General features: G+C 37.2%; 44 protein-coding genes. 28 read left to right on the forward strand and 16 right to left on the reverse strand.

Features of this window, described 5'->3' with window-relative positions; all coding sequences use genetic code 11:
• Positions 1-30 precede the first annotated feature (30 nt).
• Positions 31-165: a hypothetical protein gene (locus KG732_RS13125; protein WP_300980438.1), complete on the forward strand. Its 135-nt coding sequence runs from the start codon at positions 31-33 to the stop codon at positions 163-165.
• Positions 166-798: 633 nt separating this feature from the next.
• Here the strand turns inward: KG732_RS13125 and KG732_RS11120 are convergent.
• The gene (locus tag KG732_RS11120; RefSeq protein ID WP_213523620.1) at positions 799-3,243 is read right to left on the reverse strand and encodes a zinc-dependent metalloprotease; all 2,445 of its coding nucleotides are present in this window, start codon (positions 3,241-3,243) and stop codon (positions 799-801) included.
• 535 nt (positions 3,244-3,778) lie between these two features.
• Between KG732_RS11120 and KG732_RS11125 the strand changes: the two genes are divergently transcribed.
• The 9 genes from KG732_RS11125 (at position 3,779) to KG732_RS11165 (ending at position 14,168) form a co-directional block, all read left to right on the forward strand.
• A complete protein-coding gene (locus KG732_RS11125; RefSeq protein ID WP_213523622.1) occupies positions 3,779-5,980 on the forward strand; it encodes a RelA/SpoT family protein in 2,202 nt (733 codons plus the stop codon).
• A 4-nt stretch (positions 5,981-5,984) separates the two neighbouring features.
• Entirely contained in the window at positions 5,985-6,446 is a 462-nt protein-coding gene (locus KG732_RS11130; protein ID WP_213523624.1) for a Fur family transcriptional regulator, read from the forward strand.
• A 5-nt stretch (positions 6,447-6,451) separates the two neighbouring features.
• Positions 6,452-7,723: an adenylosuccinate synthase gene (locus KG732_RS11135; RefSeq protein ID WP_213523626.1), complete on the forward strand. Its 1,272-nt coding sequence runs from the start codon at positions 6,452-6,454 to the stop codon at positions 7,721-7,723.
• 69 nt (positions 7,724-7,792) lie between these two features.
• Positions 7,793-8,752: a DUF368 domain-containing protein gene (locus KG732_RS11140; RefSeq protein ID WP_213523632.1), complete on the forward strand. Its 960-nt coding sequence runs from the start codon at positions 7,793-7,795 to the stop codon at positions 8,750-8,752.
• Positions 8,753-9,772 (forward strand): DUF368 domain-containing protein, encoded by a 1,020-nt coding sequence (locus KG732_RS11145; RefSeq protein ID WP_292900730.1) that lies wholly within the window; start codon positions 8,753-8,755, stop codon positions 9,770-9,772.
• Positions 9,747-10,538, forward strand: a complete 792-nt coding sequence (locus tag KG732_RS11150) for a shikimate dehydrogenase (protein WP_213523634.1) — start codon at positions 9,747-9,749, stop codon at positions 10,536-10,538. The genes KG732_RS11145 and KG732_RS11150 overlap by 26 nt, the downstream gene beginning before the upstream one ends.
• A 65-nt stretch (positions 10,539-10,603) precedes the next feature.
• Positions 10,604-12,757, forward strand: a complete 2,154-nt coding sequence (locus tag KG732_RS11155) for a DUF349 domain-containing protein (protein WP_213523636.1) — start codon at positions 10,604-10,606, stop codon at positions 12,755-12,757.
• Positions 12,758-12,836: 79 nt separating this feature from the next.
• Positions 12,837-13,538, forward strand: a complete 702-nt coding sequence (locus KG732_RS11160) for a hypothetical protein (RefSeq protein ID WP_213523638.1) — start codon at positions 12,837-12,839, stop codon at positions 13,536-13,538.
• 114 nt (positions 13,539-13,652) lie between these two features.
• A complete protein-coding gene (locus KG732_RS11165; RefSeq protein ID WP_213523647.1) occupies positions 13,653-14,168 on the forward strand; it encodes a CIA30 family protein in 516 nt (171 codons plus the stop codon).
• Positions 14,169-14,240: 72 nt separating this feature from the next.
• Here KG732_RS11165 and KG732_RS11170 read toward each other — a convergent pair whose 3' ends face one another.
• From KG732_RS11170 to pfkA, 3 genes are all read right to left on the reverse strand, one after another.
• Positions 14,241-15,107 carry a BadF/BadG/BcrA/BcrD ATPase family protein gene (locus tag KG732_RS11170; RefSeq protein WP_213523649.1) on the reverse strand — a complete coding sequence of 289 codons (867 nt, stop codon included), beginning with the start codon at positions 15,105-15,107 and terminating at the stop codon, positions 14,241-14,243.
• Positions 15,108-15,176: 69 nt separating this feature from the next.
• The gene (gene gap, locus KG732_RS11175; RefSeq protein WP_213523651.1) at positions 15,177-16,181 is read right to left on the reverse strand and encodes a type I glyceraldehyde-3-phosphate dehydrogenase; all 1,005 of its coding nucleotides are present in this window, start codon (positions 16,179-16,181) and stop codon (positions 15,177-15,179) included.
• 122 nt (positions 16,182-16,303) lie between these two features.
• Entirely contained in the window at positions 16,304-17,290 is a 987-nt protein-coding gene (pfkA, locus tag KG732_RS11180) for a 6-phosphofructokinase (protein ID WP_213523653.1), read from the reverse strand.
• 116 nt (positions 17,291-17,406) lie between these two features.
• Between pfkA and KG732_RS11185 the strand changes: the two genes are divergently transcribed.
• A complete protein-coding gene (locus KG732_RS11185; protein WP_213523655.1) occupies positions 17,407-19,149 on the forward strand; it encodes a sodium:solute symporter family protein in 1,743 nt (580 codons plus the stop codon).
• A gap of 226 nt (positions 19,150-19,375) precedes the next feature.
• On the opposite strand, the gene KG732_RS11190 is transcribed toward KG732_RS11185, so the two are convergent.
• Positions 19,376-20,017, reverse strand: a complete 642-nt coding sequence (locus KG732_RS11190; protein ID WP_213523770.1) for a protein-L-isoaspartate(D-aspartate) O-methyltransferase — start codon at positions 20,015-20,017, stop codon at positions 19,376-19,378.
• A 148-nt stretch (positions 20,018-20,165) separates the two neighbouring features.
• Here KG732_RS11190 and KG732_RS11195 point away from each other — a divergent pair, with 148 nt between their 5' ends.
• The 5 genes from KG732_RS11195 to KG732_RS11215 all read left to right on the forward strand — a co-directional run bounded on the left by KG732_RS11195 (position 20,166) and on the right by KG732_RS11215 (position 24,823).
• Positions 20,166-21,134 (forward strand): Gfo/Idh/MocA family protein, encoded by a 969-nt coding sequence (locus tag KG732_RS11195; RefSeq protein WP_213523657.1) that lies wholly within the window; start codon positions 20,166-20,168, stop codon positions 21,132-21,134.
• A 57-nt stretch (positions 21,135-21,191) separates the two neighbouring features.
• Positions 21,192-22,079 (forward strand): 3-hydroxyacyl-CoA dehydrogenase family protein, encoded by an 888-nt coding sequence (locus KG732_RS11200; protein WP_213523658.1) that lies wholly within the window; start codon positions 21,192-21,194, stop codon positions 22,077-22,079.
• Between the two features lie 422 nt (positions 22,080-22,501).
• Complete coding sequence (locus KG732_RS11205; RefSeq protein ID WP_213523660.1) at positions 22,502-23,719, forward strand: DUF1015 domain-containing protein; 1,218 nt, start codon at positions 22,502-22,504, stop codon at positions 23,717-23,719.
• A gap of 2 nt (positions 23,720-23,721) precedes the next feature.
• Entirely contained in the window at positions 23,722-24,393 is a 672-nt protein-coding gene (locus KG732_RS11210) for a YggS family pyridoxal phosphate-dependent enzyme (RefSeq protein ID WP_213523663.1), read from the forward strand.
• Positions 24,394-24,427: 34 nt separating this feature from the next.
• Positions 24,428-24,823: a DUF2721 domain-containing protein gene (locus KG732_RS11215; protein ID WP_213523665.1), complete on the forward strand. Its 396-nt coding sequence runs from the start codon at positions 24,428-24,430 to the stop codon at positions 24,821-24,823.
• 73 nt (positions 24,824-24,896) lie between these two features.
• Here the strand turns inward: KG732_RS11215 and KG732_RS11220 are convergent, their stop codons facing one another.
• From KG732_RS11220 to dapF, 4 genes are all read right to left on the reverse strand, one after another.
• Positions 24,897-25,532, reverse strand: coding sequence for a peptidoglycan-binding protein LysM (locus KG732_RS11220; RefSeq protein ID WP_213523667.1), 636 nt, complete (start codon positions 25,530-25,532; stop codon positions 24,897-24,899).
• Positions 25,533-25,882: 350 nt separating this feature from the next.
• A complete protein-coding gene (gene mltG, locus KG732_RS11225; RefSeq protein WP_213523681.1) occupies positions 25,883-26,926 on the reverse strand; it encodes an endolytic transglycosylase MltG in 1,044 nt (347 codons plus the stop codon).
• The gene (locus tag KG732_RS11230; protein ID WP_213523683.1) at positions 26,916-27,440 is read right to left on the reverse strand and encodes a GNAT family N-acetyltransferase; all 525 of its coding nucleotides are present in this window, start codon (positions 27,438-27,440) and stop codon (positions 26,916-26,918) included. Before KG732_RS11230 ends, mltG begins: the two co-directional genes overlap by 11 nt.
• Positions 27,437-28,219 carry a diaminopimelate epimerase gene (gene dapF, locus KG732_RS11235; RefSeq protein WP_213523692.1) on the reverse strand — a complete coding sequence of 261 codons (783 nt, stop codon included), beginning with the start codon at positions 28,217-28,219 and terminating at the stop codon, positions 27,437-27,439. Before dapF ends, KG732_RS11230 begins: the two co-directional genes overlap by 4 nt.
• 118 nt (positions 28,220-28,337) lie before the next feature.
• Between dapF and KG732_RS11240 the strand changes: the two genes are divergently transcribed.
• A complete protein-coding gene (locus KG732_RS11240; RefSeq protein WP_213523694.1) occupies positions 28,338-29,747 on the forward strand; it encodes a trypsin-like peptidase domain-containing protein in 1,410 nt (469 codons plus the stop codon).
• Here the strand turns inward: KG732_RS11240 and KG732_RS11245 are convergent.
• The 3 genes from KG732_RS11245 to KG732_RS11255 form a co-directional block, all read right to left on the reverse strand.
• On the reverse strand, positions 29,728-29,994 hold the full coding sequence (locus KG732_RS11245) for a hypothetical protein (protein WP_213523696.1): 267 nt from the start codon (positions 29,992-29,994) through the stop codon (positions 29,728-29,730). The two genes, KG732_RS11240 and KG732_RS11245, sit on opposite strands and share 20 nt — an antisense overlap.
• A 269-nt stretch (positions 29,995-30,263) precedes the next feature.
• Complete coding sequence (locus tag KG732_RS11250; RefSeq protein WP_213523698.1) at positions 30,264-30,974, reverse strand: hypothetical protein; 711 nt, start codon at positions 30,972-30,974, stop codon at positions 30,264-30,266.
• A 1-nt stretch (position 30,975) separates the two neighbouring features.
• Positions 30,976-31,311 carry a PadR family transcriptional regulator gene (locus KG732_RS11255; protein WP_213523700.1) on the reverse strand — a complete coding sequence of 112 codons (336 nt, stop codon included), beginning with the start codon at positions 31,309-31,311 and terminating at the stop codon, positions 30,976-30,978.
• A gap of 358 nt (positions 31,312-31,669) precedes the next feature.
• Between KG732_RS11255 and KG732_RS11260 the strand changes: the two genes are divergently transcribed.
• Complete coding sequence (locus KG732_RS11260; protein ID WP_213523702.1) at positions 31,670-33,121, forward strand: glyceraldehyde-3-phosphate dehydrogenase; 1,452 nt, start codon at positions 31,670-31,672, stop codon at positions 33,119-33,121.
• A 94-nt stretch (positions 33,122-33,215) separates the two neighbouring features.
• On the opposite strand, the gene KG732_RS11265 is transcribed toward KG732_RS11260, so the two are convergent.
• Positions 33,216-33,857, reverse strand: a complete 642-nt coding sequence (locus tag KG732_RS11265) for an SDR family oxidoreductase (protein WP_213523705.1) — start codon at positions 33,855-33,857, stop codon at positions 33,216-33,218.
• A 258-nt stretch (positions 33,858-34,115) separates the two neighbouring features.
• Between KG732_RS11265 and KG732_RS11270 the strand changes: the two genes are divergently transcribed.
• Together KG732_RS11270 and KG732_RS11275 are read left to right on the forward strand one after the other, a co-directional pair.
• Positions 34,116-34,334 carry a hypothetical protein gene (locus tag KG732_RS11270; RefSeq protein WP_213523707.1) on the forward strand — a complete coding sequence of 73 codons (219 nt, stop codon included), beginning with the start codon at positions 34,116-34,118 and terminating at the stop codon, positions 34,332-34,334.
• Between the two features lie 294 nt (positions 34,335-34,628).
• Positions 34,629-35,687, forward strand: coding sequence for an acyltransferase (locus KG732_RS11275; protein ID WP_213523709.1), 1,059 nt, complete (start codon positions 34,629-34,631; stop codon positions 35,685-35,687).
• 1,006 nt (positions 35,688-36,693) lie between these two features.
• Here KG732_RS11275 and KG732_RS11280 read toward each other — a convergent pair.
• Positions 36,694-38,718 (reverse strand): DEAD/DEAH box helicase, encoded by a 2,025-nt coding sequence (locus tag KG732_RS11280; RefSeq protein ID WP_213523711.1) that lies wholly within the window; start codon positions 38,716-38,718, stop codon positions 36,694-36,696.
• A gap of 331 nt (positions 38,719-39,049) precedes the next feature.
• On the reverse strand, positions 39,050-39,625 hold the full coding sequence (locus tag KG732_RS11285; RefSeq protein ID WP_213523713.1) for a nitroreductase: 576 nt from the start codon (positions 39,623-39,625) through the stop codon (positions 39,050-39,052).
• A gap of 274 nt (positions 39,626-39,899) precedes the next feature.
• Here KG732_RS11285 and KG732_RS11290 point away from each other — a divergent pair, with 274 nt between their 5' ends.
• The 3 genes from KG732_RS11290 (at position 39,900) to KG732_RS11300 (ending at position 41,162) form a co-directional block, all read left to right on the forward strand.
• Positions 39,900-40,283 carry an alkyl hydroperoxide reductase gene (locus tag KG732_RS11290; protein ID WP_213523715.1) on the forward strand — a complete coding sequence of 128 codons (384 nt, stop codon included), beginning with the start codon at positions 39,900-39,902 and terminating at the stop codon, positions 40,281-40,283.
• A gap of 82 nt (positions 40,284-40,365) precedes the next feature.
• Positions 40,366-40,734, forward strand: coding sequence for a hypothetical protein (locus tag KG732_RS11295; RefSeq protein ID WP_213523717.1), 369 nt, complete (start codon positions 40,366-40,368; stop codon positions 40,732-40,734).
• On the forward strand, positions 40,731-41,162 hold the full coding sequence (locus KG732_RS11300; protein WP_213523719.1) for a hypothetical protein: 432 nt from the start codon (positions 40,731-40,733) through the stop codon (positions 41,160-41,162). Before KG732_RS11295 ends, KG732_RS11300 begins: the two co-directional genes overlap by 4 nt.
• Positions 41,163-41,193: 31 nt before the next feature.
• On the opposite strand, the gene KG732_RS11305 is transcribed toward KG732_RS11300, so the two are convergent.
• On the reverse strand, positions 41,194-41,883 hold the full coding sequence (locus KG732_RS11305) for a DUF2490 domain-containing protein (protein ID WP_213523727.1): 690 nt from the start codon (positions 41,881-41,883) through the stop codon (positions 41,194-41,196).
• Positions 41,884-42,205: 322 nt separating this feature from the next.
• Here KG732_RS11305 and KG732_RS11310 point away from each other — a divergent pair, with 322 nt between their 5' ends.
• From KG732_RS11310 to KG732_RS11330, 5 genes are all read left to right on the forward strand, one after another.
• The gene (locus tag KG732_RS11310) at positions 42,206-43,069 is read left to right on the forward strand and encodes an RNA polymerase sigma factor RpoD/SigA (protein WP_101014111.1); all 864 of its coding nucleotides are present in this window, start codon (positions 42,206-42,208) and stop codon (positions 43,067-43,069) included.
• A 769-nt stretch (positions 43,070-43,838) separates the two neighbouring features.
• Positions 43,839-45,023 (forward strand): tyrosine-type recombinase/integrase, encoded by a 1,185-nt coding sequence (locus KG732_RS11315; RefSeq protein ID WP_213523729.1) that lies wholly within the window; start codon positions 43,839-43,841, stop codon positions 45,021-45,023.
• A 1,164-nt stretch (positions 45,024-46,187) separates the two neighbouring features.
• Positions 46,188-47,306, forward strand: a complete 1,119-nt coding sequence (locus tag KG732_RS11320; RefSeq protein WP_213523731.1) for an acyltransferase — start codon at positions 46,188-46,190, stop codon at positions 47,304-47,306.
• 1,578 nt (positions 47,307-48,884) lie between these two features.
• Complete coding sequence (locus KG732_RS11325; protein ID WP_213523733.1) at positions 48,885-49,163, forward strand: hypothetical protein; 279 nt, start codon at positions 48,885-48,887, stop codon at positions 49,161-49,163.
• Positions 49,164-49,241: 78 nt separating this feature from the next.
• Positions 49,242-49,886: a hypothetical protein gene (locus KG732_RS11330; RefSeq protein WP_213523735.1), complete on the forward strand. Its 645-nt coding sequence runs from the start codon at positions 49,242-49,244 to the stop codon at positions 49,884-49,886.
• The last annotated feature ends 356 nt before the right edge of the window (positions 49,887-50,242 follow it).

Genomic DNA, 50,242 nt, shown 5'->3' on the forward strand with positions numbered 1-50,242 from the left:
ACTACTAAGGAAATTCCAAAACGTTTTGAGATGAGCGTACAGCAGGTAAATCTATGGAAACGGGAGTTTTTACAAGATGCCTGTACTGTATTTAACAAGGATAAAACTTCTAAGAAGAGTGATAAAGAGCTTAAAGAACAACATCTGTTAAAGGTTATTGGATAGCAAAAAGTGGAACTCGATTTTTTAAAGAACGTCTTGCGGTAAGACCACTACCAACAAAGAGAAAAATGATAAGCAAGAATCATTCTAAACTACGAATAGCCAAACAATGTGGTCTTCTAGGTATCCATAAGTCTGGATTATACTACAAACCAAAACAAGAAAGTCCGCTTAATTTGGAATTAATGAAGCTGATGGACGAACAATATAATTACCATCCCTTTAAAGGAGCTACAAGAATGCACACACTTGGCTTACTCTGGATAAGGTTTTGATATTAATCATAAACGAGTAGAACGACTCTATTATAATGTTATGGGACTTAGAACTATAATGCCAGGTAGGCATACCACTAAAAGGAACAAGGCTCATAAGACCTATCCTTATTTGTTGCGTCATCTAAAAGTTACAAGACCCAATCAAGTGTGGGCAACAGACATCACCTATATACCAATGCAGAAAGGGTTCATGGAACAGTTTTTCGCCGATTGATTGTTGCTAACGCATTTCGTTTGTCGGGTAGTTCGCTTTCGCGAAAGCGAATTGTTGAACAAGCAGCATTTACAAACCATAATCTATGTGCATAAAAAGGCCACCGTGCATAATGGTGGCTTTTTACAATAAAATTAAAACGTATTATTTAGGGTCAAGTATCAAATTAACTCGCGCTATTAAATCATCATAATGATAGCGATTTATAGTATTGCTGGAGCTATTCCTTTTTGCTCTTAACGTATTTTGAAGGGTGTTCAATTCACCGCGAACTAATGCTCGCACGTCACTTTGTGCAATGTTATATCCTGCACGCGTACTGTTTTGCGTCATTAAATATTCCAATCTATCTACGTAAGCACGTTGCAAGTTTCTTTTATAAATATCGATGCCGGCGCTATCAAAAAGGCCTTTACGCGTATCTTGTAATAAGTCTAATGCCGTATAATAATCGGTTGCTACGGTTTCAGCATTAATGAGCCTGCCAAGTGTATCAAAATCTAATAAACTGTTCAAATGTCTCACTTGAACGTTGCGCATTTTTTCAAAATAACCGTCTGAATCTATGTTTTGAACAATGTTCTTGTCAACCAACCAGGTAGGTGTGTCAAACACGTTTTCCTTAATCCACTTCACAGATTTTTGTTGGGTTGCTTTTGGAACATTGGAATAAACAGTTCCCTCTTGAGCTGGTTTCTTCAGGTCCTCATGGACCCCTCCTACATTAGTTACAACATGACCAACATACCTAGAATACACCCCTAGCAGCTCTCCATATAACTCCTCTAGATCATCGTAATTGTTTGTTTGATCTGAGGTCCAATGAGGTAATTGTTTAATGACATATTTTAGATTCTTAATTCCATATGTGCTTGCTTTCACGGGGTCATCCCCTATTGCTTCTGTCTGTGATTGAGGATCAAATCTACTGCTCTGACGACCAAATTTGTACTTTGGATCACCTGCCTTTTCCATGATCCAGTCGTTCAAGGTCTTTATTTCTTGTTCTGGTGAAGTGGCGTTTGGGATCACCCGATAGCCCCAGTTGGCAGCATAGTGATCATAAGGCCCCATCTGGCGTACAAATCGTATGTTATCATCACCAGGTTGTGCAATATAGTTGTACCTGGCGTAATCCATAAGACTTGCAGCAATACCATTTTTTTGAGTAAAAGCTCCGTCTCTATAATCTTCGACCCGATAGGCATAACTAGCGGCCATATTATGTGGAAAACCTAAAGCATGACCTACTTCATGTGCAATTACTTGACGCATCATTTCTCCTATTTCTTCAGGCTTGGTGTTTAAGGTTCGAGCACTTGGATTTGCCGCTCCAGTTTCTAATAAATACCTATTCCTATACGACCTCAAATGATTGTGGTACCAAATAATGTCACTTTCTATAATTTCTCCACTACGCGGATCGCTCACTGAAGGCCCGACGGCATTACGGGTAGTGCTGGCTACATAACGTACTACGGAGTAACGAATGTCTTCGGGACTAAATTCTGGATCCTCTTCTTTTGTGGGCGCTTCTCTTGCAATAATGGCATTTTTAAACCCTGCTGTCTCAAATGGCTTTTGCCAGTCCTCAATACCTTGTTTAATATACTCCTTAAGGTTTTCTGGAGTTCCTGCATCTAAGTAATAGATGATAGGCTTCACTGGCTCTACCAATTCACCTCTTGCATAAGCCTCTGGATCTTTTGGCTCCAATCTCCACCGACGTATATAGGTTTTTTTATCTGCCTTTAGAGCTGTGCTGGAATAATCGATTTGATCTACGGTGAAAAAGCCAACTCGAGGATCGTTTAGTCTAGGCTGCATTGGTTCTTTAGGAAGAAGTATCATGGATTGGTTCATCTGCAAACTTATTGACCCCACAGAACCGTTAGAAGGTGGCTCGGCAGCGGTATAAGTAACATCTTGTATGACCTCAATATTTTCTGGAAATGATTTTATCGAATTGATAAAACTTCTGTCTTTATCTAAGCTACGTACTTTATAGGCGCTTCTCAATCTAGGGCTCAAACCACTTATAGAAGGAACATCTGTACTGAAGAATTGAGTTACGTCAATAACTGTTGACGTAGAATCTGCGTCAAAAGCTAGGATATCAAAAGCATATAGAACAGGCTCGTAATTATTAACTTTTACAGAATTATTAATCGCTGCAGTCTCATCTAGAGCTACTTCAGCATAAGACTTGACTTTTAATAAAATTTTATCTTGGAAACGCTCCCATGAAACTACTTGTTCATTAGTTTTACTTCCTGCGTTCATGTAACCACCTCCTAAATTAGAGGGGATTTGAGCGATGCGACTTACCCATAACAGCTCCCTTTTTAAGAGATCGTTAGGTATCTCATAAAAAAAATCAGCTCCTACTTGATGGGTTTTAAAAAGACCCTCATCGGTAAGAGCTTCGCTTGTAATAATTTTATCGTAAGATTTGAATTTTGAATTTTTCTTACTGTTTTTTGATGCTGTTTCGGTAGTAGCATCTGCAACTACTTTTTGAGTTGATTTACAACCACTCACCCCTAAGGTCATCGCCAAGACGAGGCTGGTAAACATTATTTTTTTCATCTGTAAAGGGATCATTAAAATTGTGGAACAAAATAAGGTTTAATTCCCATCTTTAATTTCAGTTTTAAAAAGCTTAACAAAACTCTAAGAATTAAAGATGCTTCAATAAGAAGTGTTGGTAACCTATTTGAATGGCGCATTTTAAAATTGATGCTGTTTTTTAGGAACCGAATAAAAACCAATAGTTTTCTTATACTGTTGGAAACTATAAAAAGGTACTCCTAACTAATGAATATTTATTCAGGAAATGTGAGAGGTATTAAAGAGAGGAAAAAACGAGTTATCGAAAAAGCGGTGATCAGCATACAGCAATTATTATGGTCCCGGTTGTGATGTATCCTCTGCAAATCACGTAGTTTCCTTTCTAAAATACTGTTTTACAGTGGTGTAATTTTATTTGGGTATCAATTACCAATACATCAAGTTTTTATATAAAGTTGTAATGGTTACGCTTTCGCGAAAGCACACCAAAAATACCCCTTTAGAAAACTTAAAATAATTGCTCATATCCATAAAGTAGCTTAACTTTACTATTATGACTGATGTCGAGATTAAAGAAGAAAATAAAAAGATAGCTAGAGGGTATAAAGACCTGTTAAAAATTAGCTATCAAATGCTTAACGATGAAGATAAAAAGCTAATTAGAAAGGCTTTTGACATCGCAGTAGAGGCACATGCTCCGCAACGCCGTAAGTCTGGGGAAGCCTATATTTTCCACCCTATAGCAGTAGCAAAAATAGTTGCTAAACAAATAGGGTTAGATGCCACAGCTATAGCTGCAGCATTGTTACACGACGTTGTAGAGGATACCAAGTACACCCTTTCAGACATTGAGCGACTATTTGGAGAAACCATTGCGCGTATTGTGGATGGCCTTACAAAAATTGCTCATCTCAAAAAAGATGCTGATGTCTCACAACAGGCCGAGAATTTCCGTAAAATGTTATTAACACTTAATGATGACATCCGGGTGATTATCATTAAAATAGCTGACCGTTTGCACAATATGCAAACAATGGACAGCATGCCAGACTACAAACAAGTAAAAATTGCTAGTGAAACCCTTTATATTTATGCTCCTATTGCACATCGATTAGGACTTTATAACATTAAGACAGAATTAGAAGATTTAGGTTTAAAGTATACAGAACCAGAGGTTTTTCAGGACATACAGCAATGCATTGTTGAAAGTAAAGAGGAACAGAAAGCTTATATCAAAAATTTTAGTGAGGTTATTGATGGGAGTTTAAAAAGTGAAGGCTTGGAATATCATATTTTAGGAAGACCTAAATCGGTATTTTCTATACGCCGTAAGATGCTTAAGCAAGGGGTTACATTTGACGAGGTCTATGACAAGTTTGCTGTACGCATCATTTTTAGGAGTGATCGAGCTAACGAGAAATTTTTAGCTTGGAAGATATACTCTGTAGTTACCGACCACTTTACCCCGAACCCCGTGCGACTTAGAGACTGGATAAGCTCTCCAAAATCCACTGGATATGAAGCTTTACACATTACCGTAATGGGACCCGATGGAAGATGGGTAGAAGTACAAATTCGATCAGAACGCATGCATGAAATAGCCGAAAAGGGGTATGCAGCGCATTATAAATACAAACAAGGGAGTAAAGAAGACGGTTTAGAAGAATGGTTAAATAGACTACAAGAAGCACTGGAAAACCAAGATGGAAATGCCATAGACTTTGTAGAACAATTCAAACTTAACCTCTACAGTAAAGAAATTTTTGTTTTTACACCTGCAGGAGAATTGAAATCCTTACCCAAAGGAGCAACCCCTCTAGATTTTGCTTTTTCTATTCACACTGAAGTAGGATTGCATACTCGTGGTGCACGAGTTAATGGGAAACTTGTCCCCCTATCTCACGAATTAAAAAGCGGGGATCAAGTAGATATCATTACTTCCGACAATCAAAAGCCTACTAAAAACTGGTTAGATTATGCGACCACAGCAAGAGCGCGTGCCAAAATAAAAAGTTCCTTAAAGGAAGATCAAAAAATAGTAGCCGCTGACGGAAAAGAAATTTTGTCAAGAAAGCTCAAATCTCAAAAAATACCTCTTGATGAAACCAGCGTGAATCAAATGGTCAACTTTTTTAAATTGAAAACCAGTCACGATCTCTTCTTCAGAGTTGGAAATGGAACTATAGATAACAAAGCCATTAAGGAATATGCCAACAGCCGAAGTAATGCGCTGTATTCCTTTATCAAGAGTAAAATGCGCAAGCCTAAAGAAAATCCAGATTTATACAAACAAGAAATTACTGAAAATTATGATGCATTAGTATTCGGAAAAGAAGGAACAAATCTAGATTATACCCTTGCTAAGTGCTGTAACCCAATTCCTGGAGATGCAGTTTTTGGATTTACAACGGTAAGTGAAGGCATTAAGGTTCATAAAAACAACTGCCCTAATGCGATAAGTCTTCAAAGTAAATTTGCTTATCGAATTATAATCGCTAAATGGATAGATTCTTCTCAACGAGAATACAAAGCAGAATTAAAATTAACAGGAATTGATAGAATGGGACTGGTACAAGAAATTACTGGACTTATTTCAAAGAATATGCATGTGAACATCAGGAACATCTCTTTTAATAGTAATCATGGAATATTTACAGGAGAAATTACCGTTGTGGTACCCAATAAAAACTTGCTGACTTCTCTAATTCAAAACCTTAATAAAATAAATGGTATCGATAAGGTATCCAGATTTTAAAAATATGAGTAAAATTATCAACACACTTGAAAAAGAACAAGAAACCGTAAGAAATGTATTCACTCAATTCTTGAGTGACAACAAACATCGTAAAACACCAGAACGCTATGCTATATTGGATGAAATTTATGCCAGTGAAGAGCACTTTGACGTGGAGTCCTTATACTCCAAAATGAAGGAACAAAACTACCGCGTAAGCCGCGCGACCCTTTACAATACCATAGAATTATTACTGGAGTGCAAACTGGTAAGAAGGCATCAATTTGGTCAAAATCAATCGCATTATGAGAAATCATATTTTGATAGACAACACGATCATTTGATCTTAACGGACAACCACGAGGTGATCGAATTTTGTGACCCGAGAATTGAGTCGATAAAAAAAACAATTGAAGAGGTGTTTGATGTAACAATTACCAATCATTCTTTATACTTTTACGGAGTTAAAAACACAACTGAAAAATAGCAACAATGGCAGTAGATTTATTGCTCGGCCTTCAATGGGGTGACGAGGGAAAAGGTAAGATCGTAGATGTATTAACCTCTAAATATGATATCATCGCTAGATTTCAAGGCGGGCCTAATGCAGGGCATACTCTAGAGTTTGACGGTATCAAACATGTATTAAGAACAATTCCATCTGGAATTTTTCACGAGAACTCAATGAACCTTATAGGTAATGGCGTCGTTATTGACCCTGTTGTTTTTATACAGGAATTAGAGGGGTTAAAACAATTTAATATTGATTTCAAAAGTAAATTGCTCCTTTCTAGAAAGGCACATGTCATTTTACCTACACACCGTTTACTTGACGCTGCTTCTGAAGCCTCCAAGGGAAAGGCCAAAATCGGTTCTACCCTTAAAGGAATAGGACCTTCATACATGGATAAAACCGGCCGTAATGGCATCCGATTGGGTGATCTTGAATTGAACTCCTGGAAAGAAAAATACAGAGCTCTTGCAAATAAGCATGAAGAATTGATCGCTTTTCATAGTGTGGATATACAGTACAACCTTCAAGAAATGGAGGATGAATTCTTTAAAGCAGTAGAAACTTTAAAGGAACTTACATTTATTGACTCTGAGGAGTATTTACATCAAGCACAAAAGAGTGGAAAAACCATACTTGCCGAAGGAGCTCAAGGATCTCTACTAGATATTGATTTTGGAACTTACCCTTTTGTAACTTCTTCCAACACCACCGCTGCCGGTGCCTGCACCGGTTTAGGAGTCGCTCCAGGCCAGATAGGAGAAGTTTACGGTATTTTTAAAGCCTACACCACTCGTGTGGGAAGCGGTCCATTTCCAACAGAACTATTTGATGAAGTAGGCGCTAAAATGGCTAAAGTGGGTCACGAATTTGGTGCGGTAACTGGTAGACCTCGCAGGTGTGGTTGGTTGGATTTGGTCGCACTTAAATACACCTGTCAAGTTAATGGAGTGACTCAACTCATGATGATGAAAGGTGATGTGCTTTCTGGTTTTGACGAATTAAAAGTGTGTACCGCTTATTCTTATAAAGGAAAAGAAATTACTCACTTGCCTTATAATATTGAGCCTGAAAACGTAACTCCTATCTATTCGGTATTTAAATGTTGGAAAGAAGACCTTACTAAAATGAGAGAGACTTCGAAATTTCCTAAAGAATTAAATACCTACATAGACTTCTTAGAAAAAGAATTGGAGCTTCCTATCAAGGTGGTAAGTGTAGGTCCAGACAGGACGCAGACTATTCACCGATAAGAAATATGTAGCAGGTGATCCTTTTTTAAATCCCAAGCTGCCACTTGGGATTTCATTTTAAATAAAAATATGTCCGTAAAAAGATTTCTAACTGTTGCTTCTAAAGGACTTCTTATGGGAGCTGCAGACGTGGTGCCAGGTGTATCTGGAGGCACCATTGCTTTTATCACTGGGATTTATGAAGAACTAATCAGGACCATCGACGGTATTGACATTCAATTATTCAAAGATCTCTTTAAAATTGGGTTGAAAAACACTTTTTCTAAATACCACCTTGGTTTTTTACTTGCACTTCTTACAGGAATTGCCATAAGCATCCTCAGCCTTTCTAAATTACTGACCTATTTACTGCAGCATCACTCGGTCTTACTTTGGTCCTTCTTTTTTGGATTAGTACTCGCCAGTGTGTTGTATATCGCTAAACAAATTTCTTCTTGGAATTTAGGCGTCATTATAGCTATTATAGCGGGCAGTATGATTTCCTATTACCTTACTGTTGCCGAACCTTTAGGTTCGCCAGAAAGCTGGTGGTATATCATCTTCTCAGGTTTCATCGCTATTATTGCAATGATTTTACCTGGAATTTCAGGAGCCTTTTTATTGTTATTATTAGGAAGTTATAAAACAGTTCTAGGATCTATTTCTGGATTATTAGAAGCTGTTATAGCAGGAGATTGGAGTCAGGCACTTGATTATTTTATAAAATTATTTCTTTTTGCAATAGGTGGTGTGCTTGGGCTTAAAGTGTTTTCCAGACTGCTTACCTGGCTTTTTGAACATCAAAAAAATCTAACCTTAGCTTTGCTTACTGGTTTTATGGTGGGTTCTTTAAACAAATTATGGCCATGGAAAGAGGTTCTCAAGTACCGAATAGACAGTCATGGTGAAGAGGTGCCCTTTTTAGAAAAAAGCATCTCTCCAACTTCATTTGAGGGTGATCCACAACTATTATACGTAATTTTCCTTACTCTTATGGGATTTATATTAATCCTAGCATTAGAAAAATGGGCTAACAAAAAAACAACATAATTGCGACAAGCTACGAGAACCTTTACTGATAAATTTTTCCTTGTTCTTAAAGGAGTTGCTATGGGGAGCGCAAATAAGGTTCCTGGTATCAGTGGTGGCGTCGTAGCTTATGTAGGTGGATTCTATGAAGAGTTTATTTACTCTTTACAAAAGATCAACCTTAAAGCTTTCAAGTTACTTCTTACGGGGAGGTTCGGTGTTTTTTTTGACTATATCAATGGACGTTTTTTGTCCTTACTCATTTTAGGAGAAGCACTAAGTTATTTTACCGTGAGTAAAGGCTTTGATTTATTGATACAGTACTACCCTATTTTAGTCTGGGCTACCTTCTTTGGAATGATACTAGGATCTATCTACTATATATCAATAAATTATGGAGAATGGACTCGCAGGAACGTATTGCTCTTAACTACAGGTATCCTTATTGGAGTCGGGACTTCCCTACTAGACCCTGCTAGGCAAAACACCAATTTAATTTTTGTTTTCTTTTGCGGTATGGTAAGTATATCAGGGATGACCTTACCGGGTTTGAGCGGCAGTTTTATTTTAATTTTATTAGGCAATTATGTATTGCTGTTGGTGGACAGTATCAACACTTTTTTTGATACACTTGTCGCCATTTTACAAGGTGATTTTTCTTGGTGGTACGACCCGGCACATATGGATATGCTCACCATTCTCGCATCCTTTGTATTGGGATCCATTGTTGGTTTAATAAGTCTTTCTCACCTTTTGGGCTGGACTATTAAGCATTACCGCAATGAAACTAATGCCATGATTATTGGTTTTATAACCGGTTCTCTTGGTGTAGTATGGCCCTGGAAAAAGGAAGTCTATCAATTAACGGAAACAGGTAAAATAGCTATTGATGCTTCGGGAAAGAACATTTTAGAAAATTACAGCCGCTATTGGCCAGAAATTAATGATACTCACACGTGGATGGCATTTTTGATGATTATTTTAGGACTTTTAAGTGTTTATTTATTAGATCGTTATGGAAAAAATCAACATCCCAAATAGCATTTTCGGCCTAGTAGGAGAACGTTTGGACTACAGCTTTTCTCGTGCTTATTTTTCTGAGAAATTTGACAACTTACAACTCTATGATCACGAGTATAAAAACTTTGAGATGAGTAGGGAGTTTTTATTGTCTCGCTTTCGCGAAAGCGTCACCTATCATAAGGAAACTCGCACTACCAATGGTAAAAGTGAGATCCTTAGAGGGCTAAATGTGACCATTCCCTTCAAACAGGACATGCTGAATGTAGTTGATGTACTCAGTGAAGAAGCCAAAGCTATAGGAGCTATAAATACCATTGTTATTGAAGATAATGTATGGACTGGTCATAATACGGACTCTTATGGGTTTGCAAAAAGTCTAGAACCCTTCTTACCCATTCAAAAAAATGCACTTATTTTGGGTACGGGTGGCGCATCAAAGGCTGTGGCTTACACCTTAGAAGCACTTCAAATCCCTTACCTTTTTGTAAGCAGAAATCCGGAAGACGAGTTCAGCATTGATTATGCTTCCATTACCAAAGAGGTTATGGAACTAGTAAGTCTTATAATCAATACCACACCTTTAGGGGTCACTCCAGAGGTGGCTTTGCGGCCAGATATCCCTTACAAACATCTGAATTCCTCTCATATACTTTATGATTTAGTTTACAACCCTTCGCTGACCATGTTTATGAAATTAGGACAGCAAAGAGGTTCTAAAGTCATTAATGGATATCAAATGTTAGTGCATCAAGCAGAAAAAGCTTGGGAACTTTGGAATAAGTAAATTGATTGAGCATTGCGGTTGAAGAAGAATCTATTTATCTTGCAAGGCCTATTAAATCAAAAATAATGGAAAAGAATGACAACCTGCAAGATGCAGACGGAAACTCACCAGAAATGGATCAAAGAATACTAGATGCACAAGATGCTTTGGAAAATGCCATGCTAGAAGAAGCTACAACCCTCAAACAAGAGGTTCAAGGTCAAGAAACTACCGACAGTGATGATGCGAGTTCAGAGCCTATCAAACTTGGTTCTAATAAAGTCTCAAAGAAGCTAGAAGATACTTCTACCACTCATGAAGATGCCATTCTAGAAGAAAGGAAAACCGCTGGTAAATCTCCTGTTATGATCGTGGACTCTGAGGAAGATGAAGATGATAATGAGCCAGAAGAAGATAGCGTAAAGGAAATTGAAGAAAAGGATTATGACTCCATGGAGATGCCAGCTTTAATAACAGAGTTAAGGCATTTAATGCAAGAGTATCCTATCAACAGTTTTAGATCACAAGCTGAAGACATCAAAAAAGCCTTTGAAAGTGCTGAAGCTGAAGCCAATAAAGAAGCTCTAGAAAAATTTAAAGAGCAACATCCACCTAGTGATGAGGCTGTTGCTCCGGAGTTTGAATACAAAAATCAGTTTGCGACAGAATTCTATGATCTACATTCCTTATACAGAAAACAGAAGGGTCAATTTCAAAGAGATAAACGCAAACAACAAGAACTCAATCTTGAAAAGCGCAGAGAAATCATAGAAGGCATCAAGTTGCTGATCAACCAAGAAGAAACTATTGGAACTACATTTAAGAAGTTTCACAGCCTCCAAGAGAAATGGAAAGTTACAGGAACTATACCTCACGATGCGTATAACATTACTTGGGAAGATTACCGTCTTGCCACTCAAAATTTTTATGATTATATAGATCTGAGTAAAGAGCTGCGGGATAAGGATTTTGAACGTAATCTTGAATTTAGAAAAAAAATCATCACTCGTGCAATAGAATTGGGTAGTGAAGAAAATATACATAAAGCACTAAGAGAATTACAGGAACTTCACCGCATGTGGAAAGAAGACTCTGGTCCAGTAGCAAAGGAAGAACGAGATCCTATTTGGGACGAATTTAGTGCAGCGACAAAGGTGATTCATGATAAACGCCAAGCCTATTATGATGAGCGAGATAAAATGAGTGCTCACCACCAGCTGGTAAAAGAGAATATTGTAGCTGAAATTGCAAAAATAACAGCAAAAGGAGCAAAGAATCACAGAGAATGGCAAGAAAGATTAGAAGAAATTAATGTCTTAAGGGAGTTGTTTACTTCTACTGGTCCAGCTCCTAAAACCGTTAATAATGAATTGTGGACTCAATTTAGAGCAAGAACTAGAGAATTCAATAAAGTTAAAAACGATTTCTATAAGGGCCTTAAAAAAGAGCAACAAAATAATCTAGAGGCAAAAATGAAATTAATCGCTATTGCTGAAGATCATCAAAACAGCGAGAATTTTAACGAAGGATTGCAGGTCATGAAACGCATACAATCAGAATGGAAGCAAATAGGTCATGTACCTAGAAAAGACAGCGATAAGATATGGAAGCGTTTTCAAAAGGCGTGTAATGGATTCTTTGAAAAGAAGACGGCACAGAAAAAAGAAGATAATAAGGAAGAAGTAGATAACTTTGATGCTAAAATGAAAGTTTATGATGCTTTAAAAGAAATGATTCCTCAGGATGATAAAGCAAGCATGCTATCTGAAGTAGAAAAACATATGGCAGATTGGGCAAGTATAGGTCGCGTGCCTTACAGCAAACGCATGATCCAAGAAAAATTTGAAAAATTGCTTCAGGCAAAACTAAAAGCTGCCGGATTAAGTGCCGTAGATGCTGAAATGTTGAAGTATCAAAACAAATTAGCCAGCTTAAAAAGCGGGGATATTCAAGATTTCAAAAATGAACGTTTCTATTTAAAGAAAAGACGTGATGAAATCCAAGATGAAGTGCGACAACTGGAAAACAATCTTCAGTTTATCAATGCGAAAGATGATAAGAATCCGTTTTTAGTTCAACAAAGAAAGAATATTTCTGAGTTGTCTAAAGAATTAGATGTGATTAAAGAAAAGCAAAAGCAATTGAACATCCTTCAACGTCAAATTCAAAAAGATGAAGAGGAAGACGCTGCAGAAAATGAAACCTCAGAAGAGGAAGACACTGCCGAGTCTACAGAATAATATTCTTTTGAATTGATCTAAAAAGAGCGCTGATGTATATCAGCGCTCTTTTTAGATAGGAAACAAATACCAATTATAAATGTTTACATACCTTCAAAAGCTTTTAGGAAAATCGATCTCATACTATGAGATGTTGATGAAGAGCAAGACTCAACAAATCTCAATTACCCAAAAAGATATCGATAGCGTTAATAAACAACTAAAAACAATAGCATTACATGCCGTAGTCTATACAGAAGTTAGTGCACAATACAACACCATGATACCTGATCATATCGAAGAAATTCCTACTAATGAAAAGGGAATGCCTATGCAGTTTAAAGGTAGTTTTATTCTTCATGATCAACTCTTAACTCTTTTTGTTGACACTGATAAAAATTTTAACCAATGTGAAAAACATCGATTATGTGTAACTAATTTTGATAGCAGCCATATAGAAATCAAAAAAATATTGGAAAAACAAAGAATACTTAAATGTAGGAGTTATCCTATATGGGAAGAGCTGATACATCGATTTCTCTCTATACATAAATGGATAGTTTCTATAAATAAGAATCATCCTTGGAGCTTGTATACTCTTGCTTGTAAGAATAGTGAAAAGAGTAATTACTCTGTATATATAGGAGGTTATCCTCAATGGCGCATTAACAATGTCGATTATAGAACGTTAAAATCTATGAATTTTTTATTGGAATACCGTCAACATGATACAAATAGTTCTTATTATTTTTTTAACTGTACCACAACAAAATCAATCGAAATGATTATGCAAAAAGATTGATATTTAACAGTTGTTAATTTATTTCATAACTATTGGAGGTTTAATCTTGTATAATTAAGTATTATTGGTTTAACTTGCATGACTTTGATTTTTTTAACAATAATTCCCTTAAAAATGAAAAAAGCAATAAAATTTACACCGAAAGAAATTTTCTTCGGAATGAATCAGTACCGTTACCGCTGGATCACTTTTAATGATACATTAACTGGTGGAAAATCTACCAGTAAATTGGAACAGCAACAAGATTGGATTACCTATAGCGGAATCATTAGAAATATCAACAACTCTGCTTGGAGCTGCATGAGATCTAATAAAATTGAGCAAGATTTAAGTGATTATAGCCTTATTGAAATCAAGCTAAAAACAGATGGTCGACCTTATGCTTTTGAAATAGAATATAATGAAGGCTGGCAAAATGAAAAGTTAGTCTCTATGATTTATACGTTGCCCCACCATTGGACGACCGTACAACTTCCTATACATCAATTTAAACATGCCAAATTGAGGCAAATACTTGATAAAAAATTAGATGAATCTGTTTTAAATCATGTTTTAAGATATAATTTTCATGTTGCTGAAGAAATAACAGGACCCTTTCAGTTAGATATTGAATGCATTAGATTTATTTAATACAACTGATTTCAGTAAACAAAAAAGCCATTTCAAATGATTGAAATGGCTTTTATCTTTAAATACTATCAGCTAAGGAGTTATTGTTTGTATCTTTTTGATATGATAATCAACCAAACCATCTATAGGTCTACGGACGATATTCCCCACCTCATAGCCAAACTCTGCAGCAACTTGTTTAATTCTTGCTTGAGCAAAATGAGCAATACTTCCCACAAAATGAACTTCATGAGACTTGATCTCTTCTCTAAATTGTAAAATCATATTGCGAGAGAATTTACGCAATCCTTTTCTCAACAGTTTTTTAATATAACGTTCCTCTAAGTTTTGAAAAATAAACTCGGCATGTTTTGCTAAATAGGCATTGGGATTAGGTTGTTTGTATAGATTGAACTTAATGAAATCTGGATCCATATTGTACAACTCTGCAAACTTAACCATTAGATCAACTGGCATGTTTTTAAAACCGTAATCCCTTAATAGATTCTTTCCATACCAATTACCGCTAGCTTCATCCATAAGAGTATATCCTAAAGAAACTACACGTTGCTCTATCTTTTTGCCATCAGAAAAACAACAATTAGATCCTGTGCCCAATATACAAACTACACCTGGTTGATCTCCCACAGCAGCATATACAGCTGCAGCTGTGTCTTCTTTAACTTCTACCTCACTGTTATGAAAATACCTCTTGAGCAAATTTTCTAAAGCATTCCTAGGGTCTTCTGTACCACATCCGGCACCGTAGAAAAAAACTTTACTAATCCGGTCTTTGTGAGCCACCAGTTCTTCACTTTCTTCTATGCGCTCTAAGAGTTGGTTAATTGAAAGAATAGCTGGATTCATTCCACGAGTACGTGATTTAAACAATATCTCGCCACCATTATCTAGGGCTATCCAATCAGATTTGGTAGAACCACTATCTACAATAAGAATCATAAAATTACTTTGAAATTAATAAATAAAAAAAGAGTTGTAATTGGAGCAATCACAACTCTTTTTAAGAATTTATAAACTGTTAACCTTTTCTGCAAGGTCAACTAGTTTGCTAGAATAACCAAACTCATTATCATACCAGCTTACTAATTTAAAGAATGTCGAATTCAATTCGATAGCAGCAGCTGCATCATAGATACTTGTGCGAGCATCACCAACAAAATCCTGAGAAACAACCGCTTCATCAGTGTATCCTACCACTCCTTTCATTGCACCTGTAGAGGCTTTCTTAAAAGCAGCATGTATTTCTTCAAGATTAGTCTCCTTTTCTAACTTTACCGTTAAATCTACAACAGACACATCTACTGTTGGAACTCGGAAAGCCATACCCGTCAATTTGCCTTGCAGAGAAGGAATTACCTTGGCCACTGCTACAGCAGCACCAGTTGTTGCAGGAATGATATTATTCAACGTGCTGCGTCCCAATCGATAGTCTTTTTTGCTTGGAGAATCAACAGTTTGTTGAGTAGCTGTAGCGGCATGAACTGTAGTCATTAATGCTTCTTTGATACCAAAGTTGTCATTTAGAATCTTTGCCATAGGTGCCAGACAGTTTGTTGTACAAGAGGCATTGGAAACAATGGTGTGAGCTGCGGTTAACTCAGAATCGTTTACACCCATAACAAACATAGGAGCTGTCTTAGATGGTGCAGAAATGACTACTTTCTTTGCCCCTGCATCAATATGAGCTTGCGCATTATCAAGCTCGGTAAATATCCCTGTGCAATCTGCAACAACGTCTACGTCTACTTCGTTCCACTTTAGATTTTTTGGATCGCGCTCGCTAGTCACACGAACTTCAATACCATCGATGATTAAATTACCATCTTTGATCTCGATCGTACCACCATAACGGCCGTGCACAGAATCATACTCTAGTAAATAAGCCAGTTGCTCAACATCCACTAAATCATTTATAGCGACAACTTCAACATTTTCTCTATTTAACGTTGCTCTAAAAACTATTCGACCTATACGTCCAAATCCGTTTATTCCTAATCTCAATTTTTTACTCATTTTTAAATTATTTAAATTATTTAAATTATACTATTCTTTTAATAGGCACACTGGATACATTAAAGGCACCCAATGAATTTAATTCCTTCACTAATTCTAAACAGTTGGCCCTGTTCTTTTTATTAAGTGGTCATGATATCACTTACACGTATCAATTCGATATCTATATCTGTCTTGCCTTTCACTGCTTGATCAATAGGACAAAGCACCATTTGGGTGTCTCTTATTCCTACCATGTAGTTTGTTTTTCCTTCTAGCAGACTTTCTACTGCCTTTACTCCCATGCGACTGGCGAGTACCCGATCAAAACAGGATGGTGAGCCACCACGTTGCATATGACCTAATACAGAAACACGTACATCATATTCCGGTAAATTGGCTTCAACGTAATCCTTCAATTCAAAAACATTATCTCCTGTTTTATCTCCTTCGGCCACAACTACTATACTAGACGATTTTCCTGAAAGTCTCGATCTCTTTAAGCTTTCAATCAATCGCTCCTTTCCTAAATCCTCTTCAGGAATTAAAATCTCTTCAGCTCCAGCACCAACACCAGCATTTAATGCAATATGGCCTACATCTCTTCCCATTACTTCAACAAAGAACAGACGGTCGTGAGAACTTGCCGTGTCTCTTATTTTATCAATTGCTTCAACTACCGTATTTAAGGCAGTATCATAACCTAGTGTATAAGAAGTTCCATAAATATCATTATCTATAGTTCCTGGTATTCCCATCATTGGAAAATCAAATTCTTCAGAAAAAATCATGGCACCAGTAAAACTTCCATCTCCTCCAATAACTACTATAGCGTCAAGACCTTTTTCTCTCGCTTTCGCGAAAGCGGTTTTCCTACCTTCCTTAGTCCTAAAATCTTTAGAACGGGCACTTTTAAGTATGGTTCCACCTTTATTGATGATGTTATTCACACTGCGAGCGTCCATTTCTTTGAAGTCTCCTTCTATTAAACCTTGGTAGCCTCTATAGATCCCAATACACTCTATTTGGTGAAAGGCACAAGTACGCACCACTGATCTAATGGCGGCATTCATTCCAGGAGAATCCCCTCCCGAGGTCATGACACCTATTTTATTAATCTTATTGTTCATTGAATTTTTAATAAAAACTGTGCTAATCTATTAAAGTTTTACGAGTGAAAGTAGTGAATTATTCTATATTTATCGTTTTAAGAAAATTCAATCGTTATCGTTAATAACTTTTATTCATGAAATTAGAATTCATAGACATTTGCATCATTATTCTCTTCTTTTTGATATCTCTAGCTATTGGACTTATCGTCTCCAAAAGAAGCTCCAAAGACAGTTCCTCCTTTTATCTTTCTGGAAGGAATATGCCTTGGTGGTTGTTAGGTGTATCTATGGTCGCTACTACTTTTGCAGCAGACACCCCCAATCTTGTGGCTGGACTTGTAAGAGCAGATGGTGTTTCTGGAAATTGGGTATGGTGGGCCTTTCTACTTACTGGAATGCTCACGGTGTTTTTTTATGCACGCTTATGGCGTCGCAGTGGCATCACCACAGACCTCGAATTTTATGAAATGCGATACAGCGGTAAAAGTGCCGCGTTTTTAAGAGGTTTTAGAGCCTTGTATTTAGGAGTCGTTTTTAATATTATTATAATGGCAACCGTTTGCCTTGCTGCTATCAAAATAGGACATGTTATGTTTGGTTTTAGTGCTGCAACTACCCTTACCTATGCCTCTATAGTCACTCTAGCCTACTCCTTACTCGGGGGATTAAAAGGAGTTTTAATTACTGATTTTGTTCAATTTATTATTGCTATGGTTGGTTCTATTTGGGCGACATGGTACATTCTGGACCTGCCAGAAATCAACGGTATGGCAAATCTAATTGCACATCCCAACGTACAAGACAAATTAAATGTATTCCCAGACTTCTCTAATACCGATTTGATGATGGGGATATTCATTGTTCCTATTGCTGTGCAGTGGTGGAGCACATGGTACCCCGGGGCTGAACCTGGCGGAGGTGGTTATATCGCCCAACGCATGCTGGCAGCTAAAGATGAAAAAAATGCCACTTGGGCAGTATTGTTTTTTAATCTCGCACATTATGCATTACGCCCTTGGCCGTGGATCATTATAGGACTAGCTTCTCTTATCCTATATCCCAATCTGGAATCTTTAGCAGTGGCATTTCCTAATCTCGACCCAAGCTTTATCAAAGATGATTTGAGCTATCCAGCGATGCTGACCTTTTTACCCGCTGGGTTATTAGGACTGGTAGTAACTTCTCTAGTTGCAGCATTTATGAGCACTATTTCAACACATTTGAATTGGGGGTCCAGTTACGTAGTAAATGATTTTTATGCAAGGTTTATCCGTAAAAGTGCCACCGAAAAACAAAAAGTTATTACAGGACAATTTTCCATGGTTCTTATGATGGTATGTGCTGCATCACTTTCTTTTGTTCTGGAAGAAGCTAAATTTGCCTTTGACCTGATCATACAAATAGGTGCGGGATCTGGATTGTTATTTATTTTGAGGTGGTTTTGGTACCGCATTAATCCGTGGTCAGAACTTACTGCAATGGCAGTTTCTTTTTGCATGGCCGTCTTATTTTTTATCAATTCCAGTACAGAATTAGGATTGAAAAACGAGTTGTTTGGAGATCTGCAAAGTTGGGAAATGATATGCATCAACGTATTGATTACCAGTATATCTTGGTTGACTGTGACCTTCCTAACTGATACAAGTAACCAAAAAACTATAGATGGTTTTCATGCTGCTATTTTTGGCAAAGAATCAAAGTTTCACAACTTCCAATTCAAGACACTAGGCTTTCTATTTGGAGTAATGGGGGTTTACAGTTTGTTATTTGCTACTGGTAAATTGCTCTATGGCCAATTGGAAATAGGTTTTGCATTACTAGGGGTTTTTATTGCGTGTACTTCAGGAATTATTGTTTTAAGAAAAAAACTTTTTTAGCTCTTTTTCAAGCTGCATAAATCGCTTGGCAACTAACAATCGAATGATGTTTTGATTCACCCTTAACTAATATCCAACTCAATTAAAAAAAAGTACGCAAATTATAGGACTGATTGGATACCAGCTTCTTAGGAATCAAAAAGGTATCGAGAGTCGCTTTGTGTAGAATGGTTAAGCATTACAAGCGCTATATTAATGCATATGTCGACTGCCTAGGTAGAAACATTTATATCTTCCCACCTAAAAAAGGTACAAAACGAAATTCGCCAAAAGTTTCTTTAGAAAAATCTGTTGCGCTTTCTCGAATAATCAAGGTCATGATTTGCGAATCACTGCCTACGGGAATAACCAACCTACCTCCTATTTTGACTTGGCTTAACAAAGTTTGTGGTATCTCGGGTGCGCCACATGTAACAATGATGGAATCAAAAGGAGCTTCTTCTGGAAGGCCTTGATACCCGTCTCCAAAAACATATTTTTTAGGTCGGTAATTCAGTTTTCCAAAAAGCAAACTCGTCTTTTTATACAGCTCGTTTTGACGCTCAATCGTATAGACCTGTGCTTTCATTTCTAGTAAAACAGCACATTGATATCCACTCCCTGTTCCTATTTCTAAAACTTTGTGCCCAGGTTTCAATTGGAGCAACTGACTTTGAAAAGCGACGGTATAAGGATGCGAGATGGTCTGGTCTGCTCCAATAGGAAAGGCTTTATTTTGATACGCGTGTTCTAAAAAAGAACTGTCTAGAAATAAATGCCTAGGCACTTGATTCATAGCATTTAGAACCGACTCATCGCTGATGCCTTTTGAACGCATCATCTCCACCAGTTGGCGGCGTTTTCCTTTATGTATGTAGTTGTCTTTGATAAAGTCAAAAATAGCCTCATGACATGGATATTTCGCTTTTTATGTTCATCTTTTTTCAACAAAATAGCATGGATAAATCCTTAGAAGATTCCTGTTGCTAACGATTATTTAACGTTCATTTCCCTATTTTTACAAAAATGCAATAACTATGCTTAAAGCTGGAGTTCTCGGTGCTGGTCACCTAGGTAAAATTCACCTTAAATTATTACAACAAAGCGAGCGATATGAATTGGTAGGCTTTTACGATGCCAATCCTGAATACGCTGCCCAAATTGAAGCCGATTTAGGGTATACTTATTATTCAGACGTGGACCAACTCATCGCTGCTTGCGATATGATTGATGTGGTCACTCCGACTTCTTACCATCATGCGTGCGGTGTAAAGGTGTTAGAAGCTGGAAAACACCTTTTTATTGAAAAACCCATTACCGTAACCGTAGAAGAAGCCCAAGAACTGATCTCGCTTTCGCGAAAGCAGAACTTAAAAGGGCAAGTAGGACAAGTAGAACGTTTCAACCCTGCCTTTAGGTCTGTAGCTGACCGTTTTGATAATCCCATGTTTATAGAAACCCATCGCTTAGCAGAGTTCAATCCTCGAGGAACTGATGTCAGTGTCGTATTGGATTTGATGATTCACGATATAGACGCTATTTTAAGCGTTGTAAAAAGCAAGGTCAAAAGTGTAAGCGCTAGCGGAGTATCTGTGATTTCTGAAACACCAGATATAGCCAATGCACGTATCGAATTTGAAAACGGTTGTGTGGCAAATCTCACTGCAAGTCGTATCAGCCTCAAAACTATGCGTAAAGCGCGTTTCTTTCAGAAAGACGCTTACATCTCTGTAGATTTCTTAACCAAAAAAGTAGAAGTCGTGCGTATGAAGAATGCGCCCGTAGTTCCAGGAGATTTTGATATGATCCTACAAAATGCAGAAGGAATCAAAAAACAAATTTATTTTGACAATCCTGATGTAGCAGATAACAATGCCATTCTAGACGAACTTGAAACCTTTGCCGATGCTATAGAAAATGACACCAGGCCTATAGTAAATTTAGAAGATGGAACTGCCGCATTAGACGTGGCTTTAAAGATCATAAAAGAATTTAGATCCCTTTAATAAAGAATAATAAAAATAAAATCCGCATCAAATCGGAAAATCATATATAACTTAACTATGAAAAACGTAACCGTTATAGGAGCAGGAACCATGGGAAATGGTATCGCACACACATTTGCACAATCAGGATTTAAGGTATCTCTTGTAGATAGATCACAAGAATCTATTGATCGAGGTTTAGGCATTATTGCCAAAAATTTAGACCGCATGATTGCAAAAGAGCGCATTACAGAAGCTGATAAAGAAGCTACTTTAAATAATATTACTTCTTTTACAGATTTAAAGGAGGGAGTTTCAAAAGCGGATCTAGTCGTAGAAGCAGCAACAGAAAACCTAGGTTTAAAACTACAGATATTTGGTGATTTAGATCAATTCGCTCCTGCAGACTGTATATTGTCTACCAACACCTCTTCTATTTCCATTACACAAATTGCTGCGGCCACTCAACGACCAGATAAGGTTATAGGCATGCACTTTATGAATCCTGTGCCTATCATGAAACTGGTAGAAATTATAAGAGGTTATTCTACTAGTAATGAAGTAACCACTACCATTATGGAGCTTTCAAAGCAATTGGGAAAAACACCTACTGAGGTAAATGATTATCCTGGATTTGTAGCTAACCGTATTTTAATGCCGATGATTAACGAAGCTATAGAGACTTTGTTCAACGGTGTTGCTGGTGTAGAAGAAATTGATACCGTGATGAAACTAGGAATGGCGCATCCTATGGGACCCTTACAACTGGCCGATTTTATAGGACTAGATGTATGTTTAAGCATCCTTAATGTAATGCACGACGGGTTTAAAAATCCTAAATATGCCCCATGTCCTTTATTAGTTAACATGGTGATGGCTGGTAAAAAAGGAGTGAAATCTGGGGAAGGATTCTATGATTATTCGGCATCAAGAAAGGCAGAAGTCGTAAGCAAGAGTTTCCAATAGGCACCTCACTCCTAACTCATCCAACTCATTGCTACTCAAAAACAGTAAACAGATGTTCTACAATGGGTGATCAACTAGCAGCATTTAACAAGTGCTGTTGCTCTATGCGGGATATTAAAGATTTTACATCTCTAGTATCCCAACATCAGCAAGGTATAAATTATCGATTATTAGGATCTTATAACTTATTTAAACATACCTTTAATTGAATAAGAAACACTGAATCGCTGACAAATTGGGAGGTGATGATCACTTAAAAACTACCGAATCAAGAGGCACAGCTTACATTTTAATTAATATAAAGCTGTTTTAAATTTATTAAAAACAATAGCAGAAAATCGAAAATCATAGAATTCTTGAATCCGATTACCGAATCATTAAAAATGATAAGCAACAAATAGTTCAAATCAAATCACTATTAAATGCCTAAAATAAAACCATTTAGAGGAGTAAGAGCTGCAACTGATATCGCTGCACACGTTATCTCGCGCACCTATCAAGATTACGATAAAAAGGAACTTAAAGCTCAACTCCAATACAATCCCTATAGCTTTTTACACGTATTAAATCCAGGATATAAATTTCAACAAGAAATTACTGGTGCAGATCGTTTCAATTTAGTAAGAAACAGGTATTTGGAATTTAAGGAGGAAGCCTACTTAGTACAAGAAGAACACCCTGCATTTTACGTTTATGAAAACACGGACCCACACCATTCTTACACTGGGATTATAGCAGGAACAAGTACTCAAGACTATCAAGACACTATAATTAAAAAACATGAAGATACGTTAAGTCTTAAAGAGATCTTGTTTAAGGACTACCTCAAGACGGTAGGTTTTAATGCCGAACCAGTTTTACTTACCTATAAAGACCAGCCAAGTATTAACGAAATCATCCAACACGTCAAGACTAATTTGCCAGACCAGCATTTTTCAACTACTGATTTCAATTCGCATAAAATTTGGGCAGTTACGGACCCAGAATTGATTCAGTCTATAGAAAATCAATTTAAAGAAATTCCAGAACTATATATTGCAGACGGGCACCACCGAAGTGCAAGCTCTAGCTTGCTTTCTCAAGAAATGAATGGACAGCAAGAGACTTATCATTATTTTATGAGTTTACTTATTGCCGAAAGTCAGCTGCATATTTATGAATTTAACAGACAGGTAACTGATTTAAATGGACTGAGTAAACAGGAGTTTTTAATACAACTCGACCAGCATTTTAGAATTCAAAATCGAGGTCATGAATTGTACCGACCTTCTAAGAAACATCATTTCAGTATGTATTTAGATGGAGATTTTTACAGCCTTTATTTGCGTAAGAGCTTGTACAAAATCACGACTCCCTTACAGGACTTAGATACCCAAATGTTGTATGACTTAGTTTTACAACCTATTTTAGGAATTGAAGATTTACGTAATAATGACAGGATCAAGTACAGTTATGGGAAACACGATATGGTTCATATCAAAGAACGTGTCGATAAGAGGGAGTTTGAAGTAGGTTTCGGCCTATTTCCAGCTACAGTAGAACAGATGAAATCTATTGCAGATGCCGATCTGAGAATGCCTCCTAAAAGTACTTTTATCCGTCCCAAACTGCCTAGCGGTTTAATAATTTATGAATTTTAGAAATGAGCACAATTAAAGAATCACTGTTACGCTTTCGCGAAAGCGTAGAACCACAAGCCACTCTCGTAGCTGTTAGTAAAACTAAACCTATAAGTGATCTTCAAGAGGCTTATGAGGCAGGACAACGACATCTGGGCGAAAATAAAATTCAGGAGATGACAGAAAAGTGGGAAGCACTTCCCAAGGATATTCACTGGCATATGATAGGTCATACGCAGCGCAATAAAGTAAAGTATATGGCCCCTTATGTGCATTTGATACACAGTGTAGATTCTCCAAGATTGTTGAAGGAAATCAATAAACAAGGAAAAAATAACGATCGAGTGATCAATTGTTTACTACAAATACATGTGGCACAAGAAGATTCTAAATTTGGTTTTGATGAGCAAGAATTAATTGCCTTACTCCAAGACCAAGCTTTTAAGGAGTACGAACATATTCAAATTAAAGGACTTATGGGAATGGCTACTTTTACGGAAAACAAAGATCAGGTAAGAGAAGAATTCAGAAGTCTAGCTGATTTGTTTAAAAAAATACAAAAAGAGAAGTTGCTCTCTTCCAGACATGATTTTACCGAATTATCGATGGGAATGACTGGAGATTATGAAATTGCGATGGAAGAAGGTTCTACGATGATTCGTATAGGTAGCGCCATTTTTGGAAGCAGAAACTAAACTTGAACAGGTATTTGAATAAAAAATTTCATTTGTGGAACTAACACTTAGCATACCAGCACTACTCTTCCCGGCTATTTCATTAACCATGCTTGCATATAATGCAAGGTATCTTGCTATTGCTGCTTTGATCAGAAGTTTGCATACGAAGTACGAAGAAAACGCATCAGAAACTGCCCGTTTACAGGTACAGAAATTGAGAAAGCGATTAACCATTATAAAAAACATGCAAGCCGTAGCTATTGTGAGTTTCTTACTGGCAGTTATCACCATGTTTCTTATCTATATTGAACTGAGTTTTTGGGCAAATATCGTTTTTGGAACGAGCTTAGTAGCTTTAATGATGTCGCTTATTCTATCGTTGATAGAGGTGCAGCTTTCTACAAAAGCGTTGAGCATACAGTTAAAAAGTATAGGAAAAAATAATTGATTCTTTCCAAAAGCAAAAAAAGGGAGGAAATCAGCCGACTCCTCCCTTTTATTTTATGTTACACTAGGATTTTTTACTGAAGCACATCGGTTAAATCATATCCTCCGAATTTTTTCATATACGACCTTACGCTACTACCGTAAGCGTCTTTATTGCTTATACGCCCATTAGATTTCAAAAACTTCTTTACGCCTCCTGGTCCAGAAAGATGGGCTGCCGCCAGCATACCGCTTTGAGTAACCTTCACACCAGCGATGGTTTTGCCTTCGTATTGATTGATATAGGATTGGAGTGACTTGTTGTTATAACGTAAGTTTTGGATAAACACACGTTCTTGAAGTCTTACAGAATGTAGAAATGCTATGGTGTCGGTAACTCCAAAATGAGCCAGTGTCACCTTACCAAATTGGTATTTTCCCATATATCCCAAGGTATTTACTCGCCAGTGCTGACCTCTGGACTCTTTAAAAGCAAGAGCTTCTTTAAAGGATACAAAACTATCAGCGCTAGAAGTGGCCAGTGAGTAGTCCCGAAGACTGATGTCTTCTTTTTCTTCGACTCCCTTAAAAGGACCCGTTTTTTTTAAATCCATCACCGCTATAGTTGGCGCTTCAGTAGTGTAAGAGTCGGTATTCACAAACTTGAAAACCGAAAAGCTCATCAATAAAAGTACTGGTAAAGCTAAAAAACTCACATATTGTGATCTCATAAATGTTGTTTTCGAAAGTCTCTGTCACTTCTTTCTATAAATCAATGCAAATTTACAATACTATCTCTATTAAACTACAGAGAACTGTTAAATAACTTAATATGAGGAATAAACCAGTTCAATAACCATAAGGGGGGGTGTCATAAGGAGACTTTATATGAAGTAGGCTTGATCAGTATCATCAAATTGTTAGTCAACTTAGGGTGATGAAAACAACATCTCTTATTCCTAATATAACACCTAATTTTATAGGAGCTGTGGCATTAGCCTCAACAAATTATTAAATTGGATGTATTGGATACCAATCAAAACACACCAATGTTTATTGATTGGTACAACAATTGAAAAAATCACTTGTTATTCTTAGCAATCCACCTTCTGTATTCGGCAGCATTGCGATTGTGTTGGGAAAGTGTTTTGGCAAATTTATGGTAACCGAAATTCTGTACATCAGCTACAAAATACAAATAGTCGTGATGTTCTGGGTGCAACACCGCATTGATGGCTGTTAGATCTGGAGTAACAATAGGGCCTGGTGGCAAACCAGAATACTTATAAGTATTGTACGAATTATCAATTTTTAAATGCCCATAAAGCACCTGCTTGATTTGCTGGTCAAAGTCAGCTTCTGATAATTTCTTTGCATAAATTACGGTAGGATCTGCGTCGAGTTTGATGCCTTTTGAAAGTCTGTTAAGATACACACCAGCCACTCTAGGCATTTCGTCCACCTTAGCAGTTTCTTTTTGAACTATAGAAGCTAGTATGTAAACCTCACTTGGTGAAAGGTCTCGTTTTTTTGCTTTCGCACGTTTTTCTGCGCTCCAAAATTGGTTGTGATATGCCAACATTTTATCCCTAAAATCAGCTGCTGTTGTATTCCAATAAGTTTCATACGAATTGGGCAAATAGATACTCAATGCGTTTTGAGTATTCCGTTTATTCTCTTTTAAAAAAGCGGGGTCGCGCATGGCTTTTAAAAAACTAAGGCTGTCCGGTTCCATTTGTTGTGACAACCTTGCAGCTAGGTTCTCTAGGCGTTCTTGGTTATTAAAAGTCACCTTAATAGGCATGTTTTGGCTGCGCACGGTGTTGATGATGTCATTATTACTAGAACCCTTTTTAATAAGAAACCGACCTGGCTTTACGTTTTCATTGTATTTCTTTTTTACAGCAGTAGTATGTAAATCTTCTCGATTCTTAACTGCATCTGCGATGATCAAAAAAGCGGTGTTGTAATCGGCATCTGTTGGAATAAAAACCTCGTAGGTTTCTGACTCAAAATTAGTGTTAGGGGAAAAGAGTACCGCCCAGACATGGTAGGCAAAAAACCCCATGATAACAAGTCCTACCAGCACTATTCCAAGCAGGATTTTTTTGTAATTAGTATTCATTGATCAGTTGATAAAGGTGTTCGTTCTTATACGATTTTTCTGTGGCGATCCAGTCCTTTTTAATTCCGCTTTCGCGAAAGCGGAGCCTTTCAAAGAGTTTGCGACTTGCAAGATTATCTTCACTTATACTTGCATATAATTGATGTAGCCTCAAATGTTTAAAAGCATAGTCTATGATTAATTCCAACCCAGAAGTAGCTAGGCCCCGTGCTCGGTCTGATTCTTGAGAAATCACAATTCCCACACCAGCGCGTTTGTGATACGGATCAAAGTCATACAAATCTACGACTCCTTTTATTTCATTTTTAGGATTACAAATAGCCAATCTCAATTGCTTTACTTCGTAGATATCTCGGTGTGCATTCTCTAAATATTCTCTAATGGTAAATTTAGAAAACGGAGTGAGTGTATGACCAAATTCCCATAAATCTGGATTGTTTTCAAGTTCATAGATAAAATCTAAATCTTCAGGATCAACGGCTCGCAAGCTACATATGTCATTTTGTAACCTCATACGTGGATCTCGCCTTTAAAAACTTGTGTCGCAGCACCGGTAAGCCAAATATCTTCATAACCTTGTGGTGTGGGCTGGTATTTAACCTTAAGCTCCCCTCCTGGTGTTTGCAAAATTACTTCGTTATTCCTAGTTTGTTGGGTGCGGTGCATAGCTAATGCTACTGCGGTAACTCCTGTACCACAGCTCAACGTCTCGTCTTCTACACCACGTTCGTAAGTGCGTACTTTAAAAACATGACCTCCTTGTGGCTCCACAAAGTTGATGTTGGCCCCTTCGTTACCGTATAACTCATTCCTTAAAAGCCTTCCTTGAGCAACCACATCTATATGATCCAGATCATCTGTTAACTCGACGTGGTGTGGTGATCCGGTATTGGTAAATACATGTCCGTCGAATACTTGTACTACAGGTACGTTAGTCATTTGCAGACTGACATTGCCGTTATCAAATAAATGTGCATGATGCACCCCGTCTATAGCTTCAAAGCTCGCTTGGTCTTCTACAATTCCTAAAAACTGCGCAAAACTTACCAAACAACGGCCTCCATTTCCACACATACTGCTTTCATTTCCATCTGCATTGTAATACAGCATTTTAAAATCAAGGTCATCGTGGTGTTCCAACAACATCAATCCGTCGGCACCAATTCCAAATTTTCTATCGCATAGCTGGGCGATACGCTTGGTATCCTTTTTATCAAAATAGTGCTTCCGGTTATCAATGATTATAAAGTCGTTACCTGTACCTTGATATTTAAAGAATGTGATAGTTTCCATTCCTACAAAAATACAGTAAGTGAATGAATTGTTGAAGTGTTAAACAGCGTTAAACCTATTTTTTTAACACAATTCTATCTGTAATTTTAGGTTATAGATAATATCAAACAAATTGTACATGAAATCATTTATCAAAACATTAGGGATAGCCATCCTAGGTGGCGCAGTTGTTTTAGGATCTTATAAATTCTTTTTTGAGGAAGATCTTCTGCAGCATACTTATTCAAAACAAAGACACATAGAAGATACCCTACCTGTGTCTCCCGTAAATTATGTAACAGCAACATCTATTGCAGGAGTTGACTTTACACAAGCTGCCGAAAAGACTGTTCACGCAGTAGTTCATGTTAAAAACAAAACGCTTGCAAGGGTACCACAGTCTTGGTCAGATTTAAGATCTGGTCGTGTACCGTATAGAGAAGCTATAGGAAGTGGCAGTGGTGTTATTATCACAGAAGATGGTTATATAGTAACCAATAATCATGTGATTGATAAGGCTCGTGATTTAGAGGTCACTTTAAATAACAATAAGACATACAAAGCACAACTTATAGGAACAGAACCTAATAGCGATATCGCATTATTAAAAATTGATACTGATGAAGACTTGCCTTATATCGTCTTTGGTGACTCTGACCAGACGAAAATTGGCGAGTGGGTTCTTGCTGTAGGAAATCCTTTTAACCTGAACAGTACCGTAACCGCAGGGATCATAAGTGCCAAAGGTCGTGATCTCGATGAAACAGATGCTAACGTTCAAAGCTTTATACAAACAGATGCTGCCGTTAATCCTGGTAACTCTGGTGGAGCGCTGGTCAATACAAATGGAGAGTTGATAGGTATCAATACGGCCATAGCTTCTAAAACAGGATCTTACGTAGGCTACTCTTTTGCAGTTCCTTCTAACAATGCTCGTAAAATAATAAACGATCTCATGGAGTTTGGTTTTGTTCAAAAAGGCATGCTAGGAATAAGCGGTGGCCAGCTTAATGGTAATATTGCAGATGAATTAGGCATTGATGAGAGTGAAGGGATTTTTGTTTCTGAGGTTGTTGAGAATAGTGGAGCTGCCATTGCTGGACTGCGCAGCGGTGATGTGATTACTAAAATCGATGACATCCAATTACAGAAATTTTCAGACCTAACAGGTTATATCAATAGTAAAAATCCGGGAGATGTGGTCGTGGCAAAGGTATTAAGAAATAAAAACTTTATAGATGTACGTATAGAACTTACCAAAAACAATACGGCTAGTATTCCTTCTATTGGTATGAATTTGCGCAATCTTACCGATGATGATCGCAAAAAGTTTAAAGTCAGTGATGGAGTGAAAATAGTCGCTACAACTGGCGGACTTTCTAGGTATGATATGAGCAATTATATCATCACAAAAATTAATGACGAGGAGGTTAAAAACATTGAGGATGTGCAACAAATATTAAGAAGCCTACCTCCTAGTGCTACCATTTTGATACAAATGAAAAACAGTGCTGGCGAAACAGAACGTTTTAGATATACGATGGATTAGGTATGAGGTATGAGGTATGAGGTATGAGGTATGAGGTATGAGGTATGAGGTATGAGGTATGAGGTATGAGGTATGAGGTATGAGGTATGAGGTATGAGGTATGAGGTATGAGGTATGAGGTATGAGGTATGAGGTATGAGGTATGAGGTATGAGGTATGAGGTATGAGGTATGAGGTATGAGGTATGAGGTATGAGGTATGAGGTATGAGGTATGAGGTATGTATGAAAAATAAAAAATTTGAGCATAAAAAAGTTTTATCGGCTTCATTTATTCTTTAAATTATCAAAAAATGTCCTGTAAATTATTCAACAAAAAGGCAAACTTCATTCTGCGTCATAGGAAGAATGCCGAAGGCGACCACACAGATCCGTAGCGGTGGACTTCAGGCCGCTGTTGGGAAATGAACGGGTTCGGGTTCTTATCTCCTACAAGAAAGCAACTTTTATTTTGCTGGTTATACATTCTAAAGCCCCCAAATGATCAAAAAACGTTTGGGGGTTTATTTTTAATTTGCTTAATCTACTAGTTGGTATTCTGGATAGGTCTCTTGAAGGTATACTTCTGCTCGTTTGGGTAGTTCTACGAGCATCACATAGACCATTACACACATCAAAACAAACAAAAAACTGATGCCAGCTAACACATACGCATTTAGACTTGCAAAGGACTCTGTATTGGGCAGAATGAAATTAAAAAAGTGAATAGGTAATAAAGCTAACCCAAAACCTGCGCCCTGCTGCATCATAATATCTTTAAACAACCATTTCTTTTCTCCTCTTTCTTGCGCTCGCTTTCTATTTCGGTAATTTGAAACCGTCAACACCACAAGATAACCGAGACATAAGATAAATACCACCGCTATAAAATAGTCGGCTGATAGGGTCAAAATTCTCAACAAATAGAAAACTAAAAAGCTGAACACCAAGAGCATGAATATCCTAGGGATTTTAAAGAAAACTAGCACGTGTTTCCATATTAATTTTGAATACTTTTTACTTAGAGATTTCTGCCGCTCTTCCACTACCTCCATAAAGCCAAAAACGCCAAATTTCTTAAACTCCTTTTGGAGCGCATCTTCAAAGCTAAGATGAGGATTTTCTTTCCATTGTGCTTCAATTCCGTTTGCTAAATGGTCTACCAACTCCATCTGTAAATCATACCATTCTACATAATGCTTTTGAGTAAATGTATAAAGTTGTTTTAACTGAGAATCGTTGATGATCATATCAAAAAACTAATTTAGGATTGGTAATGGCTTGCATGTTTTCCATATACTCCCGCAATTCGGAGAGCATGGCAAGCGTTTGTTTTTTTCCTTGTGGTGTCAGCGAATAATATTTACGAATTCGGTTCTCTACCTTTTCAGCTTCCACTGTTAGGTGCCCTTCTGCCTGCAGTTTATGAAGGGATGGGTATAAAGCCCCTTCTTTAATATCCATACGACCCCCTGTTATTTCCTTGACTTTTTGAGTGATTTCATAACCGTACATCTTCCCCTCCTGCTCTAGTAATCGCAAAATTATGGTGGTCAGGCTACCTCTATACAATTGATTATGTGACATACCTAAGAATCTTAGATGTAAATATACATAAGATTCTTAGGTAAAACCAAATAAAATCAAAATCAAAACAAAAGACAAAATCTAAACTTAAATTTAAATTCCAGTTGCGGTAGTTTGCTTTGCTATAAAACTCATCGACCCACTACGGCCTAGTCATTGTAAAAAGGAAATCTGATATGTGTATGAAAACAATTGATTTGGCTCGCTTTCGCGAAAGCGCAACAGTTATGCTTCTATTGGATTACCGAAGAAAGTATTGAACCCAAAAAAAATAGAATTAAGTCAAAATTAATGTTACTATAACGTTATAGTATGATTACTTTTGCAAAAAAAAATAAAACTTACTAAACCTACAGTTATGAGTAACCCAATAGATACTTATGAAAAAGAGCTGGCTTTTCAAACTGACAGACGACGTGCGGCTGTTGCTTTTATTAAAGCTGTAAGTGATTTATGGTACGACCGGTCTATAGAATTGGTTATTTTTAGAAACCAGTTGATCGATAGAAACGTGAGCCAAATCATCAATTTACATGAATATGCTGGCCAATTTGTTCAAAAGCCTATTTCGGTTTTTGATAGTGTGGAAATTGCTCAGGCTATTTTATCCTTAGACTTGCCGCCATCTAAACTCGACATAGGTAAACTTACTTATGAGTACCATTTGGAGGAAAATGAAATGCAAGATGCCATGAGTTTTGTGATGAGCAAATTAGGAGATGCCCAAAAAACGCAAGAGATTACACCTAAAGATGTAGTTCTTTATGGTTTTGGACGTATAGGTAGGTTACTCGCTCGCGAATTGATGACTAAGGCAGGAAAAGGAAGCCAACTTAGATTACGTGCTATAGTTACTCGTGGAGCCATTACAGCATCTGTTTTAGAGAAACGCGCTTCACTCCTAGCACAAGACAGTGTTCACGGTGATTTTTCTGGAACAGTAGGCTATAATGTAGAGCAGGAGTCTTTAATTATTAATGGGACAACAGTAAAGATCATAAGTGCCAACGCTCCAGAAGATATCGATTATACGGCCTACGGTATTAACAATGCTCTAATTATTGATAACACGGGGGCTTTTAGGGATGATGTTGCCTTAGCACATCACTTAAAAGCAAAAGGTGCCCATAAAGTGTTACTTACAGCACCTGGGAAAGGCATCCCTAATATCGTACACGGCGTTAATCATCTAGAACACGATCCAGATCACGTAGCTATTTTCTCTGCTGCTAGTTGTACTACAAACGCCATTACCCCTGTTTTAAAAGCGATAGAAGATAGTTTTGGTGTCATAAAGGGACATTTAGAAACCATACATGCTTATACCAACGATCAAAACCTAGTAGATAATATGCACAGCAAGTACCGTCGCGGTCGTGCTGCTGCGTTGAACATGGTCATTACAGAAACTGGAGCTGGTCAAGCAGTAAGCAAAGCCCTTCCTTCTTTTGAAGGGAAATTAACCTCTAATGCCATACGAGTTCCAGTACCTAATGGTTCTTTAGCTATTTTAAATTTGGAATTAGAAATGGCTACTTCCAAAGATGCGCTTAATGCCACGCTTAAGAAATATGCGTTAGAAGGTGATCTGGTAGAACAAATCAAATACTCTATTGATAACGAATTGGTTTCCAGCGATATCATAGGGTCTAATGCGCCTTCTATCTATGATTCTAACGCTACCATTGTAGGTCCTGACGGTAAAAATGTAGTGATTTATGTTTGGTATGATAATGAGTACGGATATAGTCACCAAGTCATCAGGTTGGCTAAATATATTGCGAAAGTGAGAAGATTTACCTACTATTAAAAGTGGACTATTCTTGTCGGAATTTGCTAAAACGTGAAAAAGCCTTCTCTATTTGAGATGGCTTTTTTGATTTCTATTCGTTTTAAGGAAGGTACTACACCTCCACAGTACTCATGGTCTCTAGTGCTTTACCGATGAGTCTACCTCCTTTTATAATTTCCAAGGTCTCCTTATTTGCTGTATCGTCGTGTAGTACTCTGGTTAGTACCTGAGCGACATCTGTCCTAGAAATGGATCCTTGCTCCTTTAATTTATGCGATAATTCTATGTGTTGTGTGCCCGCTTCATTAGTAAATGCGCCTGGCCGTACAATCGCATAATTGAGTCTGCTATTTCTAAGATAAATATCAGCCTTGTGTTTGGCTACCATATAATCGTGCAACTCTTCCATTTCTTCTGGTTGGTCAGCACCCATGGAGCTTAACATAACAAATTTTTTGATGTTATTAGACTTGGAAGCATCTATGAACCTCTTTGCTCCTTCTTGATCTATCTCTACTACATTTGAACCTCCAGAACCAGCTGCAAATATGACTTTATCCATGTTTTTGCAAGTATGTGAAACGTCTTTTGAAAGGTCTCCTAAAATCCATCGAACGTTTTGATCTTCAAAAAAAGATTTTTGATCCTCTTTACGAATCATCGCTATAGGTTCGAAATATTGAGATTCTTTTAAAAAATTAATGATTTTTTTTCCTGTCGCGCCGGTAGCGCCTGCTATGAGTACTTGTTCCATTCCTTAATATAAGCTAACTGGCTTAGCCTCGCACAAAAATCAACTAGTTTAACTAAGATTTGTGCCAGTATTAACTCCGTATTCCTTTCTATTTAAGGTTCCTTTAACTTTAGCGATATTAAAATCAGTCCAATAGGTAGTGGCCGCTTGTTGTAGTAGTTACAAACTATGTTATTTAGCTTCAACCGTTTAAATTATGAAAACTAATTTGGTAGCACTTGCTTTATTACTTTCTATTCCTGTGGTACATGCTTAAGAATGGAGGTTGATAAGAATGAAACGCTCGAGTTTAGAGCAACAAATCCCGATACCCCTAAAAAGACTGTTCAAAAAGTTACTACTGCTTTTGGAGCACTAGACATGCACATGGTGACGTATGCACCAAGCTCTGGTGATGACAGCGCCGTGTATTCTTTAGGACGCTCTGATTATCCTAGAGGTCAGTTTGAAGGTGCTGATTCGGATAGGTATACATAAATACTTGATGGTGCTGTTGAAGGTGCTCGTAACCACTTAGAAAGCACTTTAATTTTTGATAAAACGGTCCTTTTTAATGGTTTTCATGGAAGGAATGTTACAGGAGCTTACGTATACATTAACGCTATTTTGGTATATAATAGGTGGTATAGTAGTCCATTACTTTGCTCTACTAAAAAAGACAACAACGCGAGTATTCAAAGGTTTTAAACTCATTTGATATTCTTAAAATCAAGGAGTAATAGGTGCTTTAACCCCTAAAATGTAATAGCTTTACGAACTCTAAATAGATACATGCATTTAAAACCGCTCACTTCTCTTCGCTTTTTATTTGCCTTAATGGTTTTTGTCTCTCATCTTGATTTTTTAAGGACAAGCGATTATCATTGGTTAAGAACTACCTACCAAGATATTTTAGTGGAGGGGTATATAGGTGTGAGTTTCTTTTTTATTCTTAGTGGTTTTATATTAACCCATGCCTACCATTCCAAAATCAATACAAGTAATCCAGAGAATAAAAAGTTTTTTATAGCTCGAATAGCGCGCATCTACCCATTGCATTTTGTGACGTTTTTAATTGCAGTTCCATTGATGTTCTGGGGTCAAGAAATAGATGGAAAGGGATGGTTGCTAGGGCTTTCTAATTCGACACTCACTCAAAGCTATGTCCCCATTAAAGAATTGTATTTTTCTTTCAATGGACCCTCATGGAGTATTTCTTGTGAGTTTTTTTTCTATTTGTGTTTTCCGTTTTTACTGCGCTTTTTTGATAAGATAGGCCAATTCAAATACTACCTTACCGGAGTATTGGTTTTAGCTATTTTAATCCTTCCTGATTTTATTGATCAACAATGGCATCACGGATTGTTTTATATCAATCCGTTGTTTAGAGTGGTTGATTTTATACTTGGGATCGTGTTATACGATTTCTATGTACACCTAAAGAGTAAAAAAGTCTTGATCAATTTCACTAAACTAGAACTCTTTAGCATAGGTGTTTTTATGTTGTTTTTCAGCTTGCGCCATAGCGTTTCTGAAACAGCTTTATACAGCGTGTTTTATTGGTTCCCAATGATGGGTATCATTCTTGTTTTTGCCTTTCAAAAAGGGAGGCTATCAAAATTTTTAAGCCATCAATACGCTATATGGTTAGGGGAAATAAGCTTTGGATTCTATATGCTGCATCATTTGGTATTGCGTTATTTCACTTTAGGAAATGGGAAGTTGGAATGGATTACTAACGATTATATCATCATTGGTTTACTGCTATGCATCTCTATGGTAGCTGCTGGTATAAGCCACCGCTATTTTGAAGTACCTCTGAATAAACTCATACGACAGAAATGGAAATAAAATAGGCACAGGATCCAATACGGCCTGCGACATATTACTTTTAATACCCTGTAAACATTGTGTTGTCGCCAATATTTACGTCTAGAGTATGAATGCGATAATCCCCTACTGCTGTAACAAAAAAGGAGAGAACACAGCTCTAATTCATATAAAATGCAAACTTCAACTCGTCTTCTCCTTCTAACTGATCCAGATAGGCTAGTAGGTCATCTATTTGAGCTGCTTCTCCTGTAGTAACGGTATTGATAAGGCCTAGTACTATGGCCTCAGTACGGGTATCAATTCTTGGAAGGTATTGATACCAGTCTTGGAATACTCAGTAACATACGTGCAACAACATACGCCCTAATTAGCCGCTTTTACTCTTCCTATTACTCTTTTATATTTTAGAAGGCCCCCATTTTTAAACTGACTGAGGTCGTGTCCCTTTTTTAACGTGCCAACACCTATAGAGAGTTTCGTAATAACTTCTACATAAATTAACGACTGTTTTTTACACTAATAAAGTCGCTCCATCACCGCAAAAAAAGAACGTTATACCGATGAGCCTTGGACAACAAAGATGTAAGCAGGAAACCATTGACCCAGTAGCATCAAGATTTAGTAATTGTTGATTTTACCTCTGGTACTTCCTTTGTAGAGTTCTTGATACCCGTCACAATGACAATCCGCTTCTTAGGCACCGTTGCCTTATTTAAGAGCAAATCCTAAAGAACGCCCTAATATCAAAGTAATTGAAAATACAAGTAACAGTTTTCTTGTCGTATAGTTCAACTTTCGTCAGTTGTTGTAGGTGATAACGAGGAATTAATAAAATCAGCTGAGCAGCGTATACGCATTACCTAATTCACACTAAAAGGTCCACAAGATGGGAAGTTGTATTTTGAGCTGAGATTTTTATTTTTAGGGAGTCCTTAGTGTTCCTGTTTTCAAAACTAAGGAATAATAAAAATCCGATCTCAAATGAATGAGATCGGATTTATAATTGATAAAGTATCTTAATGAATTAATCCCATTTAGAACCAAAAAACTTTGAACGGCTTCCTTTTTTTTCTACGGAGCTGCCTGATGAACCAGAATCCTCTCTTTTAGGTCTAGAATCTCGGCTTTTAAAACCGCCAGTACTAGAATTAGAATCATCATTTGATCTAGAGCTGCGACCTTTAAAGCCGCCACCAGAACTAGAGTCCTCATCACGACGTCCTCTATGGCTGCTTCCACCGCCATCGCTACGTCTTCCTTTAAAACCACCACCAGAACCGGAGTCACTATCTCTATTTCCTTTATAACCACCACTAGAGTTGCTGTCACGATTTCCTTTGTAACCGCCACCACTGCTTCTACCGCGACCGCTATCTCTACTTCCGCTATCTCTACCGCCGCGACCTCTATCTCTAGATTCTGTCACTTCGCCTTCGTGTACGTTTGCTCTAAGCTCACGACCATTACGCTCTGCAGCGTTGAGTTTTTCCATTTGGGGTGCCACTTCTTCTTTTACATCCATAAAAGAGTGAGCTCCATCTAGAACGATGCGTCCTATGTCGTTACCAGTTATTCCAGTAACATCACAAACAAAGCCTAATAAAGCTCCTTTGTTCATCTCATCTTTGCGACCTAAATTGATAAAATAGGTTTTCATTCCCTCTTCTTTACCTCTAGATCTAGGTTTTCTCTCGCGGTATTCACCACTATCCTCGCGATCCTTAGAATGGTCGTTAAGATCTGTGATCGAATTGCGTTTATAAATAGAGTTGAATTCTTTAGTTAAGAATTTACCTATTAATTCGTCTTTAGTAACATCAGCAAGACTTGCTTTTACTTCTTCAAAAAGCTCATCAGTAATTTTTTCATTTACTGTTTGTGCTTTTAAATTTTCAGTCCATCTACCTATACGTTTCTGTGTAATTGCTTCTAAAGCAGGGATTTCTCCTCTATCAAATTTGATAGAAAGTTTACTTTCCATATACTTTAATTTTCGCATATCCCCTTTAGTAATCAAGGCAATAGATTCTCCTTTTTTACCTGCACGAGCGGTACGACCAGAACGGTGGGCATAAAATTCAGGATCATCTGGTAAAGCAAAGTGAATCACATGTGTGATATCTTCTACATCAATTCCACGAGCGGCAACATCTGTTGCGATCAATAATTTTAGATTTTTATTTCTAAAACGTTTCATTGCAGCATCTCGCTGTGCTTGAGACATATCTCCATGAAGGGCTTCAGTAGAATAACCATTGTTATTCAATTCATCAGCGACTTGTTGAGTATCTCTTTTGGTACGACAGAAAACCACACCAAACATATCTTGATCAAAATCCAACATTCTTCTTAAAGCTTCGGTTTTATCGCGTGCCTTTAATTGGACATATTGGTGTGAGATATTGGTATTTACAATTTCTTCACGATTGATACGTACTTCTTCAGGGTTTTTCATGTAGGTATCTACAATCTTCTTGATTTCCTTTGCCATAGTAGCAGAGAATAACCAAATGTTGCGACCTACGTCGGTTTTAGAAAGGATAAAGTCAATGTCTTCACGGAAACCCATGTTCAACATCTCATCTGCCTCATCCAGAATCAAAAACTTCAACGCATCGAGTTTGATCTCGCGGCGTTTCATAAGATCCATAAGACGTCCTGGAGTAGCCACAATTACTTGTGCTCCACGTCTGATGTCTTTGATCTGACCCATGATATTTGCACCTCCAAAAACCGGTACGACATTAAGTCTTCCCATTTTTTGAGACATCGCTTCTATCTGTCGACAAATTTGTTGTGCTAGTTCACGCGTTGGGGCTAGAATTAATGCCTGCGTATCTTTTGAGTTGGTATCCATTAGCTCTAGTAACGGTATACCGAAAGCTGCTGTTTTCCCTGTACCGGTCTGCGCCAGACCTATAAAATCCCCATCATGCTTAAGCAAGATTGGAATTGCTTGCTGTTGAATCTCTGTTGGATTCTCAAATCCCATTTCAGCAAGGCCGTCTAATAACGGCTGAGTAAGCCCTAAGGCTTCAAAATTTTTCAAATAACTGTTTTTAAATATTTTGCAAAAATACGACTTTAATATGAAATACTTATCATATAAAAAATTAGGAGGTTAATTAACTCTATTATTAGGTTCATATTATCCATTTAAAAGCATGAAGCAAGGTTTTTCTTGTGCTTAGCTAGATTTTAAACCTGGAAGAAATGCCCGCTGTAATGACCTATCTTATCACCAGCAAAGTAGGTTAATAGTAAAAAGGAGTTATTTTATGACGATGGCTGCCCAATCATCCTGAACTTTATATAAAAACTACTTATAGAGCATCTCACACCCCTTACTAGGTGCTGGTATAAGAAAAACTTACTACAACTTACCCAGCAAACTCAGTAAAATCGGCAATGTTTTTTCTTTCTGGTAAAATTACTGTTGCCTCGTTATCATAGGTACCTAAATAGAAAAAGCCTAAGAATTCTTCTCGATCGCCCACACTGATATGCTGGAATTCTGACATGTTTACAAAGTCTTTTGGCGAGCTCCAGTAACAACCATAGCCCATGTCATGAGTCGTCAACCACATGTTTTGAACGCTCATGCTCACTGCGGCTATTTCTTCCCATTCTGGAATGGATTCTTTTTCATCTCTGTGTTTAAAAATAAGCAGCATGACACTGGTAATGGCTAGTTTTTCTTGTAGCTTTTTAAGTTTTATAGAAAGTGGTGCTCCAGTGGTTGTTATAAACTGTTCTCCCATAAAGATTCCCAAATCACTAAGGGCATTTCCTTTCAGGACTTTGTAACGCCAAGGTTCTGTTTTTTTATGGTTGGGTGCCCATCTGGCGCTTTCTAAAATTTTTAACACATCATCGTGAGGAATTTCTCCACCTGTATATTGAGAAGGAAAGACGCTTCGGCGGGTCTGGATCAATTGTTCTAGGTTCTTTTTCATGTTTTAAAGATAGTAGATATTTCGCTTTCGCGAAAGCGGAAACCATATACTTAACGCAGAAGAACCAGTTGTATCACAATAAAGAATTCCTGTGATTTTCACCCCAAGGGATATTAGGGCCTGTAAATAGTCCAAGCTTACGGCATGCCCTCATAGCGATTACAAGGAGTCATTTGTAGCATTTTATTTTAAAACTACTTCTTTATTTACAGCCTTCTGTAATATTTTTTGTAATGTTATCTTTACTCACAAGACTCACCGCTTAAAATATTTTATGAAACTCACCTTACAACTTGCTGCTATTTACAATCTTATTTGGGGAGCTTGGGTCGTATTACTTCCGAATCATTTTTTTGAACTGGTGGGTATGGAGCCGCTTAACCATCCTATGGTATGGCAAGGAATGGGAATGGTTATAGGTGTTTATGGTTTGGGATACTGGTGGGCGAGCTATAATCCTATGAAGCACTGGCCTATTGTAGCCGTAGGTTTTTTAGGGAAGATCTTTGGCCCTTTAGGCTTTTTGTTCAATTACGTTCAGGATATTGTTCCTTTTGAATTCATTTTTACCTTAATCACCAATGATTTTATCTGGTGGATCCCTTTTTTCTTGATTCTTAAAAAAGTACATACCGATTATCAATGGAAGCTTACTTAATAAGTGTCTTTTCCATCACCGCATTAGCATCGCATACTAGATGATTTTAAAATATTCGAACCACTGACTATACAATAGTTACATGAAGAAAAAAGCGCTTTTATACAGTTTTATAGCTCTCTATACGATTGCTGGCATCATGCATTTTGTGACTCCAGAAGTCTATCTAGAGGTCATTCCAGACTGGTTGGGAAATAAGTTACGGATTAATTATGTATCAGGAATTGCAGAGCTGCTAGTTGCTGGTTTGGCTCTTTTCCCTAAGACTCGTGCAATTGCTGGAATAGGTGCTATGGTCATGCTCCTTGCCTTCTCCATTTCTCATGTCTATTTTTTACAGAACGGCAGTTGTGCAGGAGATTTTTGTATTCCGTCTTGGATAGGGTGGTTGCGTCTTGTGATCATTCACCCTTTATTGATCTTTTGGGCATGGAAAATATCTCGTTTATGAATTTTTTAGATCTTTTACAGCTTTTAGTAGATGTTGGACTGGTAGTTCTTATATGGATCGTACAGCTGATCATTTATCCTAGTTTTCTTTATTACGATAGTGATTCTTTGAGCAAATGGCATAAAATTTACACGGGTAGAATTACGATTATTGTGGCCCCACTTATGATTGCTCAAATAGCTATAGCGTCCTACTTGCTGTTGATCAAAGGCACATTTAGCATCCCTGAGATGGCCGCTTTGATCTTTATCGCTGTGAATTGGCTGATCACCATGTTTGTTTTTATTCCCTTACACGAGCATATCGATACGATTCCGGATGATCGCAAGGTACAGCGGCGGTTGGTTCACTCGAACTGGTGGAGAGTCTTGCTGTTTTGTATGGTATTCTTGATACATCTGATCTATTTTATAAGCCTGGAATTTTAGAATTTATACTTCTAGGAATGGATACCAACTACTAGAGTTGATGAAAAACACTGATCACCAATTGTCCTTTACTAGTGGAAGGTGTGAGTTCTCTCATATAACCGGCTTGAAATTTAAAAGAGGCATTCCATTGATAGCCTAAACCTGCGAAAGCCCAATTGCGATCAAAATACGCTACGGTTCCTGTACCTGTATCCGTTTCCCCATTGATAAATAGCTCGTTCCACAAGGCGGCGTAAAGAGTATGTTCTGCAATAGTTGATCGATGTAAAGGGACATTAAGGAATAAGGTATAGCGGTAACGCGTTCTAAAATTTTGACCTTTTATAAATCGTTCTTCTATTCTTATACGGTGTTTGAGTTCGAAACGGCTGTTCAGTTTGCTTTCAAACCAAAGGTCTTGATGTAATCGGTGTTCTGTAGTATTATCCTCTGCTGCACCAAAAGGTTGACCTGTAAAAAAGTCATAACCCAAATGTACATCAATTGCCGTATATGTAGGTCGATAAGAAACTGCCGCACGAGCTATAAATTGCTGGAAGTCTGCACCTATCTCGTAGGTGCGGTATTGAAAATCTCCTGCGATGGCCCAGCGTTGGGTTAAAGGTTTTTTATAAATATATTGAGACCACAACCCCGTTGCGCCTATTTTAGTTTGTGACTGACCATTGGATCCTAAGAAGATGAGGAAGAATAACAAAAAGCCAAAATTAAAATTCATAACACTAATGGTGTAGTTTCGGGTGACATGTGGCAGATATAGAAAATAAAACAACGAAGGTCTAACTTTTTTCTGTTTTTAAAAATGCTTTTACAGGTATATTTTATTGGGGTTGTAATCAATGCCAACCTTTTTTATATGGATCAGGCCTATAAATGTGTAACACTTTTAGATTTAAAACGACTAATAAATGGTGTTGCAGATCGCCCTACGTAAAGCATGATAAGCTGTCAGAAAGAACGTTAATGGTATGATTTTTGCTGCTCAAACTTGGCCTGATAAAAGATGTCAGGGTATAATTTTTTTAATCTTTAGTATTTAAATGAGACAACTCAAAATCACCAAGCAGGTTACCAACCGTGAATCAAAATCGCTGGACAAGTACCTACAAGACATCTCTAAAATTGATTTAATCACAGCAGAGGAAGAGGTGGAACTGGCACAGCGCATTAAAAAAGGTGATCAGAGAGCTCTAGAGAAGTTGACTACGGCAAACTTACGTTTTGTGGTATCTGTTGCCAAGCAGTATCAAAATCAAGGGCTTAAGCTTCCCGATCTTATAAATGAGGGTAATGCCGGTCTTGTAAAGGCTGCAAAAAGATTTGATGAGACTCGTGGTTTTAAATTCATTTCCTACGCGGTATGGTGGATACGCCAGTCCATTCTTCAAGCACTAGCAGAGCAGTCACGTATCGTGCGACTTCCATTGAACAAGATTGGTTCCATTAACAAGATTAACAAGGCTTTTTCTCATCTTGAGCAATTGCATGAGCGTCCACCATCTCCAGAAGAACTTGCAAAAGAACTGGACATGACGGTGAGTGATGTCAAGCAATCCCTTAAGAATGCTGGTCGTCACGTATCCATGGATGCGCCTCTTAAAGAAGGAGAGACTTCTAACCTTTACGACGTAGTACGTAGTGGTGAGTCTCCTAATCCTGATCGAGAATTAATGCATGAATCTTTAACTTTAGAGATCACACGTGCCTTAGAAACTTTATCTCAAAAAGAAGCAGACGTGATTTCTCTTTACTTCGGTATTGGAAATCAACAACCTATGAGTCTGGAAGAAATCGGCGAAACTTTTGACCTTACTCGTGAGCGCGTGCGCCAGATCAAGGAAAAAGGAATCAAAAGATTACGTCAGAATTCGAGAAGTAAGATCCTTAAATCATATTTAGGATAGAGTAATCTTCCTAAAGTTAGTATGCAAAGTGCCTCCTCTTCTGGAGGCGCTTTTTTTTTAACGTATTTGTTGATGATGTGACTTACTTAAACCTGTTAGAAACACAAGCACAAGGAACATAGCTTAGGCCTAAATTCTAGTGAAGTACCAGCACCAACTCATTTATTATAACTCGTAAGTACAAATGACATGTAGCACTGATCTTATTTAACTGTTTCAGATGTGGTATCAAGGAGTGTAATCGCTACTTCTTTTACCCCTCTTGATAGCGGCCTCTTCATCCAGCTCCATATAGACCGTTATCTTCTATCCCCATCATTTGTTCATTTTATCCTTGACGATGAAGGTACCTTCAAGGCCATCAATTTCCACTACTGCGTTATGTTCTAGGCCCATGGGTATCAAATCACGGGATACGGCAATAGCCTTTCACCAGATACTAAGGTATTCTCCCAAGCTGCAAGACCTCTAGTTCCTTTTTTGGTCTGACGTTCAACAGAGTTATAAGCCGTAGCAGTTACTGTTATGGTGGTGGTGTCTTTTTCTTTTGTCTTGTTACAACCTAAGAGTGCTATGGAGATGCAAAGGAATACTAGTATTTTTTAGGTACGTGAACCTATTTTTTTCTAGAGCCAAAAGTTACAAAATTATCATGAATTGGTTTTTACAGTGTCTTCCTTAGCTTGTGGTGTATGATTATTTGGTCTTGTTTTTTAAAATATTTTATATAACAACATGAAAATCATATGGTTAAATTTTAGTAACTTCAATGGTTGATTTCATAACAAATTTATACGCCATGCAAGAACCTACTATTTACTTTAAAAAAAGCCGACTTCAACAACAGGACATTGTTGTCTTAGAATATCACTACAGTAAACCCATTTACACTTTTTTAAAATCCAGCGGATTGGTTTTTTGGAGTGATGATTTGCATAAGTGGTACCTTGATTATGATCGGGATCAGCTCAATACTCTTTATGTACAATTGAAGCAACAGGGGTTTTTGGTCGATATCAAAGCAGCCCTCCCTCCTATGCCTAGTAGCAGCGGGTTCAACACACACAACCTTAGTATTTACAATGACTACCGTTCTTACTTGATAGGTTTGCGCATGAGTGTGAGCACGGTGGACACCTACAGCAATTTTATAATGGCCTATGTGCGATATTTAGGAGACAAAGACCTATTAGAAAGCGACGCAGAATGCATCAGAGACTTTATATTTCACAGTGTCAAGCGTTTAAATTACAGCGTGAGCACCCACCGGCAGATGGTAAGTGCTTTTAATCATTTGGGGTTGTTGTATCCTGAATTACACACTATTCTGGAAGTAATGAAACGTCCTAAAAGAGATAAGTTCCAGCCACAGGTATTGAGTACACAAGAAGTGATTCTTTTATTACAAGTAACTGAAAACCTCAAGCATAGATTTGCTTTGGGAATGCTTTACAGTTGTGGTTTACGTATAGGCGAACTCTTAGATATGCGTTTACACCACATTGATCTAGATCGACAGCAGGTATTTGTCAAACATGGTAAAGGTCGTAAAGACCGTCATGTCAGTATTGCGGTGAGCATGTTCCCCCTGATTAGAAATTATATAGCCACTTACAGGCCTGAAACTTATATTTTAGAAAGTTCTTCTAAGGGTCCTTACAGCAGCAGTAGTATTCGTGCCTTTTTAAGACGTTCTTGTAAGAAGGCAGGTATTACCAAAAAAATAACGCCTCACAGTTTGCGTCATAGCTATGCCACACATATGATCGAGAATGGTGTGGGCTTGCGTCATGTGCAGGAGTTACTGGGACATAGCAAGCCCGAAACCACGATGTTGTACACCCATATCGCAAGAAAAGATTTACTACAAATTGTGAATCCGCTAGATGCTGCTGTCAAAACTTTTAAATCTGCTAAAGAACCACCAAACATCCGCTTATCCGGAGATTTTTAATGAATAAAGAGTATATTTGAGTCGATATAACCAGTTACCTACAATAGCACAAAAACCCCAAGCTACGGCCAACGCTACAAAGACGCTCGGAACATAGCGCTGAGCTAAATAGTAAAGCCCCCCTCCGATCCAATACTGAGATGATTTATACAATGCACTCCGTGTTGCGGTAAACTGCGCGTATAAAACTCTGAGAGATCAAAACAACTCCAGATCATACAAACACCTAAGTAGTTAAAAAACAATCACCAGGGCGCTCCATTAGAACTCACAGGATGAAAAGTAGAACTCACAGGATGAAAATATAGAAAACCTTAGAACCGCAACACTCCAGTAGTGACTTGGCTATGGAATTTAGGAACGTGGTGCTACGGTAGGTAACAACGGTTATAATTCATTGCAAATTAAGAGCTAGCCAATGTTTGCTAGTAATTGGATCTACAGCCGCAGCCCTTTTGAGGAGTTTACTGAACTGTCGTCTGGAAAAAACCAGACCACAAATAAAGTAAAAGAGCTGCGCTGCTTTTTGTGGCATCAAGATTTTGGCTTACTTTCATGCAACGAAATCATAGCCTAGACAGTTACCTACAATAGCACAAAAACCCCAAGCTACGGCCAACGCTACCATAACGCTCGGAATATAATTCTGAAGTTACTGGTAAAACCTCCCTCCGATCCAATACTGAGATAATTTATAAAATGCACTCCGTGTTGCGGTAAACAGCGCGTAAAAGGCTCTGAGAGATTAAAATAAATCCAGATCACACCAACACCTAGATCGTTAAAATAAAATTACCAGGGCGCTCTATTAGAACTCACAGGGCGTAAAGTAGAACTCACAGAATGAAAATATATCAGAACCTTAGAACCGCAACACTCCAAATATTTACTAGCTATGAAATATGGGAACGTGGTGCTACGGTAGGTAACAACGGTTATAATTCATTGCAAATTAAGAGCTAGCCAATGGCTGCTAGTGATTGGATCTACAGCCGCAGCCCTTTTGAGGTATTTACTGAACTGTCGTCTGTAAAAAAACAGACCACAAATAAAGTAAAAGAGCTGGGCTGCTTTTTGTGGCATCAAGTTTTTGGCTTACTTTCATGCAACGAAATCATAACCGAGACCGTTAGGCAATATTTGACAACGATAATTAATGACTAATTGAAAGAATCAAAACGCATCCCAAATCTAACAGCAATTCGTTTCATTTTAGCTTTGTTAGTAGTTATATTTCATATTGCACAATTTAGCGAAAATAGAGGATTCCCTTTTTTTAATGATTTGGCTATTTTTCATAAAGGTACAGAAGCTGTATATATGTTTTTTTCCTTAAGTGGATTTTTAATTATTAAGCAACTTTTTGTTGAGAAAAAAGAAACAAATTCAATCAATTTAAAAAGCTTTTATCTAAGACGAATATTACGTATTTTTCCTTTATACTATTTAATCTTGACTTTTGGCTTCTTATACTATCGCCTTATTTTACCATTCTTTGGTTTTGAATTTGAAAATAATTATGATTTATTATCTGGAATATTTTTATCAGTCACTTTTTTTCCAAACATTTTTAATAAATATTCACCAGGTGGGATATTAGAAATTTTATGGTCTATTGGTATTGAAGAACAATTTTATTTATTTATCGCCCCATTATTTCTATTACTACCATTAAAAAGAATAATATTGTTTTTAAGTGTATTTACATCTGTTTATTTTCTAATATACTTTTCTGAATATTTAGTTTTCCTTAAAGAATATAATATGCTATTCTTTTACTTTTCGTTTGGTGGTTTATGCGCTATTCTATACAGTCATAATTTATTTCAATCTTTAATTAAGAAGTTAAGATATCCAACATTATTAATATTCATCACATATTTTACAACAGGTATATTCATAAATAACTTTAATCCATTTTTTTACAATCTTTTTAGCTTCATATTATTTGGATTTGTAATTTCCGCTCTAGCTTTAAAACCAATTAAAGTACTTCAGAATAAAACAATGAATTACCTTGGCAAAATATCTTACGGAATATATATGTATCACGCAATAGTTTTGCAATTAGTAGGGCTGATTTATTTAAAGATGATTTCTAAGTTTGGTTTTCAAAACACTTTTGATGTAATTATAATCAATGTTTGCGTAATATTTATAACAATTGTAGTATCTCATTTTTCATATAAATATTATGAAGGTTATTTTTTAAATTTAAAATATAAGACTGATATAAAACAAAAAGTAGAAATAAAAACATTGCCTAACAATGGCTATAAGTAATTGCTTGTTCTCGCCTACTTCTGAAAACCCTTGCGAATTTTCAGTTTGGTGTGTACTTGCTAAGTTAAGTTCTAACCCACGCAACTACTCATAGCCTAACAGTTACCTACAATAGCACAAAAACCCCAAGCTACGGCCAACGCTACAAAGACGCTCGGAGACATGCGCTGAGCTAAATAGTAAAGCCCCCTCCGATCCAATACTGAGATGATTTATACAATGCACTCCGTGTTGCGGTAAACTGCGCGTATAAAACTCTGAGAGATCAAAACAACTCCAGATCATACAAACACCTAAGTAGTTAAAAAACAATCACCAGGGCGCTCTATTAGAACTCACAGGGCGTAAAGTAGAACTCACAGGATGAAAATATAGAAAACCTTAGAACCGCAACACTCCAATTGTGGATTGGCTATGGAATTTAAGAACGTGGTGCTACGGTAGGTAACAACGGTTATAATTCATTGCAAATTAAGAGCTAGCCAATGTTTGCTAGTAATTGGATCTACAGCCGCAGCCCTTTTGAGAGTTTACTGAACTGTCGTCTGGAAAAAACCAGACCACAAATAAAGTAAAAGAGCTGCGCTGCTTTTTGTGGCATCAAGATTTTGGCTTACTTTCATGCAACGAAATCATAACCACGACCGTTACCTACAATAGCACAAAAACCCCAAGCTACGGCCAACGCTACCATAATATTCGGTACATAATTCTGAAGTAAATAGTAAAGCCTCCCTCCGATCCATTACTGAGATGATTTATAAAATGCACTCCGTGTTGCGGTAAACAGCGCTTGAATGGCTCTTAAAGATCAAAATAAACCCAGATCATACAAACACCTAGATCGTTAAAATATATTCGCCAAGGCGCTCCATTAGAATTCGCAGGAAGAAAAGTAGAACTCACAGAATGAAAATATATCAGAACCTTAGAACCGCAACACTCCAAATATTTACTAGCTATGAAATATGGGAACGTGATTGCTACGGTAACAACGGTTATAATTCATTTGCAAATTAAGAGCTAGCCAATGGCTGCTAGTGATTGGATCTACAGCCGCAGCCCTTTTGAGGTATTTACTGAACTGTCGTCTGTAAAAAAACAGACCACAAATAAAGTAAAAGAGCTGGGCTGCTTTTTGTGGCATCAAGTTTTTGGCTTACTTTCATGCAACGAAATCATAACCACGACCGTTACCTACAATAGCACAAAAACCCCAAGCTACGGCCAACGCTACCATAATATTCGGTACATAATTCTGAAGTAAATAGTAAAGCCTCCCTCCGATCCATTACTGAGATGATTTATAAAATGCACTCCGTGTTGCGGTAAACAGCGCTTGAATGGCTCTTAGAGATCAAAATAAACCCAGATCATACAAACACCTAGATCGTTAAAATATATTCGCCAAGGCGCTCCATTAGAATTCGCAGGAAGAAAAGTAGAACTCACAGAATGAAAATATATCAGAACCTTAGAACCGCAACACTCCAAATATTTACTAGCTATGAAATATGGGAACGTGGTGCTACGGTAGGTAACAACGGTTATAATTCATTGCAAATTAAGAGCTAGCCAATGGCTGCTAGTGATTGGATCTACAGCCGCAGCCCTTTTGAGGTATTTACTGAACTGTCGTCTGTAAAAAAACAGACCACAAATAAAGTAAAAGAGCTGGGCTGCTTTTTGTGGCATCAAGTTTTTGGCTTACTTTCATGCAACGAAATCATAACCACGACCGTTATGCCACATAAAAGCAAAATAACGGTCAAAAACGGACTGACCTTCCAAAGTCGAAATGATTTTGAAACGACATCAAAAAACAATAAATTTGAGTATGTTATGAGCATTGTTTGAAAATCAAAAAGAGTAAAACAAATTATTAACTTTGAAAAGTCTAAAAAATGAAAAATATTTTTCCATAAAACAAAATTTATGAATATTTTAAAAAAATTAAGAAAGCCATATTATGTTTATTTTTTGACAGTGTTATTTTTTGTAACAAGTTGTTCCGAAACAAATGATGTTGAAAATACTGAGAATCATCAATTAGAATTAAAGGACTTTATAAATTCTAATCTTAAAAAAAGTAATATACAAATGAATGTTTCAGATTTGAAACAGTATAAATTGAAAAATTACGATTCTTTGAAACAAAAGGCAGGTATTAATAATTATGCTAAAAGTAATTTTGAATTTGAACCTTACAGTATCGAAATTACTGCAAATAATAATGTTTATAACCTTCACACAATAGCAACAAGTGAAACTCATGCTTCAATAGTAATTGAAGATTCAGATGGAATATTAATTGAAACAATAGAAGTTGATATTTCAAATTATAATTCTATTAATGATGAGTATGAGATTTTATGGGCAAAAAGCAACACAAACAATTCATATGCAAAGACAGATTACGATGGAAACGACTGTAAAACAGGTGCTGCAACAGTTGCAGCAGCTGGAAGAGTTATTGCGTTCGGTTCTTTTTTTGGATGCGTGCCTTGCGCTTTTGTAGGTGGAGCAATTACAGCATTAGGATCAATAGGTTTTATAGCTTGTGTTGCAACTAATAGTTAATTTATGAAAGCGAATACGAAAGTTTACATTTATTTAGAAATAATATCTCTTTTAGGTTGCTTAATAATTTTGATAATTAGAGATTTAAAGATTGACTTAATTAATACTATTATCTTTTTTGGAATCATTTTTTCTGGATATAAATTATTAAAGTTAATTAAGTGAGATAACGTGGCATAACAAAGTATATAAAAAATAGCAGTTAAGAGCCAAACCATAAGTTTGGTTCTTTTCTGTTAACTTTATTTCTAAACCGAAAATTGGCACATATAAATCTGCTACTTTTCATATACTAGACCGTTGTAAAACATTTTGACCCGTCCTGAAATATGTATACACTAAAACAAATGTATATG

It is taken from the genome of Nonlabens sp. (assembly GCF_018401815.1).
Classification (GTDB): Bacteria; Bacteroidota; Bacteroidia; order Flavobacteriales; family Flavobacteriaceae; genus Nonlabens.

Coding starts and splice junctions, on each gene's coding strand:
- KG732_RS11160 (WP_213523638.1), top strand. CDS start 12,837: ATGTTTACATACCTTCAAAAGCTTTTAGGAAAATCGATCTCATACTAT.
- KG732_RS11165 (WP_213523647.1), top strand. CDS start 13,653: ATGAAAAAAGCAATAAAATTTACACCGAAAGAAATTTTCTTCGGAATG.
- KG732_RS11310 (WP_101014111.1), top strand. CDS start 42,206: ATGAGACAACTCAAAATCACCAAGCAGGTTACCAACCGTGAATCAAAA.
- KG732_RS11130 (WP_213523624.1), top strand. CDS start 5,985: ATGAGTAAAATTATCAACACACTTGAAAAAGAACAAGAAACCGTAAGA.
- dapF (WP_213523692.1), bottom strand. CDS start 28,219: ATGGAAACTATCACATTCTTTAAATATCAAGGTACAGGTAACGACTTT.
- KG732_RS11155 (WP_213523636.1), top strand. CDS start 10,604: ATGGAAAAGAATGACAACCTGCAAGATGCAGACGGAAACTCACCAGAA.
- KG732_RS11330 (WP_213523735.1), top strand. CDS start 49,242: ATGAATATTTTAAAAAAATTAAGAAAGCCATATTATGTTTATTTTTTG.
- KG732_RS13125 (WP_300980438.1), top strand. CDS start 31: ATGAGCGTACAGCAGGTAAATCTATGGAAACGGGAGTTTTTACAAGAT.
- KG732_RS11255 (WP_213523700.1), bottom strand. CDS start 31,311: ATGTCACATAATCAATTGTATAGAGGTAGCCTGACCACCATAATTTTG.
- KG732_RS11250 (WP_213523698.1), bottom strand. CDS start 30,974: ATGATCATCAACGATTCTCAGTTAAAACAACTTTATACATTTACTCAA.
- pfkA (WP_213523653.1), bottom strand. CDS start 17,290: ATGAACAATAAGATTAATAAAATAGGTGTCATGACCTCGGGAGGGGAT.
- KG732_RS11305 (WP_213523727.1), bottom strand. CDS start 41,883: ATGAATTTTAATTTTGGCTTTTTGTTATTCTTCCTCATCTTCTTAGGA.
- KG732_RS11285 (WP_213523713.1), bottom strand. CDS start 39,625: ATGAAAAAGAACCTAGAACAATTGATCCAGACCCGCCGAAGCGTCTTT.
- KG732_RS11210 (WP_213523663.1), top strand. CDS start 23,722: ATGAGCACAATTAAAGAATCACTGTTACGCTTTCGCGAAAGCGTAGAA.
- KG732_RS11265 (WP_213523705.1), bottom strand. CDS start 33,857: ATGGAACAAGTACTCATAGCAGGCGCTACCGGCGCGACAGGAAAAAAA.
- KG732_RS11185 (WP_213523655.1), top strand. CDS start 17,407: ATGAAATTAGAATTCATAGACATTTGCATCATTATTCTCTTCTTTTTG.
- KG732_RS11240 (WP_213523694.1), top strand. CDS start 28,338: ATGAAATCATTTATCAAAACATTAGGGATAGCCATCCTAGGTGGCGCA.
- KG732_RS11245 (WP_213523696.1), bottom strand. CDS start 29,994: ATGCTCAAATTTTTTATTTTTCATACATACCTCATACCTCATACCTCA.
- KG732_RS11295 (WP_213523717.1), top strand. CDS start 40,366: ATGAAGAAAAAAGCGCTTTTATACAGTTTTATAGCTCTCTATACGATT.
- KG732_RS11125 (WP_213523622.1), top strand. CDS start 3,779: ATGACTGATGTCGAGATTAAAGAAGAAAATAAAAAGATAGCTAGAGGG.
- KG732_RS11195 (WP_213523657.1), top strand. CDS start 20,166: ATGCTTAAAGCTGGAGTTCTCGGTGCTGGTCACCTAGGTAAAATTCAC.
- KG732_RS11170 (WP_213523649.1), bottom strand. CDS start 15,107: ATGATTCTTATTGTAGATAGTGGTTCTACCAAATCTGATTGGATAGCC.
- KG732_RS11120 (WP_213523620.1), bottom strand. CDS start 3,243: ATGAAAAAAATAATGTTTACCAGCCTCGTCTTGGCGATGACCTTAGGG.
- KG732_RS11205 (WP_213523660.1), top strand. CDS start 22,502: ATGCCTAAAATAAAACCATTTAGAGGAGTAAGAGCTGCAACTGATATC.
- mltG (WP_213523681.1), bottom strand. CDS start 26,926: ATGAATACTAATTACAAAAAAATCCTGCTTGGAATAGTGCTGGTAGGA.
- KG732_RS11300 (WP_213523719.1), top strand. CDS start 40,731: ATGAATTTTTTAGATCTTTTACAGCTTTTAGTAGATGTTGGACTGGTA.
- KG732_RS11275 (WP_213523709.1), top strand. CDS start 34,629: ATGCATTTAAAACCGCTCACTTCTCTTCGCTTTTTATTTGCCTTAATG.
- KG732_RS11270 (WP_213523707.1), top strand. CDS start 34,116: ATGGAGGTTGATAAGAATGAAACGCTCGAGTTTAGAGCAACAAATCCC.
- KG732_RS11150 (WP_213523634.1), top strand. CDS start 9,747: ATGGAAAAAATCAACATCCCAAATAGCATTTTCGGCCTAGTAGGAGAA.
- KG732_RS11260 (WP_213523702.1), top strand. CDS start 31,670: ATGAGTAACCCAATAGATACTTATGAAAAAGAGCTGGCTTTTCAAACT.
- KG732_RS11315 (WP_213523729.1), top strand. CDS start 43,839: ATGGTTGATTTCATAACAAATTTATACGCCATGCAAGAACCTACTATT.
- KG732_RS11135 (WP_213523626.1), top strand. CDS start 6,452: ATGGCAGTAGATTTATTGCTCGGCCTTCAATGGGGTGACGAGGGAAAA.
- gap (WP_213523651.1), bottom strand. CDS start 16,181: ATGAGTAAAAAATTGAGATTAGGAATAAACGGATTTGGACGTATAGGT.
- KG732_RS11140 (WP_213523632.1), top strand. CDS start 7,793: ATGTCCGTAAAAAGATTTCTAACTGTTGCTTCTAAAGGACTTCTTATG.
- KG732_RS11200 (WP_213523658.1), top strand. CDS start 21,192: ATGAAAAACGTAACCGTTATAGGAGCAGGAACCATGGGAAATGGTATC.
- KG732_RS11230 (WP_213523683.1), bottom strand. CDS start 27,440: ATGAGGTTACAAAATGACATATGTAGCTTGCGAGCCGTTGATCCTGAA.
- KG732_RS11325 (WP_213523733.1), top strand. CDS start 48,885: ATGGCTGCTAGTGATTGGATCTACAGCCGCAGCCCTTTTGAGGTATTT.
- KG732_RS11220 (WP_213523667.1), bottom strand. CDS start 25,532: ATGAGATCACAATATGTGAGTTTTTTAGCTTTACCAGTACTTTTATTG.
- KG732_RS11290 (WP_213523715.1), top strand. CDS start 39,900: ATGAAACTCACCTTACAACTTGCTGCTATTTACAATCTTATTTGGGGA.